General features: G+C 70.6%; 53 protein-coding genes and 1 tRNA gene (2 of these 54 running past the window's edge). 18 read left to right on the top strand and 36 right to left on the bottom strand.

Going from position 1 to position 56153, the window contains the following annotated elements; translation table 11 throughout:
- Positions 1-192, top strand: the 3' end of a protein-coding gene (locus ACFSZT_RS23225) for a hypothetical protein (RefSeq protein WP_377384080.1). It extends 624 nt beyond the left edge of the window; the window shows 192 of its 816 coding nt (coding positions 625-816); its start codon lies off the left edge, out of view; the stop codon is at positions 190-192.
- Positions 193-202: 10 nt separating this feature from the next.
- Here ACFSZT_RS23225 and ACFSZT_RS23230 read toward each other — a convergent pair whose 3' ends face one another.
- Together ACFSZT_RS23230 and ACFSZT_RS23235 are read right to left on the bottom strand one after the other, a co-directional pair.
- Positions 203-1012, bottom strand: a complete 810-nt coding sequence (locus tag ACFSZT_RS23230; RefSeq protein ID WP_377384078.1) for an Fpg/Nei family DNA glycosylase — start codon at positions 1010-1012, stop codon at positions 203-205.
- The gene (locus tag ACFSZT_RS23235; RefSeq protein WP_377384075.1) at positions 1012-1485 is read right to left on the bottom strand and encodes a ribose-5-phosphate isomerase; all 474 of its coding nucleotides are present in this window, start codon (positions 1483-1485) and stop codon (positions 1012-1014) included. The genes ACFSZT_RS23230 and ACFSZT_RS23235 overlap by 1 nt, the downstream gene beginning before the upstream one ends.
- A 61-nt stretch (positions 1486-1546) precedes the next feature.
- Between ACFSZT_RS23235 and ACFSZT_RS23240 the strand changes: the two genes are divergently transcribed.
- Genes ACFSZT_RS23240 through eutC form a run of 4 tightly spaced genes read left to right on the top strand, consistent with a single transcriptional unit; the run spans position 1547 to position 4878 of the window.
- Complete coding sequence (locus tag ACFSZT_RS23240) at positions 1547-1879, top strand: hypothetical protein (protein ID WP_377384073.1); 333 nt, start codon at positions 1547-1549, stop codon at positions 1877-1879.
- Positions 1872-2681, top strand: a complete 810-nt coding sequence (locus tag ACFSZT_RS23245; RefSeq protein ID WP_377384071.1) for an MBL fold metallo-hydrolase — start codon at positions 1872-1874, stop codon at positions 2679-2681. Before ACFSZT_RS23240 ends, ACFSZT_RS23245 begins: the two co-directional genes overlap by 8 nt.
- A 59-nt stretch (positions 2682-2740) precedes the next feature.
- The gene (locus tag ACFSZT_RS23250) at positions 2741-4156 is read left to right on the top strand and encodes an ethanolamine ammonia-lyase subunit EutB (RefSeq protein ID WP_377384069.1); all 1416 of its coding nucleotides are present in this window, start codon (positions 2741-2743) and stop codon (positions 4154-4156) included.
- Positions 4153-4878 carry an ethanolamine ammonia-lyase subunit EutC gene (gene eutC / locus ACFSZT_RS23255; protein WP_377384067.1) on the top strand — a complete coding sequence of 242 codons (726 nt, stop codon included), beginning with the start codon at positions 4153-4155 and terminating at the stop codon, positions 4876-4878. The genes ACFSZT_RS23250 and eutC overlap by 4 nt, the downstream gene beginning before the upstream one ends.
- A gap of 29 nt (positions 4879-4907) precedes the next feature.
- Here eutC and ACFSZT_RS23260 read toward each other — a convergent pair whose 3' ends face one another.
- Positions 4908-5768, bottom strand: a complete 861-nt coding sequence (locus ACFSZT_RS23260; RefSeq protein WP_377384066.1) for an alpha/beta fold hydrolase — start codon at positions 5766-5768, stop codon at positions 4908-4910.
- Between the two features lie 147 nt (positions 5769-5915).
- Positions 5916-6539: a mycothiol-dependent nitroreductase Rv2466c family protein gene (locus tag ACFSZT_RS23265; protein WP_377384063.1), complete on the bottom strand. Its 624-nt coding sequence runs from the start codon at positions 6537-6539 to the stop codon at positions 5916-5918.
- A gap of 157 nt (positions 6540-6696) precedes the next feature.
- Here ACFSZT_RS23265 and pepN point away from each other — a divergent pair, with 157 nt between their 5' ends.
- Complete coding sequence (gene pepN, locus ACFSZT_RS23270; protein ID WP_377384060.1) at positions 6697-9258, top strand: aminopeptidase N; 2562 nt, start codon at positions 6697-6699, stop codon at positions 9256-9258.
- A gap of 68 nt (positions 9259-9326) precedes the next feature.
- Here pepN and ACFSZT_RS23275 read toward each other — a convergent pair whose 3' ends face one another.
- Both ACFSZT_RS23275 and ctaJ read right to left on the bottom strand, forming a co-directional pair.
- Positions 9327-9824 (bottom strand): DUF5130 family protein, encoded by a 498-nt coding sequence (locus ACFSZT_RS23275; RefSeq protein WP_377384057.1) that lies wholly within the window; start codon positions 9822-9824, stop codon positions 9327-9329.
- On the bottom strand, positions 9811-10050 hold the full coding sequence (gene ctaJ / locus ACFSZT_RS23280; protein ID WP_377384055.1) for an aa3-type cytochrome oxidase subunit CtaJ: 240 nt from the start codon (positions 10048-10050) through the stop codon (positions 9811-9813). Before ctaJ ends, ACFSZT_RS23275 begins: the two co-directional genes overlap by 14 nt.
- 277 nt (positions 10051-10327) lie before the next feature.
- On the opposite strand from ctaJ, the gene ACFSZT_RS23285 reads away from it, so the two are divergent.
- The gene (locus tag ACFSZT_RS23285) at positions 10328-10666 is read left to right on the top strand and encodes a hypothetical protein (protein WP_377384052.1); all 339 of its coding nucleotides are present in this window, start codon (positions 10328-10330) and stop codon (positions 10664-10666) included.
- Between the two features lie 105 nt (positions 10667-10771).
- Here the strand turns inward: ACFSZT_RS23285 and ACFSZT_RS23290 are convergent, their stop codons facing one another.
- Entirely contained in the window at positions 10772-11509 is a 738-nt protein-coding gene (locus ACFSZT_RS23290; protein WP_377384049.1) for an HNH endonuclease, read from the bottom strand.
- Between the two features lie 167 nt (positions 11510-11676).
- Between ACFSZT_RS23290 and ACFSZT_RS23295 the strand changes: the two genes are divergently transcribed.
- The 3 genes from ACFSZT_RS23295 to ACFSZT_RS23305 are packed head-to-tail and all read left to right on the top strand — an operon-like array spanning position 11677 to position 14666.
- The gene (locus tag ACFSZT_RS23295) at positions 11677-12696 is read left to right on the top strand and encodes a mechanosensitive ion channel family protein (protein WP_377384046.1); all 1020 of its coding nucleotides are present in this window, start codon (positions 11677-11679) and stop codon (positions 12694-12696) included.
- 44 nt (positions 12697-12740) lie between these two features.
- On the top strand, positions 12741-13142 hold the full coding sequence (locus ACFSZT_RS23300) for a globin (RefSeq protein WP_377384043.1): 402 nt from the start codon (positions 12741-12743) through the stop codon (positions 13140-13142).
- Between the two features lie 6 nt (positions 13143-13148).
- A complete protein-coding gene (locus ACFSZT_RS23305; protein ID WP_377384040.1) occupies positions 13149-14666 on the top strand; it encodes an alpha-amylase family glycosyl hydrolase in 1518 nt (505 codons plus the stop codon).
- A gap of 9 nt (positions 14667-14675) precedes the next feature.
- Here ACFSZT_RS23305 and ACFSZT_RS23310 read toward each other — a convergent pair whose 3' ends face one another.
- Positions 14676-16094, bottom strand: coding sequence for an LVIVD repeat-containing protein (locus ACFSZT_RS23310; protein ID WP_377384037.1), 1419 nt, complete (start codon positions 16092-16094; stop codon positions 14676-14678).
- A 146-nt stretch (positions 16095-16240) separates the two neighbouring features.
- On the opposite strand from ACFSZT_RS23310, the gene ACFSZT_RS23315 reads away from it, so the two are divergent.
- Positions 16241-16870 carry a DUF305 domain-containing protein gene (locus ACFSZT_RS23315; RefSeq protein WP_377384034.1) on the top strand — a complete coding sequence of 210 codons (630 nt, stop codon included), beginning with the start codon at positions 16241-16243 and terminating at the stop codon, positions 16868-16870.
- 10 nt (positions 16871-16880) lie between these two features.
- On the opposite strand, the gene ACFSZT_RS23320 is transcribed toward ACFSZT_RS23315, so the two are convergent.
- The 10 genes from ACFSZT_RS23320 to ACFSZT_RS23365 form a co-directional block, all read right to left on the bottom strand.
- Positions 16881-17597, bottom strand: a complete 717-nt coding sequence (locus tag ACFSZT_RS23320; protein ID WP_377384032.1) for a Clp protease N-terminal domain-containing protein — start codon at positions 17595-17597, stop codon at positions 16881-16883.
- A 31-nt stretch (positions 17598-17628) separates the two neighbouring features.
- Complete coding sequence (locus tag ACFSZT_RS23325) at positions 17629-17922, bottom strand: hypothetical protein (protein ID WP_377384029.1); 294 nt, start codon at positions 17920-17922, stop codon at positions 17629-17631.
- 46 nt (positions 17923-17968) lie between these two features.
- Positions 17969-18604 carry a hypothetical protein gene (locus ACFSZT_RS23330; protein WP_377384026.1) on the bottom strand — a complete coding sequence of 212 codons (636 nt, stop codon included), beginning with the start codon at positions 18602-18604 and terminating at the stop codon, positions 17969-17971.
- Positions 18597-19031: an acyl-CoA thioesterase gene (locus ACFSZT_RS23335; RefSeq protein WP_377384024.1), complete on the bottom strand. Its 435-nt coding sequence runs from the start codon at positions 19029-19031 to the stop codon at positions 18597-18599. The genes ACFSZT_RS23330 and ACFSZT_RS23335 overlap by 8 nt, the downstream gene beginning before the upstream one ends.
- Before the next feature lie 2 nt (positions 19032-19033).
- Positions 19034-24010, bottom strand: coding sequence for an NAD-glutamate dehydrogenase (locus tag ACFSZT_RS23340; RefSeq protein ID WP_377384021.1), 4977 nt, complete (start codon positions 24008-24010; stop codon positions 19034-19036).
- Positions 24011-24124: 114 nt separating this feature from the next.
- On the bottom strand, positions 24125-26929 hold the full coding sequence (locus tag ACFSZT_RS23345; protein WP_377384018.1) for a hypothetical protein: 2805 nt from the start codon (positions 26927-26929) through the stop codon (positions 24125-24127).
- 275 nt (positions 26930-27204) lie between these two features.
- The gene (gene ettA / locus ACFSZT_RS23350; RefSeq protein ID WP_377384194.1) at positions 27205-28881 is read right to left on the bottom strand and encodes an energy-dependent translational throttle protein EttA; all 1677 of its coding nucleotides are present in this window, start codon (positions 28879-28881) and stop codon (positions 27205-27207) included.
- 104 nt (positions 28882-28985) lie between these two features.
- Positions 28986-29402, bottom strand: a complete 417-nt coding sequence (locus ACFSZT_RS23355) for a single-stranded DNA-binding protein (RefSeq protein WP_377384015.1) — start codon at positions 29400-29402, stop codon at positions 28986-28988.
- 157 nt (positions 29403-29559) lie between these two features.
- On the bottom strand, positions 29560-31581 hold the full coding sequence (locus ACFSZT_RS23360) for a cytochrome c oxidase assembly protein (RefSeq protein WP_377384012.1): 2022 nt from the start codon (positions 31579-31581) through the stop codon (positions 29560-29562).
- Between the two features lie 35 nt (positions 31582-31616).
- Positions 31617-32786, bottom strand: coding sequence for an MFS transporter (locus ACFSZT_RS23365; protein WP_377384191.1), 1170 nt, complete (start codon positions 32784-32786; stop codon positions 31617-31619).
- Between the two features lie 282 nt (positions 32787-33068).
- On the opposite strand from ACFSZT_RS23365, the gene ACFSZT_RS23370 reads away from it, so the two are divergent.
- The 3 genes from ACFSZT_RS23370 (at position 33069) to ACFSZT_RS23380 (ending at position 35485) form a co-directional block, all read left to right on the top strand.
- Positions 33069-33470 (top strand): peptidase inhibitor family I36 protein, encoded by a 402-nt coding sequence (locus tag ACFSZT_RS23370; protein ID WP_377384009.1) that lies wholly within the window; start codon positions 33069-33071, stop codon positions 33468-33470.
- Positions 33471-33786: 316 nt separating this feature from the next.
- Positions 33787-33863 (top strand) — tRNA-Arg (locus tag ACFSZT_RS23375).
- 956 nt (positions 33864-34819) lie between these two features.
- On the top strand, positions 34820-35485 hold the full coding sequence (locus ACFSZT_RS23380) for a GntR family transcriptional regulator (RefSeq protein ID WP_377384007.1): 666 nt from the start codon (positions 34820-34822) through the stop codon (positions 35483-35485).
- Positions 35486-35562: 77 nt separating this feature from the next.
- On the opposite strand, the gene ACFSZT_RS23385 is transcribed toward ACFSZT_RS23380, so the two are convergent.
- The 5 genes from ACFSZT_RS23385 to ACFSZT_RS23405 form a co-directional block, all read right to left on the bottom strand.
- Complete coding sequence (locus tag ACFSZT_RS23385) at positions 35563-35772, bottom strand: hypothetical protein (RefSeq protein ID WP_377384004.1); 210 nt, start codon at positions 35770-35772, stop codon at positions 35563-35565.
- 65 nt (positions 35773-35837) lie between these two features.
- Positions 35838-36311: a Rieske (2Fe-2S) protein gene (locus ACFSZT_RS23390; RefSeq protein WP_377384001.1), complete on the bottom strand. Its 474-nt coding sequence runs from the start codon at positions 36309-36311 to the stop codon at positions 35838-35840.
- Between the two features lie 15 nt (positions 36312-36326).
- The gene (locus ACFSZT_RS23395) at positions 36327-37463 is read right to left on the bottom strand and encodes an amidohydrolase family protein (protein WP_377383999.1); all 1137 of its coding nucleotides are present in this window, start codon (positions 37461-37463) and stop codon (positions 36327-36329) included.
- Positions 37464-37493: 30 nt separating this feature from the next.
- Positions 37494-37688 (bottom strand): ferredoxin, encoded by a 195-nt coding sequence (locus ACFSZT_RS23400; RefSeq protein WP_377383996.1) that lies wholly within the window; start codon positions 37686-37688, stop codon positions 37494-37496.
- The gene (locus tag ACFSZT_RS23405; protein ID WP_377383993.1) at positions 37685-38926 is read right to left on the bottom strand and encodes an NAD(P)/FAD-dependent oxidoreductase; all 1242 of its coding nucleotides are present in this window, start codon (positions 38924-38926) and stop codon (positions 37685-37687) included. Before ACFSZT_RS23405 ends, ACFSZT_RS23400 begins: the two co-directional genes overlap by 4 nt.
- 206 nt (positions 38927-39132) lie before the next feature.
- Between ACFSZT_RS23405 and ACFSZT_RS23410 the strand changes: the two genes are divergently transcribed.
- Positions 39133-40236 (top strand): zinc-binding dehydrogenase, encoded by a 1104-nt coding sequence (locus ACFSZT_RS23410; RefSeq protein WP_377383990.1) that lies wholly within the window; start codon positions 39133-39135, stop codon positions 40234-40236.
- Positions 40237-40247: 11 nt separating this feature from the next.
- Positions 40248-41012, top strand: a complete 765-nt coding sequence (pcaD, locus tag ACFSZT_RS23415; RefSeq protein WP_377383988.1) for a 3-oxoadipate enol-lactonase — start codon at positions 40248-40250, stop codon at positions 41010-41012.
- Between the two features lie 56 nt (positions 41013-41068).
- Here the strand turns inward: pcaD and ACFSZT_RS23420 are convergent, their stop codons facing one another.
- The 12 genes from ACFSZT_RS23420 to ACFSZT_RS23475 form a co-directional block, all read right to left on the bottom strand.
- Positions 41069-42370: an MFS transporter gene (locus tag ACFSZT_RS23420; RefSeq protein ID WP_377383985.1), complete on the bottom strand. Its 1302-nt coding sequence runs from the start codon at positions 42368-42370 to the stop codon at positions 41069-41071.
- A 978-nt stretch (positions 42371-43348) separates the two neighbouring features.
- On the bottom strand, positions 43349-44167 hold the full coding sequence (locus tag ACFSZT_RS23425; protein WP_377383982.1) for an SMP-30/gluconolactonase/LRE family protein: 819 nt from the start codon (positions 44165-44167) through the stop codon (positions 43349-43351).
- Positions 44164-45078 carry a sugar kinase gene (locus ACFSZT_RS23430; protein ID WP_377383980.1) on the bottom strand — a complete coding sequence of 305 codons (915 nt, stop codon included), beginning with the start codon at positions 45076-45078 and terminating at the stop codon, positions 44164-44166. The genes ACFSZT_RS23425 and ACFSZT_RS23430 overlap by 4 nt, the downstream gene beginning before the upstream one ends.
- On the bottom strand, positions 45071-45691 hold the full coding sequence (locus ACFSZT_RS23435) for a bifunctional 4-hydroxy-2-oxoglutarate aldolase/2-dehydro-3-deoxy-phosphogluconate aldolase (protein ID WP_377383977.1): 621 nt from the start codon (positions 45689-45691) through the stop codon (positions 45071-45073). Before ACFSZT_RS23435 ends, ACFSZT_RS23430 begins: the two co-directional genes overlap by 8 nt.
- 17 nt (positions 45692-45708) lie before the next feature.
- Positions 45709-46854 (bottom strand): galactonate dehydratase, encoded by a 1146-nt coding sequence (dgoD, locus tag ACFSZT_RS23440; protein ID WP_377478340.1) that lies wholly within the window; start codon positions 46852-46854, stop codon positions 45709-45711.
- Positions 46851-47579 carry a FadR/GntR family transcriptional regulator gene (locus ACFSZT_RS23445; RefSeq protein ID WP_377383972.1) on the bottom strand — a complete coding sequence of 243 codons (729 nt, stop codon included), beginning with the start codon at positions 47577-47579 and terminating at the stop codon, positions 46851-46853. Before ACFSZT_RS23445 ends, dgoD begins: the two co-directional genes overlap by 4 nt.
- Positions 47580-47610: 31 nt before the next feature.
- Positions 47611-48351, bottom strand: coding sequence for an SDR family NAD(P)-dependent oxidoreductase (locus tag ACFSZT_RS23450; RefSeq protein WP_377384189.1), 741 nt, complete (start codon positions 48349-48351; stop codon positions 47611-47613).
- Positions 48348-49274, bottom strand: coding sequence for a DUF4380 domain-containing protein (locus ACFSZT_RS23455; RefSeq protein ID WP_377383969.1), 927 nt, complete (start codon positions 49272-49274; stop codon positions 48348-48350). Before ACFSZT_RS23455 ends, ACFSZT_RS23450 begins: the two co-directional genes overlap by 4 nt.
- Positions 49271-50359: a zinc-dependent alcohol dehydrogenase family protein gene (locus ACFSZT_RS23460; protein ID WP_377383966.1), complete on the bottom strand. Its 1089-nt coding sequence runs from the start codon at positions 50357-50359 to the stop codon at positions 49271-49273. Before ACFSZT_RS23460 ends, ACFSZT_RS23455 begins: the two co-directional genes overlap by 4 nt.
- A complete protein-coding gene (locus ACFSZT_RS23465; protein WP_377383964.1) occupies positions 50359-51363 on the bottom strand; it encodes an ABC transporter permease in 1005 nt (334 codons plus the stop codon). The genes ACFSZT_RS23460 and ACFSZT_RS23465 overlap by 1 nt, the downstream gene beginning before the upstream one ends.
- 22 nt (positions 51364-51385) lie before the next feature.
- A complete protein-coding gene (locus ACFSZT_RS23470) occupies positions 51386-52897 on the bottom strand; it encodes a sugar ABC transporter ATP-binding protein (protein WP_377383961.1) in 1512 nt (503 codons plus the stop codon).
- Between the two features lie 50 nt (positions 52898-52947).
- Positions 52948-53940, bottom strand: a complete 993-nt coding sequence (locus tag ACFSZT_RS23475) for a substrate-binding domain-containing protein (protein WP_377383959.1) — start codon at positions 53938-53940, stop codon at positions 52948-52950.
- A 681-nt stretch (positions 53941-54621) separates the two neighbouring features.
- Here ACFSZT_RS23475 and ACFSZT_RS23480 point away from each other — a divergent pair.
- Positions 54622-55428 carry a class I SAM-dependent methyltransferase gene (locus ACFSZT_RS23480; protein ID WP_377383956.1) on the top strand — a complete coding sequence of 269 codons (807 nt, stop codon included), beginning with the start codon at positions 54622-54624 and terminating at the stop codon, positions 55426-55428.
- A gap of 183 nt (positions 55429-55611) precedes the next feature.
- Here the strand turns inward: ACFSZT_RS23480 and ACFSZT_RS23485 are convergent, their stop codons facing one another.
- Positions 55612-55863, bottom strand: a complete 252-nt coding sequence (locus tag ACFSZT_RS23485; RefSeq protein WP_377383953.1) for an HtaA domain-containing protein — start codon at positions 55861-55863, stop codon at positions 55612-55614.
- 16 nt (positions 55864-55879) lie between these two features.
- On the opposite strand from ACFSZT_RS23485, the gene ACFSZT_RS23490 reads away from it, so the two are divergent.
- Positions 55880-56153, top strand: partial view of a hypothetical protein gene (locus tag ACFSZT_RS23490; protein ID WP_377478342.1) — the 5' portion only. Its footprint extends 131 nt past the window's final position; 274 of the gene's 405 nt are visible here — the first part of the coding sequence; its start codon is at positions 55880-55882; its stop codon lies off the right edge, out of view.

A 56153-nucleotide genomic window follows, 5' to 3' on the forward strand; every position in this document is an offset into this window, starting at 1 on the left:
TGGGAGCAGGGGTATGACGCCGGGCAGGAGGACGCCATGGGTGAAGGCGGCGAAGGCGGAGATGCCGGTGACGGCGGCGACGCCGGTGGCGACTTCGGCGACGGCGGCGGCGATGTCGGTGGCGGTGACTTCGGCGGGGGCGACTTCGGCGGCGGCTTCGGCGACTTCGGTGGTGACTTCGGAGGCTTCTGACGCCGACGACTCACGCGGGCTGGCAGGTCGGGCACCAGTACAGGTTCCGGCCTGCCAGTTCCGTATGCGCGACCGGCGTCCCGCACACCAGGCACGGCTGGCCGGCGCGACGGTAGACGTACACCTCACCGCCGTGGCGATCCTGGCGAGGCGCACGGCCGGTGACCCCGGGCAGGTGCTCGTCGGCGACGGTGTCGATTCGCCCTGTGCGCACACCCGCCCGCATGAGCGTCACCAGGTCGGCCCAGATGTCCTTCCACAGCGCCTCGTCGAGTGAGCGTCCGGGCAGCATCGGCGCCACGCCGTGCCGGAAGAGCACCTCGGCGCGGTACACGTTGCCGACGCCCGCGAGCACCGACTGGTCCATCAGCAACGCCGCGAGGGAGGTCCGCGAGCGCGAGATGCGTTCCCACGCCTGGTCGGGGCGGGCGTCGCGGCGCAGCGGGTCGGGACCGAGCCGGGCCTTGATCGCCTCGGCCTCCGGCTCGGTCAGCAGCTCGCACCGGGTGGGACCGCGCAGGTCGGTCCAGTGGGTCCGGCCGACCAGCCGCATCCGGACCTGACCGACCGGCGGCGTCTCGGGCAGGACGGCCTCGGTGAACGTGCCGTAGAGGCCCAGGTGGACATGCACGGTGCCCACGGGCCCATAGTGGTGGAAGAGATGTTTGCCGTAGGCCTCGGCACGCACCATTGGCACCCCGTCCAGGCGCGCCGCCTCGGCCGCGAACCGGCCTTGCGGGCTGGACACCCGCACCGGCGCACCCGCGTAGCGCCGCTGGTGCAGCCGGGCGAGCCGGTGCAGGGTGTGCCCCTCGGGCATCAGGCCTCCGGAAGCTCCGGGGCCTTCCCGGTGCGCTCGAAGTCCATGACCTGCTCCACGCGGCGCACGTGGCGGGCGTCCGGGTCGACGGGCGTGGCCAGGAACGCCTCGACGATCTCGGTGGCCTCCTCGAGGCTGTGCATCCGCGCGCCGACGCCGATCAGCTGGGCGTGGTTGTGCTGCCGGGTGAGCTTCGCCGTCTCGACGCTCCACGCCAGGCCGGCCCGCGCACCCGGGACCTTGTTCGCGGCGATCTGCTCGCCGTTGCCGGAGCCTCCGATCACGATGCCGAGGCTGCCCTCGTCGGCGACGACCCGGCGGGCCGTCTCGATGCAGAAGGGCGGGTAGTCGTCGGCCGCGTCGTAGACGTGCGGGCCGACGTCGGTGACGTCGTGGCCCTGCTTCTCGAGGTGGGCGACGAGGTGATTCTTCAGCTCGAAGCCCGCATGATCGGATCCCAAATACACACGCACAGGCAGGCAGTGTGCCATCCCGGCGGCGGCGCACCACGCCCACCCGGCATGCTGATGCGCCGTGAGCGTGTTCGCACAGACCGGGTACGGCATCCGGCTGGAGTGGCCGGGATCGACCGGACCGCTGCGACCGTGCGTCGAGGACCACCTCGGGGCAGGCGCCGTCGTCGCGGCGCTGTTCGATGGCCGGGCGGGCACACCGGCACCGGAGGCGGTGCTCGCGGCGCGCGCCGTCGAGGCCGCGGGCACGGACGTGCCGGCACTGGTCACCGACTCGGTGTCGGGACGCGAACTCCGGGCCCACGGCGAGGCGTGCGTCCTGCAGCGGGCGGGCGCCGTGAACGTGTCCGCCCTTGCCCCACGGCTGGTCGAGGGGACGTACCGGAATGTCTGACGGCCGCTGGATCCAGCTCGCCGACGGGATACACGTGCGGCGTTACGAGGAACTCGACCTCTCGGTCGGGCTCGTGGTCGGCACGCGCCGGTGCCTGGTGGTCGACACGCGCGGATCGGCCGCCCAGGGGGCCGAGCTCGCCGCCGCCGTCCGCGAGCTCACCGGTCTGCCGTGGACGGTCGCGCTGACCCACGCGCACTTCGACCACAGCTTCGGCACCGCGGCATTCCGGCCCGCTCCGGTGTGGGCCCACCCGGGGTGCCGGGACGCGCTCGCGACCGACGGCGAGGCCCAGCGTGCCGAGTGGGCGGCGCGTTACCGCGCGGACGGCCACGCGCGGCTCGCGGCCGACCTCGCCGCGTCGCCGATCGTCCTCCCCGACCGCCTGGTCGCCGGGTCCACGCGCCTGGACCTCGGCGGCCGCAGCGTGCTGCTCACCCACCTCGGACCTGCCCACACCGGCCACGACCTCGCCGTCCACGTACCCGACGCGGGTGTGGTGTTCGCCGGCGATCTCGTGGAACACGAGCCGGGCGGCTCGTTCACCGCCGAATCGTTCGGCCCGGACACCCACCTCGAGGCCTGGCCTGCCGCCCTCGACCGGCTCCTCGCGCTGGCACCGGACGTCGTGGTGCCCGGACACGGCGAGCCCGTGGGCCGGGGGTTCGTCGTGTGGGCCCGCATGACGCTGGCGACGCTCGCGGGCCTGCGCGCGGCCGTGCGGTCCGGGCGGCTCGACGCCGACGCGGCGGTGCGCGACGCCCCGCTTGCGCCGGACGTCACACGTGCCGCACTCACCTGAACGACTGCCGCCCGTAACACGCCGGCTCTATCCTCAGGGCACACGACGAGGAGGCACCGTTGCGGTACGCCCGGACACTTCGCGGCCACACCTACGTCTTCGACGGCCTGGTGGAGCTGCTCGCCAAAGCAACCCCGGCCCGCTCCGGCGACGTGCTCGCCGGCTGTGCCGCCGAATCCGAAGCCGAGCGGGTCGCCGCGAAGTGGGCGCTCGCGGACGTCCCGCTGACGACGTTCCTCACCGAACCCGTGGTGCCGCCGGAAACCGACGACGTGACCCGGTTGATCTGGGACCGGCACGACGAGGCGGCGTTCGCGCCCATCCGTCACCACACGGTCGGTTCACTGCGGGAGTGGCTGCTGGAGACGGCCACCCAGTCCGATGCCGCGTCGACGCTGTCGGCCGTCGCGCCGGGCCTGACGCCGGAGATGGTCGCCGCGGTCTCGAAGCTGATGCGCAACCAGGACCTCGTCTCGGTGGCGTCGGCGACCAGTGTCGTCACGGCGTTCCGCACCACGCTGGGCCTGCCCGGCAGGCTGGCCACCCGGTTGCAACCCAACCACCCCACCGACGACCCCACCGGGATCGCGGGCGCCGTACTCGACGGGCTGTTGCTCGGCGCGGGCGACGCCGTGATCGGCGTCAATCCCGCCTCCGACAACCCGCGCACCGTGGCCGACCTGCTGCGCCTGCTCGACGACATCCGGCTGCGCTACGAGATACCGATGCAGTCCAGCGTCCTCACGCACGTGACCACGACGCTCGAGCTGATGGACCGGGGCGCCCCGGTGGACCTGCCGTTCCAGTCGATCGCCGGCACCCAGCGCGCCAACGAGGGCTTCGGGGTCACGCTGACGATGCTCGCCGAGGCGAACGACGCCGCCCGGGCACTCGGCCGTGGCACGGTGGGCGGCAACGTCATGTACTTCGAGACCGGTCAGGGCGCGGCGCTGTCGTCCGACGGTCATCTCGGCACCGGCGGACGGCCCGTCGACCAGCAGACGCTGGAGGCCAGGGCCTACGGCGTCGCCCGCGCCTTCGACCCGCTCATCGTCAACACCGTCGTGGGCTTCATCGGGCCGGAGTACCTCTACGACGGCAAGCAGATCATCCGCGCCGGGCTCGAGGACCACTTCTGCGGCAAGCTGCTGGGCGTGCCGATGGGCGTGGACGTCTGCTACACCACCCACGCCGAGGCGGACCAGGACGACATGGACGACCTGCTGTTCCTGCTCGCGGCGGCGGGGTGCACGTTCGTGATCACGGTGCCGGGCGCGGATGACGTGATGCTCGGTTACCAGTCCGCGTCGTTCCACGACGTGCTGACCACGCGGCGCGTGACGGGCAAGCGGCCGGCACCGGAATTCGAGGAGTGGCTCGCCGGACTGGGGCTGCTCGACGGGTCCGGCAGGCTCCGCGAGCTCGATCCGGCCGCGTCCCCGCTGCGTGCCCTGACGGGGAGTTCGAGCGCATGAGCACGTTCTGGGAACCCCTGCGTGCGCTCACTCCGGCGCGCATCGGGCTCGCCCGCTCCGGCGACGGGGTCGGCACCCGGCACGTTCTCGAGGCCGCCGAGGCGCTGGCGCTGGCCCGCGACGCCGTCCACGGCCGGCTGGACGTCGAGCGCCTCACCGACGAGCTCCGCGGACTCGGGCTGGGCGAACCGGTGCACGTGCCCTCGGCGGCCCCCGACCGCGCCACGTACCTGAGCAGACCCGACCTCGGCCGCAGGCCCGCGGCACCGCCCCCGGCGCGCGAGGAACCGGTCGACCTCGCGGTGGTGCTCGCCGACGGGCTGAGCGCGGAAGCCGTGCATCGGCACGCCGTCCCGCTCCTGGAGGCCCTGCTGCCGGAGCTCGATGCGGGCACGTCGGTGGCGCCGCCCGTGATCGCCACTCAGGCGCGCGTCGCGCTCGGCGACCACATCGGCGCCGCGCTGCGAGCGCGGCTGGTGCTGGTGCTCATCGGCGAACGGCCTGGACTGTCCTCTCACGACAGTCTCGGCGCCTACCTGACATGGGCGCCCGCGCCCGGCGTCCAGGACTCCGCGCGCAACTGCGTCTCGAACATCCACCCACCGCACGGTCTCGACCACGCCGCCGCGGCGCGCACGCTCGCGGGATTGATGGCGGGAGCCCGGCGCCTGGAGGCCACGGGCGTGCGACTGAAGGACACCGGCGGCCTGCTGCCGGGCTGAACCGGCTCGCGGACGCCACACACAGCCCGTCAGCCGAGGACCTCGCGCAGCCTGCGCGCGAACGCCTCGGGCACCCCGGGGGTGCCGAACTCTCCGCCGAGGAAGGCTCCGTGGCCGCCGGGGAACACCGTCGCCTGCTGGCCGAGCAGCGCCGCGGTCGCCTCCGCGGCCCGTCCGGTGAACGTGCCCGAGGAGTCCTCACCGACGCCGATCACGATCCGCGTCGGTGCCGCGCGCAGCGCGTCGACATCGGGCCGGTGGTCACTGACGGCCCACGACCGGTCGGAGAGCAGCGGGTCGTCCCGGGAGCCGTCGTCCTCGGCCGGCAACCCGAACGCCGCGGGATCCGGTGCGGGCTGCGCGAAGTAGTCCTCGGTGAACTCGCCCCGCCACGACGTCATGGCGATGAAGGCCGCCATGCCGGCACCCCAGCCGCCCTTCTCGTACGCGTCCCGGAACGCGGCGCGGGCGCGCTCGGCCGCGGCGGCGTCGGGAAGCACCGGAATGAGCGGCGGTTCATGCGCCACCACCGTGAGCACGTCGGCCGGGTACCGGGCCACGAGCGCGAGCGCGGTCACCGCACCCCCGCTGCTGGCGAACATCTCGACCGGGCCGGCCCCAAGCGCCTCGATGAGGGCGTGCAGGTCCGCGGCCTGGGTCACGGGGTCGTGGTCGGTCCGGCCGTCCTTGCGGCTGCTGCGGCCCAGCCCGCGCGGGTCGTAGGTGACCACGGTGCGCTCGGACAGCAGCGCGGCCAGCGTGCCGAAGCCGCTCGCGGCCATGGGCTGACCGATCATCAGCAGCGGCGGCCGCCCGCCGGCGGCAGGCAACGGCCCGTGGACGTCGTAGGCGAGATCCACCTCGGGAGTCTCGAGAATCAGTGCGGTCATAGCTGTGCCGAGCCCCCTCCTGTGGTGACTCGGCACAGCGTAGGCCTTCGGGCGTGCGCACAGGGGCGATCGGTGCGGGATTGCCTCGTGCGGCGGCGATCCGGTCGCGGCCGCGCACCCGACCGTCACCGGCGCAGTGCCGTGCGATCAGTCGAAGTTCAGCTCGCCCGTGCGGGTGCGCTTCAGTTCGAAGAAGTCGGGGTAGCTCGCCATCGCCACCGCGCCGTCGAAGATCTTGACCGCGTCCTCGCCACGCGGAATCGACGACAGCACGGGGCCGAAGAACGCGACGCCGTTCACGTGCAGCGTCGGCGTGCCGACATCCATGCCGACCGGGTCCATGCCCTCGTGGTGGCTGGCGCGCAGCGCCTCGTCGTAGTCGGTGGACGTCGCCGCGCCGATCAGCTCGGCGGGCGCGGAGACCTCGGCCAGCGCTTCCTTGAGGACCAGGTCGATGTCCTTGTTGCCCTGGTTGTGGTAGCGCGTGCCGAACGCGGTGTAGTAGTCGCGCAGCACCTGCTCACCCTGCTGCTGGGCCAGAGCGACGGCGACCCGCACGGGGCCCCACGCCTTGCGCATGAGCTCCACGTACTCATCGGGCAGGTCACGTCCCTCGTTCAGGACCGCGAGACTCATCACCCGGAACCTCAGGTCCAGCTCGCGCTGCTTCTCCACCTCGAGAATCCAGCGGGAGGTGATCCAGGCGAACGGACACACCGGGTCGAAGTAGAAGTCGACATGCGTCTTGCCGTCGGGTTGCCCTGTGGTCATGGACTCTCCTGATTCGTCGGTGCTGCAGGCGGGTATAGCCCTCACGCCTGGCAACAGCGGCGACACCCCCGTTGTTCCCCGTCGCCGTCCGTGGCGTACGCATGATTGGATGCGCTGAGCAGAACGACAGACAACCGCAACCAGCACAGAGGTGCCCGTGCCCGCCCCAAATCTGACCCGTGAGCAAGCCAAGCAGCGTGCCGAGCTGCTGACCGTGCAGTCCTACGACATCGTTCTCGACCTCACCGACGGCCGAGGCGGCCCCGGCGAGAAGACGTTCGATTCCAGGACCACGATCACGTTCTCGGCGGCGCGACCCGGCGAGAGCTCGTGGGTGGACATCGTCGCGGAAGGTGTCCGTTCGGCGACCCTGAACGGCTCCCCGCTGGACGTGTCGGGGTACGTCGAGGACAACGGCGTGACGCTGCCGGACCTCGCCGCCACCAACGAGCTCGTGGTGGAGGCCGACTGCCGCTACATGAACACCGGTGAGGGCCTGCACCGCTTCGTCGACCCTGTCGACGGTGGTGTGTACCTCTACACACAGTTCGAGACGGCCGACGCCAAGCGCATGTTCGCCTGCTTCGACCAGCCCGACCTCAAGGCCACCTACCGGCTCACCGTGATCGCGCCGAAGGGCTGGAAGGTGGTGTCCAACGCGCTCGTCGAGTCGCAGCAGGACACTCCGGAAGGCGCGGTGCGCACGGTCTTCGCCGAGTCGGAGCGCATCTCGACCTACCTGGTGGCCCTCATCGCCGGTCCGTACGCGGAGTGGCGCGACGAGTACCGCGACGAGTACAAGACGATCCCGCTGGGCATCTACTGTCGGGCGTCGCTGGCCGAGTACATGGACGCCGACCGGCTGTTCACCGAGACCAAGCAGGGCTTCGCCTTCTACCACGAGAACTTCGGGGTCACCTACCCGTTCTCGAAGTACGACCAGCTGTTCGTGCCCGAGTTCAACGCGGGTGCGATGGAGAACGCGGGGGCGGTGACCTTCCTCGAGGACTACGTCTTCCGCAGCCGCGTCACGCGCTACGCCTACGAGCGCCGCGCCGAGACGCTGCTGCACGAGATGGCGCACATGTGGTTCGGCGACCTGGTCACCATGCGCTGGTGGGACGACCTGTGGCTGAACGAGTCGTTCGCGACGTTCGCCAGCGTTCTCGCCCAGGCGGAGGCCACCGAGTACACCGGCGCGTGGACGAGCTTCGCCAACATCGAGAAGTCGTGGGCGTACCGGCAGGACCAGCTGCCCTCGACGCACCCGATCGCGGCCGACATCGTCGACCTGCACGCGGTCGAGGTGAACTTCGACGGCATCACCTACGCCAAGGGCGCGAGCGTGCTCAAGCAGCTGGTCGCCTACGTCGGTCTGGACAACTTCCTCGCCGGGCTGAAGGTGTACTTCCGCAAGCACGCGTGGGACAACGCCACGCTCGGCGACCTGCTCGGTGCGCTCGAAGAGGCCTCGGGCCGGGATCTGTCGTGGTGGAGCGCCCAGTGGCTGGAGACCACGGGCCTCAACTCGCTGCGCCCGCGCTTCGAGGTCGACGAGAACGGGCGGTTCACGTCGTTCGCCGTTCTGCAGGGAGGCGCCAAGCCGGGCGCCGGGGAGCTGCGGACCCACCGGGTCGCGGTCGGCATCTACGACGACGTGGACGGCAAGCTGGTGCGCACCCGGCGCGTCGAGCTGGACGTCGACGGCGAGCAGACCGACGTGCCGGAGCTGGTCGGCGCCGACCGCGGCAAGCTGGTGCTGGTCAACGACGACGACCTCACCTACTGCACCATGCGCCTGGACAGCGACTCCCTGGTCACGCTCGTCGACCGGATCGCCGACATCACCGAACCGCTGCCGCGAACGCTGTGCTGGTCGGCCGCCTGGGAGATGACGCGCGAGGCCGAGCTGAAGGCGCGTGACTTCGTGACACTCGTGCTGCGCGGCGTCCACGCCGAGACCGAGGTCGGTGTGGTGCAGCGGCTGCTGCTGCAGGCGCAGACGGCACTCAACTCCTACGCCGAGGAGAAGTGGGCGAGCGAGCAGGGCTGGCCGGCGTTCACCTCGCGTCTGCTGGAGCTGGCGCGTTCCGCCGAACCCGGCTCCGACCACCAGCTCGCGTTCGTCAACGCGCTGACGGGTTCCGTGCTCGACGACGCGACGCTCGATGTGCTGGCCGGCTGGCTCGACGGGTCGGCCGCGCTGGAAGGCCTCCTGGTCGACACGGACCTGCGCTGGCGGCTGCTGCACGCCCTGGTGGCGCACGGCAAGGCCGCCGAGGCGGAGATCGACGCCGAGCACGAGCGGGACAACACGGCCACCGGCCGCAGGCACGCCGAGCGCGCGCGGGCGCTGCGGCCCACCGCCGAGGCGAAGGCCGAGGCGTGGCAGCGCGCGGTGTACGACGACGAGCTGCCCAACGCCGTCAACGAGGCCATCATCGCCGGCTTCTCGCACCCGGCGCAGAAGCACCTGCTGGGCGAGTACGTCGCCACGTACTTCGCCGCCGTCGACGAGGTGTGGGCGCGCCGGTCCAGTGAGCGGGCGCAGCCGACCGTCGTCGGCCTGTACCCGTCGTGGGCGGTGTCGAAGGACGCCGTGGCCGCCGCCGATGCCTGGCTCGAGGGCGACCACGCCCCCGCGCTGCGCCGCCTGGTCTCGGAGGGCCGGGCCGGGACCGTGCGAGCCCTCGCGGCGCGCGAGTTCGACGAGAGCTGACCGGCCCCCGGCACGACGACGCCCCGGCACCGCGTTCGGTGCCGGGGCGTCGTCCGTTCCGGGGGGTCTCAGCGCCTGGGGTCAGGACCCGCCTGGTCGGCCATCATGCGCAGGCCGCCGATGAGGCCGCCGGTGAGGTCGCCCTCCTTGAACGAGGCGACCATGCTCATCACGGCCAGCTTGACGGCGCGGTCGGGCAGCCGGTGCATGGCGTCGTGGCCGGTGACGACCTCGACGACCCGTTCGCCCGGCGACACCGCGATGAGCACCGCGTTGTCGCCCTGCGCTCCGAGGGTGTCGTGCAGCGCCTCGGCGCCCTGGCGGCTGTCGTCACCGAGCGATCCGAGGTAGATGCTGAAGTCGAGCCCGGTCTCCCGGCTGGCCAGCGTCAGCGCCTCGTCGATCCGCGTGAGCTGCGGGGTGGTGAATGGTCCTTTTGGCGGAGCCGGTTCGTACATCTTGGCCACGGACACGCGACCGCTCGCCGTAACGGCCATGCCGGGCTGCAGGTCCGTGCCCTCCAGGCCGGTCGACCTGCCGTGCTCGGTCAGCTCACCAGTTCCCACGGGCACCTCCTCGAACCGTCGACGGCCGCACGGTCTCGCCCGCGTCCTGCGGACTGCCGGTGCTGATCGTGCTGGCGCTCCACCACATCGGCGGGTGGTCCCACTCCTGCCCCGGGCGATACCGTGGCCGGCCTGCGAACTTCGAGCGCAGGGTCACCACGGCGAACACGCCGTAGATGGCGAGCGGGATTCCCGCGAAGACCAAGGTCGTCTCGAGGATGCTCACGTGCGCAGGGTAGCTGACGTGCGCAGGTTCCACCGCACGCGGCACAACACGTCGCCGTTCGTCGCGGGAAAGGTGCCGTCCGCCGCTTGCCGCACGCGCAATCCCACGTTGGGCTGAAGCGCTGTTCGCAGACGGTTGCAACTCAACGTACGGGCGGCGGCACCCGTCGCCACAGTCTTGTTAGGGCAGTGAAATGCTCGTACGTTTTTCACACGTACGGGCCTTGCGCCGCACAATCCCTTCCCCACCAGGCCAGATGCCGGTCACAGGAGGACTCATGTTCACCGTCCTGATCCCCGCCGAGACGAGCCACAACACCGTTTCGTCCGACTCCGCGACGCTCGTGGACCGCGGCACGCGGGTCACGCGCGGTACACGAGTCACCTGTGGCACCCGGGTGACGGCTGGTACGCGGGTTACCCGCGGTACACGGGTCACGCGGGGCACGCGTGTCACCGCCGGGACACGGGTCACCGCCGGCACGCGCGTCACGCGGGGCACCAGGGTCACCCGCGGTACGCGGGTCACGCGCGGCACCAGGGTCACGGCGGGTACGCGCGGCACCCGCGTCACGCGGGGCACGCGCGTCACCGCCGGCACCCGCGTCACGGACTGACACAGCCCCTCACCGGATCTACGGCAGTCGTTCCGGCTACATCGCACCACCACGGCAGCCGCCCGGCCGCGACTCAGGCGGCCGGGGCGCCGAGGTGCCGACATCTCACGCGGCCGGAGCGCCGAGGTAGCGCTGCCAGAGCGGGTCGGCCTCGGTCGAGTGCGCGAGCAGTCGCCAGTGCGGACCGTGCGGCGCGCGCGGGACCACCCGCAGCCGCCACCCGATCTCCGACAGCAGCTTGTCCGCCTTGCGGTGATTGCACTTGGCGCAGCAGGCCACACAGTTCTGCCACGAATGCGCGCCGCCGCGGCTGCGCGGGACCACGTGATCGATCGTCTCGGCGCGGCCGCCGCAGTAGGCGCAGCGGAAGCGATCCCGATGCATCAACCCGGCTCGCGTCAGCGGGACCTGCGCCCGGTACGGTACGCGGACGTAGGTGCTGAGCCTGATCACCGACGGGACGTCCACCGTCATGGTCGCGGCGTGCAACCTCAGCCCCGACGGGTCCTCGTGTACCACTTCGGCCTTGCCGCAGACGAGCAACACGATGGCCCGGCGCAGCGGCAAGGCCGTCAGTGGCTCGAAGGTGGCGTTGAGCAGGAGCACCCGGCGCTTGCCCCAGGCGGGCGCCGACGAACCGGGGCCGGCATCTCGCGCGCGGCGTGCACCGTGCGTGCGGGTGATGCGGCCTGCGCGCGACGGTGGTCCGGTCGGCTGCGGCCCGGTCTGGGCAGCTCCACCGAGACTCACGCCGGAACCCGGCGCGCACAGCAGCGCCTCAGACGCCTGCCCGGCCGGATGCCGGGTATGGGCGCCGCGAGGACTCGGTTGTCGGTCTGGCACGCGACCACCTCCACCGGTGCAGCCCTAGTCGACCACACATCGCCCCTGGAACGCACGTGTGTTAGGCAACGTGTCCGTTCCAAGTACGGTTGCGGGTGAACTCGACGTGGTCAACATGCCTCACCGGGGGTCAGAACGGGGCTAGTCAAGTGGGCGGCGTCACAACGATGGAAGGAGCATTTCCCCAAGTGGACCAGCTGCTCAGCGATCCCCCTTCCTGCATTCAGGAAGCGGGCACCTGGTGCCAACAGATCTGGCGGCTCACCGGGAACGAATGGCTGGCGGGATCGGCGAACTGGCTCGTGGCGAAACCGCTGCGGATTCTGTTCATCGTCGTCATCGCCGTCGTGGTGCGCTACGCCATCCGCAAGCTGATCGACCGGCTCACGCGAACGCCGGAGGGCGACTCCGACGGCAAGAAGTTGCCGACGCTGCTCCGGCCGCTGCGGGAGCGTGCTCCCGAGGTGCTCGGCCCCGTCGTCCTCGAACGACGCCGTCAGCGCGCGAAGACGATCGGCTCGGTGCTCAAGTCGGTGACGACGGTGGTCGTCTACGGCATGGCCTTCGTGCTCGTGCTCGGCGAGCTCGGCATCAATCTCGCCCCGATTCTCGCCTCGGCGGGCATCGTCGGTGTCGCCATCGGTTTCGGTGCCCAGAACCTCGTGCGTGACTTCCTGTCCGGCATCTTCATGATGCTCGAGGATCAGTACGGCGTCGGTGACGTCGTCGACGTCGGCGAGGCGGTCGGCACCATCGAGGCCGTCGGCCTGCGCATCACGACGCTGCGGGACCTCAACGGCACTGTCTGGTACGTCCGCAACGGCGAGGTGCTCCGGGTCGGCAACTTCAGCCAGGGCTACGCCGTCGGCGTGGTCGACATCCCGCTCAGCTACGACGCCGACGTCACCAAGGCCACGGCCCTGCTCGAGGAGGTCGCCGCCGAGGCCGCGCAACGTCCGGCCGTGGCACCCGACGTGCTCGAGCCGCCGGAGGTGCTGGGTGTGGAGAACGTCACGCCCGAGGCCGTGCACCTGCGGGTGACCGTCAAGGTCCGGCCGGGCAGGCAGTGGTCCGTGCAGCGCGCGCTGCGGGCGGAGATCATGTCGGCCTTCGAGCGGGCGGGCTTCGAGCCGCCGCTGCGCCGGCTGTTCCCGAGCAACTCCGGCTCCTCGTCCAACGGCTCCTGAAGCCGCCGACGCAGGCAGGCAGGCAGAATGAAGGGGTGGCAGATGTGAGCAGCGAACCCGGAGCCGTCGACCCCCGCACGTTCTACGAGGCGGTGGGCGGCGAACCGACGTTCCGCAAGCTCGTCGCGCGCTTCTACGCGGAGGTCGCCGACGACGAGGTGCTGCGCCCGCTGTACCCCGAGGAGGACCTCGGTCCGGCTGAGGACCGCCTGCGGTTGTTCCTCATGCAGTACTGGGGTGGCCCGCACACCTACTCCGACCAGCGCGGGCACCCCAGGCTGCGGATGCGGCACGCGCCGTTCAAGATCGGCCCGATCGAACGGGACGCGTGGCTGCGGGCCATGCGGATCGCCGTCGACGAGAGCGGCATCGAGGAGCCCTACCGCGGCCAGCTGTGGCAGTACCTGGAGATGGCCGCGCACTCGATGATGAACAGCTGGGCGTGAGCCCCCATGCGCAGAGCCCCCGCCCGGCGCACTGAGCCCGCGGGCGCCCACTGGTGGCAGAACGCCGTCCTGTACGAGGTGTTCGTGCGTTCCTTCGCCGACTTCGACGGGGACGGCGTCGGCGACCTCGAGGGCATCCGCGACCGGTTGGGCTACCTGGAGCTGCTCGGCGTGGACGCGGTGCGGCTGACGCCGTTCTACCTCTCCCCGCTTGCCGACGACGGCTACGACATCGCGGGCCCGCGCGCCGTCGACCCCGTGCTCGGCAACCTCGACACCGTGCGGGCCCTCGTCGCGGAGGCCCACGCCGCGGGTGTGCGCGTGCTCGTCGACGTGGTGGCCAATCACACCAGCGACAAGCACATGTGGTTCGCCGCGGCGCTCGCGGCGGCTCCGGACAGCCCGGAGCGCCATCGGTACCACTTCCGCGACGGCCGCGGGCCGACCGGCGAGCTGCCGCCCAACAACTGGCTCACCGACGAGGGCGAGCCCGCCTGGAGCCGCGTGCCCGACGGGCAGTGGTACCTGCACCTGTTCGGACCTCACCAGCCCGACCTGAACTGGTCCGACCCGGACGTTCAGGCCGACTTCGAGCAGACCCTGCGGTTCTGGCTCGACCTCGGCGTCGACGGCGTGCAGATCGCCGCCGCCCACGGCATGGCCAAGCCGCGCGGGCTGCCGGACGCCGACGCCTCGGGCGACCCGCGGTTCGACGACGACGGCGTCCACGACGTGCACCAGCGCATCCGCAAGGTGCTCGACGCCTATCCGCACGCCGTGTCGCTCGGCGAGATCCGGGTGCCCGACGAACGGCGGTTCGCGCGCTACGTGCGCCCGGGCGAGCTGCATCTGGGGATCAACTTCCGGCTGGCGTCGACGCCGTTCGACGCCGACGCCCTGCAGAGCTCGATCGAACGCTGCCTGGCCACGGTGGCTGCCGTGGGCGCGCCTCCGGCGTGGGCGCTGGCGAGCCACGACCTGCCACGGCTGGTCTCCCGTTACGGCGGCGGCAGCCGGGGCGTGAACCGCGCCCGCGCGATGGCGCTCGTGACGCTCGGACTGCCCGGTGTCGTGAGCATCTATCACGGCGAGGAACTCGGACTGCCGGACGCCGACACCGTGCCGCCCGGCCGCGGGTCACGGGTGCCGATCCCGTGGGAGGGCGCCGCGGCACCGTACGGCTTCTCCAGCCGCTCGCGCACGTGGCTGCCGATGCCACCGGACTGGGCCGACCACACGGTGGAGGCCCAGCTCGAGGACCAGACCTCGATGCTCTCGCTGTACCGGCACGCGCTGGAACTGCGCCGCGAGAGTCCGCTGTTCGCCGGTACCGAACTCGAGTGGTACGGCGCACCGCCCGGCTGTTTCGCCTACCGGCGCAGGCCGGGTGGGCTTGTGTGCGCGCTCAACACCTCGGCCGCGCCGGTGCCCGTGCCACGCGGCGAGGTCCTGCTCGCCAGCGCACCGCTGGTGGACGGCAGGCTGCCTGCGGACGCCGCCGCGTGGCTCGACCCCCGGTCGTGAACGGGCCCCTCAGCCCCGGCCGTAGCTCGGCTGTGTCTGCGCGTTGAACTCGTCGTAGCGCACCGACTTCGCGGGGGCTGTCCGCGGGTCGTTGACGGCGAGCACGTCGAGGCCCTTCTGGATGTCGGACGAGTAGACGTGGCCGTTGTAGTAGTACGCCGACCAGGTGCCACCGGTGATCGGCTGGGTGTCGGACAGCGGACCACGCTCCCAGTAGCCGATCTCCTTCGGGTTCGCGGAGTCGGTGAAGTCCCACACGGACACGCCACCCTGGTACCACGACTGGACCATGATGTCGCGGCCGGCGACCGGGATCAGTGATCCGTTGTGTGCCACGCAGTTCTCCGTCTCCGTCTGGTGGCGCGGGATCTTGTAGTAGCTGCGGAACTCGAGGGCCTTGTCCACGCCCTCACCCGTGATGTCGTAGATGCCGTCCGCGCCGCGGTTCGGGCCGAACCGGGCGTTGCACGTCGGGAGGCCACCGCCGCCGAGCTCGTCGGTGAAGACGACCTTGGTGCCGCTGTTGTTGAACGTAGCCGAGTGCCAGAACGCGAAATTCTCGTTGTCCTGCACCCGGTCCAGCACACGCGGGTTGAGCTTGTCGGAGAGGTCGAACAGCACACCGTCACCCATGCACGCGCCCGCCATCAGATTCTTCTCCGGGTAGGCGGTGAGGTCGTGACAACCCGTGGTCGCCGAGCGCCGCGTGCCGTCCGGGTTGTCGCCGCCGGGGTTGCCGCCGTCGGGGAACAACACGGGTGTGGCGACGACCTCCGCGTCCTCCGGCGAGTCCACCGGCACCTCGACGATCGAGATCTTGTCGTGCGGTGGCTGGCAATTCGGCAGCTCGGGCGCGGGTGAGTACGAGGAGACGTAGACGAACACCGAGCCACGGCTGGGGTCGGGCACCATCGTGTGCGTGTGCGAGCCGCAGTCGGTCCGTACCGCGGCGACGTACTCCGGCGCCGACAGGTCGCTGATGTCGAAGACCTTGATGCCTTCCCAGGAGTCCGGATCGGACGCCTGGGCGGGTTCGCTGGTGCAGGAATCGTTGGTCCGGGCGTAGTCGGTCGACAGGAACAACAGGTCGCCGGACACCGACACGTCGTTCTGGCCACCGGGGCAGACGACCTGGCTCACGATGCGCGGCTTCTTCGGCTTGCTGATGTCGTAGACGGTGAACCCGTCGTAGTTGCCGACGATGGCGTGGTCGTCGGTGAACGCGATGTCCGTGCCGAACGCCTGCTCGGTGTCGAAGGGCGCCTGCTTCGGGATATTCGCCAGCTGGCGCATGTTGGGGCTGTGCACGATCTCGTCCACGCCGGGGGTCTCCTGCGCGACCGCGGCCGGGGCGATCGTGCCCCCGAGCAGCGCGGCGGCGGCCACGATCACAACCCGGTTCCACCGACGACGTCCGCGTGGATTCATGGTGAAGACTCCTCTTCCCTCGCCGGCGAAAGTGCACACCATTGTCGTCCGGGGACCGGGCACCGGATAGCGACGAATGGATGGTTTCGACGGCGCCCGTCCGGCCGCTGTTGACTTCCCCCGCGCCGCCGGGTTCGCTGGCGCGCATGGGAAGGCGGCTGGCGGCGGCAGTGGCCGCGCTCTTCTGTCTGGCGGCGGGCTGCACCGGCGAGGCCCCCGAGCCGCGGCGGGACACGACCGGCGTGATCGTGCCCGGCCGGCCCGGCGAGCAGGCCACGGTGGTCCCGGGCGGGGAGGCAGGCGACTACCGGCGTGCCGGCGCGCCGAGCGAGGCCGATGTCGCCTACGTCCGGATGATGATCCCGCACCACCAGCAGGCGATCACGATGACCGACCTGGTCGCCGACCGGGCGAGCAACGCACAGGTCAAGGCCATCGCCGAACGGATCGCGGCCACGCAGCAGGCGGAGATCACGCTGATGCGCTCGTGGCTGGCCGACCATGGCCACAGCCACGCCGACGGCGGGCACGGCGGGCACGCCCGGATGCCGGGCATGGCCACCCCGGAGCAGCTCGAGGCTCTGCGTGCCGCCGAGGGCGCCGAGTTCGACCGGCAGTTCCTCCGGCTCATGATCACCCACCACGAGGGCGCGCTGACGATGGCCGAGGACCAGCTGGCCCACGGCGTAGACCCGCGGGCCGTGGCGATGGCTCAGGACGTCGTCACCGGGCAGACCGACGAGATCGGCCACCTGCGGCGGCTGCTCGGCTCCTGACCGCGGCGGCTCAGTCCTCCTTCAGCCGCGCGACCACCTCGGCGATCGCGGTCGTGATGTCGGCCTCGGCCCTGGCCTTGTCCACGCCGAGCCCGGCGAGGACGCCCTCACCGTTCTCCAGTTCCAGCAGGGCGAGCAGCATGTGCTCGGTGCCGATGTAGTTGTGGCCGAGCCGCAGAGCCTCGCGGAAGGTGAGTTCGAGGGCCTTGCGCGCCGAGTGGGAGTAGGGAACCAGCTCGGGAGGCTGCTCGACCGGTGCGGGCAGCGCCGCGGTGGCCGCCGCGCGCACCGCCTCCGCCGCGGCGCCCTGTGCGGCGAGCACCTTCGCGGCGATCGCCTCCGGCTCGCTGAGCAGGCCGAGGAGGAGGTGTTCCGGCTGCACCTCGGCATGGCGAGCGCTCTTCGCCTCTTCATGTGCCGCCATCACGACGTTGCGGGCTCGTGGCGTGAAGCGGCTGAAGCCCTGGTTCGCGTCGAGCTCACCGGGGTCGGCCTTCGGTACGAACCGCTTCTGCGCTGCCTGTTTGCTGACGCCCATGCTCTTGCCGATGTCGGTCCACGACGCGCCGGAGCGGCGCGCCTGGTCGACGAAGTGCCCGATGAGGTGGTCGGCGAGTTCCCCGAGATGGTCGGCGGCGACGACGGCGTCGGAGAGCTGGTCCAGGACGTCGGGCCGCGCCTTCTTGATGGCGTTGATGAGGTCGTCGAGTTTGATCGAGTGCGTCATGCGTCAACTGTAGGTTGACGATTCTGTACCGTCAACCTACAGTTGCCTCGCATCCGCCCCCGTCGTCGAGTGCGTCCAAGGCCTCGGCGGCGGCCCACGCGACAAGGATGGATCCGGGAACGCCGGGCAGCGCCGCGCCCACCGCCCGCGCGACCGTCTGCGCGGTGGGAACGGGGACCGCGGCCGGGGCGGAGGCGCCGGCCTCCGGCTCGACGGCCGGTCGCTCCCGCGGGGGCCGGTCGACGCGCCAGGGCGTTTCCTCCGCCCGCACGCTCTGCAACCACTCCGCGGTCGGGTCTTCGGGAGCCCGTTCGTGTTCGGTCATGGTCTCAGCCTGGCACCCCTCGGGCCGGACCACCAGCACTCCCGCGTCAGAGCAGCAGCGGAAGCAGGGCGTGCCGGCGCCGCACCACGGCGCCATAGCGGGCGTCGAGCCGCAGCCACGCGTCGGTCGCCGTCACGCGCACCACGTCATCCGTGAGCGACGAGTCGACGAAACCCATGCCGGACAGTGCGAACAGGCACCGCATCGGCACCTTGATCTCCAGCTCTCCCCCGGTGACGGTCAGCACGGTCTGGTCCATCAGCGACGCGGGCGGTGTGCCGTGCGGGCCGACGTTCTCGCGGGCGAGCGCGACCCCCTGGTCGGCGAGATCCGAGACCACCGTCGCCGGGAGCGTGTCGACCTGCCGCCAGCCGGTGGCGGCAGGCAGCTCGGAACGCCAGAGCAGGTCCCGCGGCGGCCCGGGGTCCATCCGCTCCCCCGGGGTGACGGTGAGCGCGGCCAGCAGCTCGGATCCGGAGACCGTCACGTCGGCCGGCGTCACCTCACCCTCCACGGCTCGCGTGACCAGCACGTCGAAGGGCGTCATCGACCAGGCTTCCAGGATGCCCGGCGAGCGCATGCGCAGCCGCACGACCGCGTTGCCGTCGAGCCGGACCGCCCTGGCGATGAACGCGCCGAGGGTCTCGCGGTCCGCCGCGTCGGGGATCCGCAGCTCAGGCACGGCCGCCTCCCTGCGGGATGCGGGCACCGAGGAACTCGCGTTCGGCGTCGGTGAGCCGGCGCGGCCTCGCCGCGCCCAGGTCGTACGGCGCGAGTGTGGTCCGCGCCGTCACGGCAACCGGGTCCTGTTCGGACTGTCCGTTGTGGACACGATAGGCGAGGGTGAACGACGCGGCCCGCAGCTCGCTCAACGTGATCCCGACCCGGATGTCGGTGCCGTTGACCACGACCGGCGCCTTGTAGTCCACGGCGAGCCGCACCACGACGATGCCCTTGGCGAACTCGCCGAGCCCCTCGGCGGTGGCCTCGTCGAACAGCAGCGGAATGCGCGCCTCTTCCAGCAACGTCACCATGTTCGCGTGGTTGACGTGGCCGAAGACGTCCATGTCCGACCAACGGGGCCGGACCATCGTCACGTACTCGCTCATGGTCACCGGACCGTGCTGCGGATCTGTCGCGCGGCGACGGAGAGCGTGGCGAGGTCGATCCGCCCGGAGCGTTCGATCTCCTCCAGCGTCACCCGCGCCCTGGCCAGCCGCGAGGAGTTCGCCTGTTCCCACTGCGCGATCTTGTCCTCGACGGTGTCGTCGGGCTCGCTGTGCCGCAGGGCGTCCAGCGTGATGGCCCGCAGCGACGAGTACAGGTCGTCGCGCAGCGCCAGCCGGGCGAGCGCGTGCCACCGGTTGTCGCGGCCCAGTTCGTTGACCGAGTTGAGCATCCGGTCGATCCCGAGGTGGTCGGACAGCGCGAAGTACAGCTCCGCCGTCTCGGCGGGGCTGCGTTCGGTGTCCAGACCGACCTCCCGCTCCGCCAGCTCGGCCACCTCGATGACGTCCAGCAGGGAGTAGCCGAACAGCAGCTCGGAGATCCGGGTGGCGAGCTCGGCCGGCGCGCCCTCGCCCTTGAGCCGGTCCGCCTCCTGACGTGCCGCCTCGGCCTCGCGGCCCCGCAACAACTGACCGATCATCCCGGTGAGCCTGCGCACCGGCTCGCCGAACCGGCTGATCTCGGCACCGACGGCCAGCGGCTGCGGCCGGTTGGTGAGGAACCAGCGGGACGCGCGGTCCAGCAACCGGCGGGTCTCCAGCACCATCCGGTCGGCCACGTCGGAGGGCACGACGTTGTCGAGCGCGGCGATGTCGTGCCACAGCTCCCGCAACCCGTACACTCTGGTGACCACGGCGAACGCCCGCACCGCGTCGGTCGCCGTCGCGTTGAGCTCCTCGGCCAGCCGGAACGCGTACGAGATGCCCGCCCCGTCGACGACCTCGTTGACCAGCAGCGTCGTCGTGATCTGCCTGCGCAGCGGATGGACGGCGATCGCGTCGCGGAACCGGTCGCGCAGCGGCGTCGGGAAGTACTCCCCCGCCCGGCGGCTGAACACCTCGACGTCGGGCAGCTCGCTGGCGAGCAGCTCGTCCTTGAGGTCGAGCTTCACGTGCGCCAGCAAGGTGGCCAGCTCCGGTGAGGTGAGCCCGAGCCCGGCCTTCTCGAGTCGGCCGAACTCGCCGTCGGACGGCAGCGCCTCCAGGTCGCGGTCGAGCGCGCCCTTGGCCTCCAGCGCGGCGACGAGCCTGCGATGCACCGACAGCATCTGCGCCGTGTGTGCCCGGGCGACACCGAGCACGGTGTTCTGCCGGTAGTTGTCACGCAGCACGAGCTCGCCGACCTCGTCGGTCATCTCGCCGAGCAGGTCGTTGCGCTGTTGCCGGCTCAGGTGGCCCGCCGCGACGAGCTGGTCGAGCAGGATCTTGATGTTGACCTCGTGGTCGGAACAGTCCACGCCCGCCGAGTTGTCGAGCGCGTCCGTGTTGACCTTGCCCCCGTTGCGCGCGAACTCGATCCGCCCGCGCTGGGTGAGCCCGAGGTTGCCGCCCTCACCGACGACCTTGACCCGCAGCTGACTGCCGTTGACGCGCACCGCGTCGTTCGCCTTGTCACCCGCGTCCGCGTGACTCTCGGTCTCGGCCTTGACGTAGGTGCCGATGCCGCCGTTCCACAGCAGGTCGACCGGTGCCTGCAGGATCGCGTGGACGAGCTCGGCGGGTGACATCGCGCGCACGCCGGCGGGCAACCCCAGCGCCTCCCGGACCTGCGGCGTGATCGGGATGGTCTTGGCGCTGCGCGGATACACCCCGCCGCCCTCGCTGATCAGCGAGCGGTCGTAGTCGTCCCACGTCGAGCGAGGCAGCTCGAACAACCGCTTGCGCTCCCGATAGGACGACGCGGCGTCCGGGTTCGGGTCGAGGAAGATGTGCAGGTGGTTGAACGCCGCCACCAGGCGGATGTGTTCGGAGAGCAACATACCGTTGCCGAACACGTCACCGGCCATGTCGCCGATGCCGACGACGGTGAAGTCCTCGCTCTGCGTGTCCACCCCGAGCTCGCGGAAGTGCCGTTTGACGCTCTCCCACGCCCCCTTGGCGGTGATGCCCATCGCCTTGTGGTCGTAGCCCATCGAGCCGCCGGAGGCGAACGCGTCGCCGAGCCAGAAGCCGTAGCTCATGGCGACCTCGTTGGCGATGTCGGAGAACTTCGCGGTGCCCTTGTCGGCGGCCACCACCAGGTAGTTGTCGTCGCCGTCGTACCGGACGACGTCCCGGGCGGGCACGGTCCGGCCCTCGACGAGGTTGTCGGTGAGATCGAGCAGGCCGGAGATGAACATGCGGTAGCACGCGATGCCCTCCGCCTGGTAGGCCTCCCGGTCCAGACCGGGGTCGCCCGTCGGTGCGGGCGGGCGCTTCACGACGAACCCGCCCTTCGCGCCCACGGGGACGATGACGGCGTTCTTCACGGCCTGCGCCTTGACGAGGCCGAGGATCTCGGTGCGGAAGTCCTCCCGGCGGTCCGACCAGCGCAGGCCGCCCCGCGCCACCGAGCCGAACCGCAGATGGACACCCTCCACCCGCGGCGAGTAGACGAAGATCTCGTACGCGGGCCGGGGTTCGGGCAGGTCCGGCACCTGCTGCGGGTCCAATTTGAACGCCAGATACGGCCGCGGGGCGCCGTGGCCATCGGTGACCCAGTAGTTGGTCCGCAGCGTCGCGACGATCACGGACAGCAGCCTGCGCAGGATGCGGTCCTCGTCGAGACTCGTCACCGCGTCGATCATCGTGTTGATCTCGGCGATCTGGGCCTGACACTGGTCGTCGCGCTGCCCGTCCTCCGGCTGCCCGGGCCGGAACCGTGTCTCGAACAGCCGCACCAGCGCGGTGGCGACGTCCGTGTGCGCGAGCACCGCGTTCTCGACGTAGTTCTGTGAGTACGGCGTGCCGGCCTGGCGCAGGTACCGCGCGTAGGCCCGCAGCACCGCCGCCTGCCGCCACGTGAGACCGGCACGCAGCACGAGCGCGTTGAAGCCGTCGACCTCGCAGTCACCGCGCCAGGCGGCGGCGAACGCGTCCTGGAAACGCACCCGCAGGTCGTGCTCCGGCTTCTCGCCCATCGCCTCGAGCACCCTCGACTCGATGCGGAGGCCGAAGTCGTAGATCCACAGCCGGCCGCCGTCCTCGCGGGTGAGCTCGTAGGGTCGCTCGTCGACCACCTCGACGCCCATGCGCTGCAGCAGCGGCAACACGGTCGACAGCGTGACGCCCTCGCCGCTGAGGTAGAGCTTGAACCGGCGTTCACCGGGCACGGCGCCGTCCGGGAGGTAGAACGACATCCGCACGTCGTCCGGCCCGGTGAGCGCCTCGAGCGTGCGGAGGTCGGCGAGCGCGGTCTCGGCGGAGAAGTCCTCCTTGTACGCCTCGGGAAACACGGTGGCGTACCGCTGCCCCTGCTCGGTGGCCGATTCCTCGCCGGCGAAGGTCACCGCCTTGCCGTCGCCGGCCCGCTCCCGGCGTTCGGCGAGGATCGCCTCCACCATCAGGTCGTCCCAGCTGCGCACGGCCTCGTTGAGCCGTTCCTGGATGCGCAGGGTGTCCGGCTCGATGGGGGTGCCCGGGTCGGTGTGGACGGTGAAGTGGACCTGCGCGAGCAAGGTCTCGCCCAGCCGGGTGGCGTACTCGAGGTGGGTGCCCTCCAGTTCCTCGAGCAGCACCTCCTGCATCGCCAGGCGGGAGCGCGTGGTGTAGCGGTCGCGGGGCAGGAACACCAGGCAGGAGAAGAACCGCCCGTACGGGTCGCGGCGCAGGAACAGCCGCAGCCGGCGCCGGTCGGCCAGCGTGATGGCGCCGGTGGCGGTCGCGTACAGCGAGTCGGCGTCGGCGGAGAACAGGTCCGCCCGCGGCCAGTTCTGCAGCACCTCCAGCATCCGCTGGCCGGAGTAGGACTCCATGGGGAAGCCGGCGCGGTGGATGACCTCGCGAACCCGGCGCTCGACGACCGGGATGTCGAGGACGTCCTCGTGCAGCGCGGAAGTGGTGAACATCCCGAGGAACCGGTGCTCGCCGTTGACGTTGCCGTGCTCGTCGAACGTCTTGACGCCGATGTAGTACGGATACACCGGACGGTGCACAGTGGACGGCGCGCTGGCCTGGGTGAGGACGAGGAGATTCGGCGCGAGCGCCTGGGCCGCCGTGTCAGGTCCGGCGGTGAGACTGCGCGCGGCGAGGCTGTCCTGCCGCAGGACACCGAGGCCGGAGGCGAGCACGGCGCGCAGGGCGGGTTCTCCGCTGTCGGGGTCGCGGACCACCTCGTAGTGCCGGTAGCCGAGGAAGGTCAGGTGGCCCTCGGCGAGCCAGCGCAGCAGCTGGGCTCCATCGTGGACCTCCTCGCGCGGCAACGGTGGCGGCGCGGCGTCGAGCTCGTCGGCGATCGCGCGCGCCGTCTCGACCATCTTCTGCGCGTCCTCGACGACCTCCCGGACGTCCCCGAGCACCGACCTGAGCCGGTTGTCGATCTCGCGGGCACGGTCAGGGTCGCTGATGGAGTCGATCTCCAGGTACATCCAGGATTCGACGGTGGCGCCCTGCGGCGGCTCGGCGACGTCGGCCAGCGGGTGGACGTCGAGGAGCCGGCCGGTGACGTCGCGGCTGACCACGACGATCGGGTGGACGATGCGCTGTACCTGCACGCCACCGCGGGAGAGCTCGGCGGCCACGGAGTCCACGAGGTACGGCATGTCGTCCGTGACGAGCTGGATGACGGTGGCCTCGCTGGTCCAGCCGTCCTCGGCCGCGGTCGGGTTGAGCAGGCGCACGGCGGGACGCCCGGGAACACGGCGCTCGGCGAGCTGGAGATGGGAGCGTACGGCCGCGACGAGGTCCGCCGGGGGCTCGCCGATGATCTCCTCGGCGGGGATGAGCCGGTAGTAGAGCCGGACGAGATCGGCGATGTCCGGCGCCTCGGCGGCGGCCGCGTCGACGAGCTCGTCGCGGATCTGCTCCGGGCTGCGCGGCCTGCGCGCGGCGCGCGTATCCCCGGACCCCTCCGAGGGGCGAGTCGAGACACCGGTCGAGCTCATGTCGGGCAACGCAACTCTCCACTCCTGGCCTGGCCACCGCGATGTGCCGATTCAGTGGTTACCTTACTGTGACGGCCCGAAACGCAGTGCAGTGCCAGGATGCCGGGTCCACGGTCAGTGGTCGCCGCGGTGCCTGCGGCCGTTGACCGCGCGTGGCTGATCGCGGTCCCCGTCGTCGGCGCCGAACCGTGTCGCGAGTGCCGCGGCTCCCGACGTGCTCGCGTGGTGCTCGGCCAGCGCCCGCGCGAGCAGCTCCGCCAGCCCGGCATCCGGCGGCGGATCGTCGAGCGGGAGGGCCGGTGCCGGGTCGGTGCTGTCCTGGACGGGCTCGGCGACGTCGCTCTCGGGGCGCAGCTCGTCCAGCGGCGCGAGCGACGGCGGCAGCCGGAGCCGGGGCAACCACCCGTAGCCGTCGGACGGCAGGCCCGTGCTGTCGTCGTCGAACGGCGATTCGCGGTGGTCACCGGATGCCGACCCGGAGGTCTCCGCGGCCGCGGACCGGTTGCCGGTGTCGGTGCTGGGTTCGCGGGTGTCGCCGGTGGTGCCGATGCCGGTCGCGCCGGTGTCGGTCGTGGCGATGCCGGTCGTGGGCGCGCCGGTCTGTTCCGCGTCGCCGCTGCTGTCCGTACCGCGGGCGTCCGTCTCCCCGGTGCCGTATGTCCCGTCAACGCCCCCGTCGCCGGCGCCGTGCGTCCCGCCGCCGACCGGGTCCCCGGTGCCGTGTGCGTCAGCCCGGTTCAGGGCGTCGTCGGAGCGGGGGTCACCCGGATCGCTTGCCGCCCCGGCGAAGTCGGCGGAGTCGGCGATGGCGAGCCGCTCCGGCTCACCGGACTCGGCTGCTGCCCTCCGACCACGCTCGCCGGAATCGCCCTCGGCAGCGCGCCGCCGCCCGCCTCCGGTGAGCGAGATGCCGAGGCGGTCGAACACCGACCGCGCGGCCACGGAACCGTGTTCGGCATCGTGCCGCCGCGCACGTCGTCCCGGCCCCGACTCGCCGTATCCGAGATGATCGGTGCCACGCGCGGAGGTGGTCGAGCCGTCCTCGTGCGACTCGGTGTGCCTGGCGGAGTGGCTCGCCGCCTCGGCCGCGCCCTGCCCGGCGGTACCGCCGGGCTCTCCGCCCCGCGCCGACTCGCTAGGCGGACTGGCGATGTCCGAATCGGTGCCCGCCTGGGTTTCGGTGGAATGCCGGGAGACAGTGAAGGCAGGTTCGGTGGCCCAGTCGGACGGGACGCCACCGCCGTCACCGCCGACCGCGCTCCGCACCTCGTCACGGGCGGATTCGGCAGGGCCCGGCTGGTCGGCGCGAGCCCCGCCCAGGCCCCGGCTCGGTTCACTGTGTTCCGCTGCGCTGCCCGGCTCGTCCGCACGGGCGGTCTCGGGCTTCCCGGTCGGCGCGGTTGCGCGAGCCGACCCGGCTGTCGCCGTCCTGGCGGAGTCGTGGCTCCACCGGTTGACCACGCTCGCACCCAGCGGAGCCGAGTGCCGCACAGCACGGGACCCGTTCCCCCCGTTCGTCGGCGCCTCGGAACTGTGTGCGCCGCTCGCGGTCACGGGTGTGAGGATTGCGGTGGCCTCCACATCGGCCGAGCGTGCCGCCGCTTCGTGTTCCGGTGGCAGCCGCAGCATCGGCAGTACGACGCGTGGCCGCGGCGGGGAGTCCGATGTGGACTCGCTGTCGGAACCGCGGGTCGACGCCGCGGCAGGTGCCGGTGCCGGCGCATCGGTCTCGGCGGGCACGGCGTGTGCGGGCACGGCCTCGGCGGCGCGATCCGAATGCGCCTGCGCGGGCGCCGACGTGCCGGCCTGCGCGTCGGATTGCTGCTGAGCCGTTCGCGCCATGCTCGCTCGGGCGGCCGAGGCGATGACGTCGGCCAGGTCAACGGGAGCCTGTTCCCCCGAACCGAACTCGCTGGTGAGCACGGCACGGGCCTGACTGCGCGCGCGGGCGTATCGCTGTTCGGCCGCGCGGGCGTTGTGCAGGCACGTGACGGCTTCGGACGCCTGGCCGACGCGTTCCTCGACGTTCGCGAGCTCCAGCCACAACCGGGAGGCGAGGGCGTGGAGGTCGTGCCGCGACACGTTGTACAACGCGTCGCGCAGCATCCGGCCTGCCGATTCGGCGGCGCCGTTGCACTGCAGGACCCGCGTCGCGAGAGCCAGGCGCAGCCAGCCGGCGGGAGCGACGGCAGCGGCACGCTCGGGCGCGTCCAGCAGTGGCTGCGCGACCTCCAGGGCGAGCTCACCCTCCCCGCGATCGAGCAACGCGCACACGAGTTCCAGGACGAGCCGGACCCGGGCGAGACCGCCGTCGGTGTCCGGATCCTCCAGGTGGTCGAGGAACCCGATGCCGGTGCGGGCCGCGTCCGCCGCACCCATCACGTCGCCGTGCCTGCGCCGGTGAGCGGATACGCTGATCCGGATGAGCGCCCTGGCGACGAGCTTGTCGTCGACGCTGAGGGTGTCGTCGCCGGAGACGATGCGATCGCCCTCCAGGAGCACTCGGTCGAGTTCCGGTTTGCGCCCGAGCGTGCCGAGACAGCCGACCAGGTGGCACAGCGCCGTCGCCCGCTGGACCGACGAGAGGCCCGCGACCGTCAGCACCGGGCGGAGGATGGCCAGCCCGGTCAGGGGCGCGCCGACACTGCGCGCGCACACGGCGAGGTCCGTCCGTAGCTGGGCCGCCAGCACCGGCTGCCCCGCGTCCTCGGCGGCACGCAACGCCGCCACCGCACGCCCGACTGTCGATGCCCGGTGGCCGAGCCGCACGCGAGCATGCACGACGAGCGCCTCGGCCCTCACCCACAGCTCGTTCGCGCCGGCCGTCTCCGCCAGCGCGGCCGCCCGTTCGCCCAGCACCAACGCGAGCTCCGGTGCACGCAGCTCCAGGGCGTCGGCACGTTCGAGCAGGCGCTCCACAGAATCCAGTCCACCGACGGCACCGTTGTGAACAGCGGCTTCGCGGTCATGCACCGCGTTCGTGCTCGAGTGCTGAGTGGCTACCACGGGGACTCCGCTCTGTGAGGGCTATTCACATTCCAGCAGACGGGCGCGCCCTCACGTCGACGGAGGTCCGCCCGCGGCCGCTGTCCCCGGACGGCAGCCGACTCTCAGCCGGCCGCCGGCCCGGGACTGCCCGAACATATCCGACACGTTGGCTCCGGGGCGCTCGTTCAGCCCAGCCGTCTCCTCGGTCAATCGCGCGTGAGTTTGCGGTGGGTGACCCGGTGCGGCCTCGCGGCCTCCGGACCCATGCGCTCGACCTTGTTCTTCTCGTAGCCCTCGAAGTTGCCTTCGAACCAGAACCACTTGGCCGGGTTGGTGTCGTCGCCTTCCCACGCGAGGATGTGCGTGGCCACGCGGTCGAGGAACCACCGGTCGTGGGAGATGACCACGGCGCAACCGGGGAACTGCTCCAGCGCGTTCTCGAGCGAACTCAGGGTCTCGACGTCCAGGTCGTTGGTCGGCTCGTCGAGCAGCAGCAAGTTGCCGCCCTGCTTCAACGTCAGCGCGAGGTTGAGCCGGTTGCGCTCACCACCCGACAGCACGCCGGCGGGCTTCTGCTGATCAGGTCCCTTGAACCCGAACGCACTCACATAGGCCCGCGACGGCATCTCCGTCTGGCCGACGTTGATGTAGTCGAGCCCGTCGGAGACGACCTGCCACACGGTCTTGTCGGGGTCGATCCCCTCGCGAGTCTGGTCCACATAGGACAGCTTGACCGTCTCGCCGATCTTGACGCTGCCCTCGTCCGGCTTCTCCAGGCCGACGATCGTCTTGAACAGCGTCGTCTTGCCCACACCGTTGGGACCGATGACGCCGACGATGCCGTTACGCGGCAGGGTGAACGACAGGTCGTCGATCAGCAGCCGGTCGTCGAAGCCCTTCTTGAGGTGTTCGACCTCGACCACGACACTGCCCAGGCGCGGGCCCGGCGGAATCTGGATCTCCTCGAAGTCCAGCTTCCGGGTCTTCTCGGCCTCCGCGGCCATCTGCTCGTACCGCTCGAGACGCGACCGCGACTTGGTCTGCCGCGCCTTGGCGTTGGACCGCACCCACTCCAGTTCGCTCTGCAGGCGCTTGGCGAGTTTGGCGTCCTTCTTGCCCTGCACCTCGAGGCGTTCCCGCTTCTTCTCGAGGTAGGTCGAGTAGTTGCCCTCGTAGCCGACGACGCGGCCGCGGTCCAGCTCCATGATCCACTGCGCGACGTTGTCCAGGAAGTACCTGTCGTGCGTCACCGCGAGGACGGCACCCGGGTAGCTCGCCAGGAACTGCTCCAGCCACAGGACACTCTCGGCGTCCAGATGGTTGGTGGGCTCGTCGAGCAGCAGCAGGTCGGGCTTCGACAGCAGCAACTTGCACAGCGCGACCCGGCGCCGTTCACCACCGGAGAGGTGCGTCACCGGCTCGTCGCCCGGCGGGCACCGCAGCGCGTCCATCGCCTGTTCCAGCTGGGAGTCCAGCTCCCAGGCGTCGGCGTGGTCGAGTTCCTCCTGCAGCCGGCCCATCTCTTCCATGAGCTCGTCGCTGTAGTCGGTGGCCATCTGCTCGGCGATCTGATTGAACCGGTCGAGCTTGACCTTGATCTCGCCGAGGCCCTCCTCGACGTTGCCGCGAACGGTCTTCTCCTCGTTGAGCGGCGGCTCCTGCAACAGGATCCCGACGCTGGCGCCGGGCTGCAGGAACGCCTCACCGTTGCTCGGCTGGTCGAGTCCCGCCATGATCCGGAGGACGGTCGACTTACCAGCACCGTTCGGCCCCACGACACCGATCTTCGCACCGGGGTAGAACGCGGTGCTGACGTCGTCGAGGATGACTTTGTCCCCGACCGTCTTGCGCACCTTCTTCATGGTGTAGATGAACTCGGCCATGTAGCGATCGTAGAGCCGTGCCGCCCGCTCCTTGACGCCGGTCACCGTCCCCGCGTGTTTTCGCGCCGTGTGATCAGCCCTGCACGCAACGCGATCGACGACACTCACGCCGCCGACCCGCGCGCCGCGGTCTCGTCCGGCTGCGGTTCGGAGCCACGCGTTCCGCGGCGGACCGTGGCCGTGCACCATGCCAGGTTCGGCCCGATGGCCAGCGCCTCCAGCTCCGGGACGGAACGCGGCTGGCCGTCCGCGACGTACTCGCTGCTGTAGAGCCTCCCGGTGACGATGACCGGGTCGCCCTTGGTCAGCGACGCGCCCACCGTGCCCGCCAGCCGGCGCCAGCACGTCACCCGCACCGCCAGGCTCCGGCCGTCCCGCCACTGGCCGGTCTCCCTGTCGTAGCGCCTCTCGTTGCTGCGCAGCCAGAAGCCGACGACTTCGTCGCCGCTCGCGGTCGTCCGCCTGGACAGGTCGCTGCTCACGTTGCCGACCACCGTCAACACGGTCTCGCCGATCGCCATGGTGTCCCCTTTCGCCGGTCGTGGTTCCACCGTGCCCGGCGTTGGCGGCATCGGACGGCGTCGCGGCGAATCTGTGGACAGCACGGCTCGATGTGGACAACTCGGCAGGCCCGGCGGCGGACAGCCGAAAACTGTCGGTGGGCCGTGCTAACGCGCGTCAGTCGCGCGGCCTGCCCTGGTCGGCGAGCTGTTTGAGCATGGCGTTGTACGCTGCGAGGTCCTGCTCGCCGGTGGCTTCCTCGCGCCGGTCGCGGCGCTTGGCCTCCCGATCGTCCGCGCGTGCCCACTGCAGGAGCAGCGCGATCATCACCAGCAGCACCGGCAACTCGCCGGACGCCCACGCGATGCCGCCGCCCGTGCGCTGATCGAGCAGCAGGTTGTCCACCCACGGCAGGTCCAGGGACCGGTAGAACGACTCCCCGATCACCGTCTGCATGTTCATCAGCGTCACGCCGAAGAACGCGTGGAACGGCATCGAGGCGAAGACCAGCCCGAGCTTGCCCAGCGGGGGCAGCTTGCGCGGAGCCGGGTCGATGCCGATGACCGGCCAATAGAAGACGTAGCCCGCGAGCAGGAAGTGGGCGTTCATCGCCAGGTGCGCCCAGTGGTGGTCGAGCGCTGCGTCGAACAGGCCCGAGTAGTACAACCCGTAGAACGAGCCCACGAACAGGGCCAGCGCGACGATCGGGTTCGTGAGCACCCTCGCCACGGGCGAGTGCACGAACGCCAGCAGCCACTCCCGCGGTCCGGGCGGGGCGTTGCGGCCCGCGGTGGGCAGGGCACGCAGCGCCAGCGTGACTGGGCCGCCGAGCACGAACAGCACCGGCGCGCCCATCGACAGCAGCATGTGGTTGACCATGTGAATGCTGAACATCGCGGGCGCGTACCGGCCGATCCCCGACGACGTCGCGATCAGCAGCAAAAGGCATCCGGCCAGCCAGGCGATGGTGCGCCCGACGGGCCAGGCGTCGCCTCGACGGCGCAACCGGCGCACGCCGGCCAGGTACAGCGCCGCCAGCACGATGGCCGCCGTGCCGTAGATGAGATCGAAGCGCCAGTCGGCGATGAGCCGCCACACGGTCGGCTCACCCTGCAGGTTCCACCCGAGGAGGAGCTCCGTCGTGGACGGCTGAGCGGCGATCTCCGCCGGAGGGGGTGTCCGCGACAGTGCCGTGGCGAGGCCGATGGTGACCAGCATGATCAGGACCTCGACGGCGGCGAGCCGCACCAGCTGGCCGCCACCCGCGCCGTCCTGCAGGCCTCGGACGCTGCGTTGCCGCTGCTGGTGACCGAACACGCCCAGCACCACCAGAGCGACCACCTTGGCCAGCACCAGCAGGCCGTAGTCGGTGCTCAGCAGCTGCCCCGGTGTCACCCGCACGAGCGCGTTGACGACTCCGGACAGCGCCATCACGATCCAGCTGACCAGCGCGACCTTGGAGAACCGGGTCGCGGCCAGCGTCAGATGGCTGCCGCGACGGCGGGCGTGGGCGAGCAGCGCGATCAGCCCGCCGACCCACACCGCCGCGCCGACCAGGTGGTACAGCAGGCTGTTGGTGGCCATGTCGTGCGAACCGCCGCTGGCCGAGTGCCCGGTGACGGCCACCGGGATCAGCGCGCCGACGGACACGAAGAACAGCGTGGCCGTCCAGCCCCAGGACAGCACGAGCCTGCACCCGAGCGCGAGCAGCAGCGCGATGAACGCGGTGATCAGCCACGCTTTGGGCTGCTCGATGGCCCCGACGAAGTTGACGAAGACCTCGGGCCTCAGCACCTCGGTGACCGGCCGTCCGGCCCCGTCCGCCGCCGTGAAGAACACCGACGCCAGCGCGAACACGAACCACGCCCACGCGGCGAATCCTGCTGTGCGCAGGCCGGCATAGCCGTCGACGTCGAGCGTGCCGGACTTCTGTGGTGGCACGAGGAAAGCCGCCAACAGCAGCGATCCGATGCACACAGCCGCCGAGACATCCGCGGCCACGCGCACGACGGTGATGCCGTAGGTGGTGACCGCGCCCGGGTCGGTCAGGCCCGCCACGGCGTAGCTGATGCCCCCGGTGAGCGCGACCAGACCGACTGCGACAACGACGGCGAGCAGCACGCCGACCGCCAACAGCGGAGCCGTGCCTGCCCTGCGCCGGACCCGGACGTCCGGAGCTGGATCGGCTTCGGTGGACACGTCTACGAGGGTATGCGGGCGCGTCGCGAGGCGAGTCAGCGGACCAGGTGTGACGTGCGGCGCTCACGGTCCCGCGCGACGTGCCTGCCGGCGGCGAGTGCGGCGGGCGCGATCGCGGCGGCGACCAGGCCGACGACGACAAAGGAGACCGACAACGACGTCAACTCGGCGATGCCGCCGATGGCGGGCGGCCCGGCGAGGAAGCCGGTGTAGGAGATGGCCGTCACGAAGGAGACTTCCCTCTCGCCACCACTGTCGTCCGACCGTTTGCCTGCCTCCCCGGCGAGGCCGAGAGCGACCGGGAAGCAGGCCGCCAGGCCTGCGCCCGCGAGCATGAATCCGGCGTAGCTGACAGCGGGCACGCCGACGAGCGCGGCCGCGAGGAGTCCGGCGCTCGCGCACACCGAGCCGACCACGAGGACCCGGCCGGGGCCGAACCGCTTCTGCAGCCAGGATCCGCTGAGCCGGGCGACGGCCATGGCCACGGAAAATCCGGCGTAGGCCAGAGCGGCAGCACCTTCGCTCGCTCCTTGCTCGGTGACCAGCAGCAGCGCCGACCAGTCCGAGCTGGCACCCTCGGCGATGGCGGAGCACAGCGCCACCGCGGCGAGCAACCAGAGCACGGGACGGCGGAACAGGGCGGTGCCGGCCGCGTGGTGCGAGGCGTGCTCGGCGCGCGGTGTGACGCCCGGCAGCGCGCGGGCGACCGCGGTCAGCACGATCACTCCGGCCACCGCGGCGAGGAGGAAGTGCGGTACCGGCGACATCCCGAGGTGCGCGGCCAGCGCCGCACCTGCGGCCCCGGCGAGCGCGCCGAAGCTGAACCAGGCGTGGAAGAGCGGCATCACCGGCGTGCGCTCCGCGCGTTCGACGGCGACACCCGCGACGTTCATGGCGACGTCGAGCACACCGGAGGCCACACCGAGGCCGAACAGCGCCGCGGCCAGCCACCCGAGTGACGGGGCGGCGCCGACCAGGGGCAGGCAGCCGAAGAGGGCCAGGCCGGAGACGACCACCACGGGCCGCGCACCGAACCGTTCGACGATCCGGCCCGCCGCGAGTGCCGACAGCAGCATGCCGACGGTCGCGCCGAGCAGCGCGAGCCCGAACGAGCCCGGGCCGATGCCCACCTGGTCGCTGAGGGCGGGCGCCCGCGGCGACCACGTGCCGAGGGTCGCGCCGTTGAGTGCGAACACGACTATCACCGCGTAGCGCCGCACACCTCACCCCCTCCTGGAGTCGTCTCCGGTCCACGATCGCGCAGGTGTGGTCGGGTTCGCATCTCCATTTCGGCTGCCGGACGCGCGGTTAGCACGCTGCCATGAGGGCCACAAGCGGTTTCGGCCAACTGTGGACAACAATGACCCGAAGGAGTTGATCATGCCGAGTTATCCACAGACTCCGAATTCCCTGCTGACATTCTTGCCCTGGCTCGCCATCGTGGAATCCACACACAACACAGCAATTCATCACTGGGGGTCGAGATCATGGCACGACGTTTGTCCGCACTGCGTTCGTCCGTTCCGCGCGTTCTGGCCATCGCCACGCTCGGCGCGCTGTGCACGACCGGCATCGCCCAGGCCGAGCCGTCATCGAAGCCGCAGCCACCCGAGTTCGCCTGCGAGAAGGGCGAGTTCTGCACCTGGACCGGTGAGTTCTACAGCGGCCAGATCACCCGGTTCGACCTGCGGGGTACGAACCCCGAGGAATGCGTTCCGCTCCCGGAAGGGGTCGACGCTCGTTCGTTCGGCAGTCGAATCGAACGGCACGTCACCGTGTACCAAGACCGCGAATGTTCCACGGAAGGCGATTTCAGCACCTATCCGGGCCCCGGCACGTTCGTTCCGCAGGCGCCCTATGTGGTGAGGGCCATTCAAATCTGGAACTGACGCCCGTCCGCCAGACCCTGAGGGGCCAGGGCACGTCCACCACCGCGCTTGGGGAACGCGTGGTGCGCCGGACGTGCTCCGGGAAGGGCCGTGTCCCCGAGCGCGGCCCCGCCGCGGGTGCGCTGTCGCCGCACCTCCAGCGCACCCGCGGCACTTTCCGGTTTCAGCGCCCTGACCAGCGCAAACGTTGGCGAATGTGATCTAGGCGGCATCCAGACAGGGGTGGGTGAAACGATTCGCCGATGTCGGACGATCAGAAGAACAGTGGTGACTAAGCTGGAGGTGACGTGCCGTGACCCCCAGCGGTCAGCACCGGGCCTCCGTAGCTCAGCTGGATAGAGCAAGAGCCTTCTAATCTCTAGGTCGCAGGTTCGAGTCCTGCCGGGGGCACCACTTCTGACCTGCGGTAGCGCCGCAGGGCATGACCTGGATTGGAGCTATCGCCCTGGCGTGGGAGCACATAAGGTGCGAGCTACAACCAGATGTGGCTTCGTGAGCCGCAGAAACCCACAACGACCGCCGCAAGAGGGCTCCTTCGAGCAGCTGCCCAGCGTGGCTTTGCGGGTCAAGGCCTATGCGGAACTCGACCCGCTGAGCAAGCGGCGGCTCCATCTGGCGCGACGTCGATCTTGTTCAGTGCGCTGTTCAGGTCTCCCGCAGCGGCGTCAACCAACACGGCACGCGTACTGAGTTACTGAGTTACCCGAGGACGTCTTCGTCTTCTCCCTCTCTCGCCGACCGCCTGAAGATCCCCACGAGCTTCCCCACAAGCCTGCGCTCCTTGTTCCGTCACCGAACTGATCGCCGGCCGGCGTTGACCCGCGCACCGTCAGCGGCCGCCTCGGGGTCGACGCGCTACGAGCGGAACGCCGACCCCGACAGGCGATCGCGTGGGTAGCGCGTTGTCAATCGCGATTTCCACAACGCCATCCATGCCATGGCGCATACCCAGATCGCGGCGGAGACCGGCCGCCACCTCCGGGACCTGTCCGGCCTCCTGGTCGACACCACCGGCGTCCCCCAACCTCAGCATCGTGCTCAAGGCCCGCCACGCCGACCACGAGCGGATCCGGGAAGCCATTCACGCGAAGGACCCGCAACGCGGCCGCCGCGAGATGGAACGGCACATCGTCACGACGGTCGGCGCGGTCCACATGAGGCTCGTGCGGCCGAGAACGCGGGGTAGCGGCAGATCGCACGTTTCATCGCCGGTGACCGATTTTCCTCTCGCCCGGTCCGGTACGTCCAGACCCCGCGCGTCAGCGGAAACGACGCGCGAGGAGAGAAACCCCTGGTCACACCGGCCGCCCTGGCACGATCGCACCTGCGCCCGCCTGTACCCTGGGTACGTGAGCACGACCGACTCGGGGGGCGGCACGACGGGGAACCGCCCATCGCTGGCCTCGCAGGCATACGTTGCAATCCGCGACATGCTGACCTCCGTGCAGATCAGTCCTGGCGACCCCATCAACGAGGACCAGCTGGCCAAGATGCTGGGGATGGGGCGCACGCCCGTCCGCGAGGCGATCAAGCGGCTCGAGTCGGAACGTCTGGTGATCGTCTATCCCCGGCGGGGAGTGTTCGCGACCCAGGTGCACATGAGCGACCTGAGCCTGCTCGGTGAGGTGCGCGTCCACCTGGAAGGGGAGGCCGCCTACCAGGCCGCACGCCGGGCCAACCGGGAGCAGCGCGCCGAGTTCGAGCAACTTCTGGTCGAGGCGGGCGACCACGGCAGCGACCTCGAGTCGGAAATCGAGTTCGACAGTCGCGTTCACCGGGCGATCTATCGGGCGGCACACAACCCCTACCTCGAGAGCACCCTCGAGCAGTACTACAACCTCACGATCCGCATCTGGCACGTCTGGGCGAACCGGCTGCCGGAGATGGCAGGTCACGTGTCGCAGCTGGTACCGGTGCTCGAATCGATCCTCGCCAGGGACGCGGACCGCGCTCGCGAGCTGGCGATCGGACACGTCACGAGCTTCCAACGAGATATGGACCAGGCGTCCAGGTAGGACCCGGCGGGATGACGGGGCCAGGAGGCACGTACCCGCTACCGCGATTCCTGCCACGCCGTAGGACGCGTCCGAGGTCAGGGCGGCGGTGGCGGAGCGTTCCGCTTGACCGCATCCATTCTCGGATCGTCGTATCGCTCGTTGTACGACTCGGCCATGTTCGTTGCCCACTCCTTGGCCGCGAAGTCCGGCGATTTCCCGAACTTGACGACCCAGTCCGACTCGTCGTGCTCCAGCACCACGAAGTAGGCCTCATCCTCCTCCCGCACCTGAAGACGATCGTTCACCTGCCGAGACTGTCGTCCGGACACCGGTTTCTCCTTCCAGCCTCGCGCGCGGGCACAGACCCGCCCTAGATCTCGACGACGACGTCGTCGCCCTCGACCGTGACCTTGTAGCGGCGGATCCGGATGTGCTCGTACGCCAGGCATTGGCCCGTGGGCACGTGGTACTCCAGGCCGTGCCACGGACACACGATGACCTCGCCGTCGTGCACCCACTGCGGTTTCCACTCCGTGCTCTCGTCGGTCCGTAGCGAGCCGGTGAGGATCTTCGCCTCGCACACCGGTCCGGTCATGTGCGGGCAGATGTTCGGCAGGGCGTACAGCTTTCCCTTGATGTGGAAGACGCCCAGCTGCCTGCCGTCGACATCGACCACCTGGTGGCCGCCTTCGGGAAAGTCGGCAACCGAACCGACCCGGTAACGCTTGCGGCCGTTCTCCCCAGTCGCCAGCGCAGTGGCCACCAGGAAGGCATCGGTGCCACGGCGAACGAGGGTGTCCTCGCTCTGCACCGCATCCTTGGCCTTCTTGATCGTCTCAGTCACTGTCGTCGTCCTCTCTCAAAGCTTCCGGCCGGTGGCGTCGATGTTGAGGAAGCGACAGGCGTTCTCCCCCATCACCTTTCGCAACACCTCCTCGGTGAAGGGAACCTGAGCGAACTTCATCGGGTGGTCGAAGTCGTGGTGCGGCCAGTCGGAGGCGAACATGGTGGTGTTCTCGCCCTGGTAGAGCTCCATCACCTTCACCAGATCGGCGAGGTCGTCCGGCTCCTCGATCGGCTGGGTGCAGACGTGGACCTGCTTGAGGTAGTGGCTCGGCTTCTCCTTCAGAAACGGGACGTCCCGGCGCCGCTCGAGGTATTCCTTGTCCATCCGCAGCATCAGCCACGGCATCCACGAGATGCCCGCCTCGGACACACCCACCTTCAGGCGCGGGTACCGGACGAAGATGCCGCGGGTGATCATGTCCACCAGGTTGACCATGATGGAGAACGTGTGACTGGTGGTGTGGCGTGCCAGCTCGGTGTCGAAACCGTGGTTGTTGAACGGAAAGACCGGGTGCGTGACCGTGACGCTGTGCAACAGCACCGGCAGCTCGTAATGCTGCGCGGCCTCGAAGATCGGGTGGTACTTCCGGTTGCCCCATAAGGGATCCAGGCCGGCGCAGGGCAGATAGACGCCGACGATGTCCGGGTGGTCGGCGTACTTGGCGATCTCGCGCGCCGCGTCCTCCGGGTCGTGCGTGCACGCCACGATGAGGCCGAGCAGTCCGTCCTTCTGCGACGTCCACTTCTCGACCAGCCAGCGGTTGTAGGCCCTGGCGATGGCCGCCGCGTACTCGGTCTGGGTCAGCACGGGCAGTTTGAGAAGGTGGTCCGGGAACAACAGACCCAGGTCGACGTCGAGCTGGTTCAGCTCGGTCCTCATCTGCTCTTTGGTCCAGACCATTCGAGCGCCCTCGTGGGCGGTCGGGAACTTGGCCTGATAGCTGCCATCGGAGACACCGGGCGAGAAGCTGGGGATGTCGAGATAGGTCTCGGGGCGGTCGGCGATGTTCTCCAGCGCCACCCGCCACGGCATGTCGCAGTACGGGGCGAGCTCGCCCGGTGACTCGTGCACGTGGACATCGGTGTCCACGATGAGCACATTCTCCAACGTATTGCTCGTCTGCAGGTGTTTCGGCGCGACCTGGGTCATGGTGGGAGTGCCTCCTCGAGAGAACGGCGGTCAGGATTCGTCGAGCCCGATGGCGGCGGTCGGACAGGATCGCTGCGCCATCCGCAGTTGTTCGATGGTGGCCGCACCGACGTCACGGACCTCGGCGACGTCGTAGTCGTCCAGCTCGATGGCGCCGTGTGACAGGTGCACACAGTTGCCCGATCCGATGCACAGATCGCGGTCGATCGACACGTGGACCGTCATGACGTGACAACCTCCTTGTCGTCGTTTGCCGGCACGTGGGCGCCCTCGAGCAGCTGCTTGCGCAACCGCCCGAACTCCTTCGGCCTGCCGGCCCCGAAGACGCCCACCGTCCTGCCCTCGTTGGCGTACCTGGCGACGAAGTCGGTGGGACCCGTTCCGCCGATCTCGACCGTGTCCCAGACGGGCGCGTATCCGGCCCACTGGTACTTCACGTCGTAGTGGTCCGACCAGAAGAAGGGCACCGGGTCGAACGTCACGTCCTGCCCGAGGACGCTGCGCGCGGCGGCCGCTCCGTGCTTGCCTGCCGTGTCCCAATGCTCGATGTGGCAGTGGGTTTGATATCGCGGGCTCCACCATTGGGCGCAGTCGCCGGCGGCGAACACGCCGGGAAGCGAGGTCCGGCATGCCGAATCCGTGACGATCGCACGGTCGAGTTCGATCCCACTGGACCGCAGCCAGTCGACGGCCGGCCGCATGCCGACGCCGACCACTACGCTGTCGCAGGTGAGGGTCGAGCCATCACTCAGTTCGACCTCGTAGCCACCGGCCGCTTCCACCACGCCCTCGGCCTGCACCCCGCACCGCAGCGCGACGCCGCGTGACGCGTGCAGATTGGCGACCAGACTTCCGACTTCCGGGCCGAGCACGGGCCCGAGCGGCACCTCGCTCGCTTCGACCAGCGTGACACCGCACCCGAAAGCTGTCGCCGCCGCGGCGATCTCCCCTCCGACGAACCCGCCGCCGATCACGACGACGTGCCTGCTCCGTTCCAGCGCGTCCCGGACCGGTGCGACGTCGGCTGCGGTGCGCATGGTGAGCACCCCCGGAGCGGCCAGCGCCCGAGGAAGGACGGGTCCGCCGCCGACCGCCAGCACCACACGGTCGTAGCCGATGCTCGATCCACCGGCGAGCGTCACGGTACGAGCACGCGGATCCAGCGCGAGCGCCTCGGCCCCCAATCGCAGCTCGACGCCCACTTCCTCGTACACACCCGGCGAAGCCAGAGCGGCGACGTCCGCGTGCTCGCCGACGAGGTTTCCCTTGGACAGCAACGTGCGGTCGTACGGAGGGATCGGCTCGGCGCTCACCATCGTGACCGCACCGTCGAAGCCGATCCTGCGGAGCTCGGTGGCGCAGCGGTGCGCGGCCGGGCCACCCCCTACCACCACGACACGCCGGACCTCGTCCACGGCACCGGAATCCCACGAGGCAGAAGGATTTGGCTCTGGGTGCGACATGGCTCGAGCACCTTCTTTCGCGTCGACCGGCCGGCTCCGAAGAGGGACACGACCATCCCCCGACCCGCGCCACGTTATGCCGACTGACATTCGACAACTCATATATCAATCTGTACGCTAGATCACACTGAAGTCGCTGTCAACGACAGCCTCCCGGAAGGCGCGTGGGCCAGGCAGTGCCTCCCGATCGGTCTGAGGAGAGCAACGTGGCGTTCCGAGCAGCGGTGCTGGCCGCACCCGGAGAGAAGCTGACCATCGAATCCGTCGAGATTGACCGGGTGCCGCCGGACAGCGTGCTGGTCCGGATGGGCGCGGCAGGCATCTGCCACACCGACCTCGAGGTGATCGAGGGCCAACTCGCGTACCCGATGCCGATCACGCTGGGCCACGAGGGCGCGGGAACGATCGCGGAGGTCGGGGACGGCGTCGATCCGGCGCGTATCGGTGAGAAGGTCGTGCTGTCGTGGAATCCGCACTGCGGCACCTGCCCCGCATGCGAGCGCGGTGAGGCGATCCTGTGCGCGCGTTATCTGGCGCTGGGCCCGCAGGCCGTCGACTTCACCGGGCAGACGCGGCTGCGCTGCGCCACCGGCGCCGTCCACACCATGTTCTTCATGGCGGCCTTCGCCGAATACGCGGTGGTGACCGCGGGCTGCGCGGTCACGATCCCCGCGGAGATGCCGCTCGATCGGGCCTGCCTGCTCGGCTGTGGAGTGATGACCGGCCATGGGGCGGTCACCAACGTCTCCGGAATCCGGCCGGGTGACTCGGCGATGGTGATCGGTTGCGGCGCTGTCGGCCTCGCGGCCGTGCAGGCGGCGCGGCTCGCCGGTGCGAGCACCGTGATCGCTGTGGACCGGCACGACCCGAAACTGGATCTGGCGCTGGAGTACGGCGCCACCCACGTGATCAACTCTCGCCGGCACGACGCGCTCGCCCTCGCCCGCCGGCTGACCGGCGGCACGGGCGTCGACTGCGTGGTCGAGTCCGCGGGCAGCCTTTCGGCTTTCCGGCTCTCGACCGAGGCGTGCCGGCCGGGTGGCGAGATCATCTGGTTGGGCAAGCTGGGTGTCGACGAGGACGTGACCTTCCGCTGGGGCGCCCTGATGCAGGAGAAACGCATCCGGCGCAACAGCTATGGCAACGCTCGGCCGAGCCGCGACTTTCCCGCGCTGTGCCGTCAGTACCTGGACGGACGGCTCAAACTCGATACCCTTGTCACTGGGCGTATTCCGCTCGAGCGGATCAACGAAGGTTTCGACCTGCTCAGGCAACGGCAGGCCATCCGCACCGTGGTGGTCTTCGAGTAAGGGGTCCTGCGGTGCCGGTTCTGTTGCAACATGACGTCCACGGCCCGGACGACGCTCCCCCGCTCGTGCTTTCCGGCTCCGTCGGCAGCACCATCGACATGTGGGCACCGAACGTGCCCGCCTTGGCCGCCAGGTTCCGGGTCGTGCGGCTCAACCACCGTGGTCACGGCCGGTCGCCTGCTCCCCCGGGCCCTTACCACATCGAGGATCTGGCGGAGGATGCACTCGCGACGCTGGACGCGCTGGGCATCGAACGCTTCGCCTGGTGCGGCCTTTCCATGGGCGCGATGATCGGCATGGCCATCGCAACCCAGCAGCCCGAGCGCCTCGACGCGCTCGTCCTCTGCTGCACATCCGCTCGCCTGGCCGACACCTCGGTCTGGCGGGAAAGGGCCGAACGCGTCGCGCGGGAGGGCACGCGGCCGCTGGCGCCGGAGATCGTCCGGCGGTGGTTCACCGAGCGCTGGGCCCGCCACCATCCGGCCGAGGTCGCGCGCGCCCGAAGCTGGGTCGCCACCACCTCCGACGACGCGTACCGCAACTGCTGCGACGCCATCGCGGAGTGGGATCACCTCGAGCGGTTACCGGCGATCACGGCACCCACGCTCGTGCTCGCCGGTGAGCATGACATCGCCACACCGCCGGAGCCGGACGCGACAACGCTGGCCGACCGTATTCCCGACGCGCGGCTGGAAATCCTCGACGCAGCGCACCTGGCGACCATGGAGGCTCCCGCGGCGGCCGACCACGCCCTCCTCCGGCACCTGCTCCGCTGACGTCTGGCCGAGGGCCGGGACCATTCAGGCCCCGGCCCTCGGCCAGTCCAGCGCCGCTAGCCGGAGACGTCTTCGAGGACCTTGTTCTTGGTCTCGGGCCCGAGCACGAGCACGATCAGGCCGCCCAACACGAAGAAGGCCGCCGGCACGATGAAGGCCGTTCCCTCGCCGAAGGCCTCCAGCACCACCGGCACGATGAGCGGACCGACCAGCGCACCGGCCCTACCCAGCGCCGACGAGGTTCCGCATCCCGTCGCGCGCGCCCGATTGGAGAAGACCTCCGGGGTGTAGGCGTAGAGAGCCGACCACATACCGAAGAAGAAGAACTGCATGATCGAACCGATGATCAGCAGCTCCGCGGACGACGAAGCACCGCCGTAGAAGTAGGCCGAGACCGCGCTCAGCAGGATGAATCCGGAGATGACGGGCTTACGGCCCAGTCGTTCCAGCAGAACGGAAGCCAGCAAGAACCCCGGAATTCCCCACAATGCCATGAGCACCACGTACCCGATGGACTTCGCGGTCGTCATCCCGGAATCGGCCAGCAGCTTGCCCATCCACGTGGTGATGCCGTAATAGCCGAGCAGAGTGCAGAACCACACCGCCCACATCATGATGGTGCGCCGGCGGTACTTGGCACTGAACAGCTCGGCGATCGCGAACTTGCCCGAGCCGCCGGACCGCGACTGAGTAACCGGCGCCGGATCGGGAAGGCGACGGCCACTGGATTGCTCCACCCGCCGCTCGAACTCGGCCAGCGTCTCCTCCGCCTGGTCGAACCGCCTCGTCGCCGCGAACCACCGCGGCGACTCGGGCACGCCACGACGGACGATCAGCGCGAACAACGAGCACCCGGCCATGACGAAGAAGATCGACCGCCAGCCGAATGCGGGCACGATCACCAGTGCCAGCACCCCGCACGTGATGAACCCGATCGGCCAGAACCCCTCGAGCCAGCCCACCAGCTTCCCTCGGCTGTGCGCCGGCACGAACTCGCTGAGCATCGCCTGTGCCACGGGGAACTCCGCACCCATGCCGAGGCCGATGACGAACCGGCACACCATCAGGAAGGCCACGTCCTGGGACAGGGCCGCACCGAGGCTGCCCAGCCCCCACACGATCATGCTCGTCGTGAAGACCGGCCGCCGTCCGAAGCGGTCGCCGAGGACCCCCGACAGACTCGCCCCGATGATCATTCCGGCGAAGCTGACACTCGCCAGCGCCCCGGCGCTTGTGCCGCTCAGCTGGAACTCCGCGGAGATGGGACCGAGGATGAAGGTCAACGCCGCCAGGTCCATCGAGTCGAACATCCAGGCCGTGGCGATGATCGCGAAAAGGCGCCATTGATGCCTCGTCATCGGAAGCCGTTCGAGGCGCGCGGAAACCTGCGCGGCGTCGAGCGGTACGGGTAAGCCCTTCGTGTGTCCTGGGACGGCGGGCGACTCTGCCATACCGATACCTCCGACATGTTGCGGAAAGTCGGGCACGTTCAGGTACGTTCCGATGGCCGTTCGAGCGCAGCACCATTGCTGGCGGCGACCTGCATTGCGATCGGGCAGCGGGACTAACTGGCGGTAGTTCTGCCGACCTGTTGTCGACCAGTGATGTATCAGGGACCGTAGCCTAAGTCACAGTGACAACCAGGTCAAGGTTGCACCGCTCGCGCTCGGGTGCCCGGCGCGAGCGGCCCATGTGCACATCGCGGCGCGGGACGCCGGCCGCCGCGAGCGAGAGGGCGCCGCTGGTACCGATGGTCACTACGAGCCGTGATCGCCGCCGGGAATCGCGCGTAACGCAGCGAGCAGGGCGGCTCGGCACCGCCAGAGCACTGTGGACACTCCGCGGCGAGCGTGTAGCCAACCCCCCAGTCGCCTCCTCGGCTCGATGTCAGTCGTCCGGAGCCACTCGTCGACGGCCACCGCGAACGTCGCGGCCGTGCTCGGCGAGCGCTCTCCCGCCCGGCACCGGCCGACCCCTGGCAACACCCGAAGCTGCCACGAGCCAACGCGACAGCGGATGTCACCTCCTTCGGCGGTCGCTCCTGCCTCGCCGCAGCCACCGCAGACAGCGTCCGACGACGGCAAGGACCACGGACCACCAACGATCCGCTCATGGACACAACCAGGTAGAAATGTTCTTGAAACGGGATCAGAGGCTTGTCGGCCAACGCTTCATTATGCCGAGCGGTTCCTCGTCGCCGACCGCATTGGCCTCAGTATCGGGAACACAAACGACGTCGCGCGATCAGCGTCGCCCGGCGGATCGTCGCAACACGTTGACCGCCGGCATGGTGCCGTCATTTGGGCTGGACGATCACAGGCCCTCCGACGGCACCCTCACCGCTGTGGTGAGAGCGGAACCGACAGCACCGCTCCATCGAATTCACCTGGCTCGGCAAGGCCCACGGTCGCCGAGGTGACCACGAGTCGATCGCGATCGACGTAGACGCTGGTCGGCTGCTCGGCTGGGACCTCGACGATGCGCTCCAACGAGCCTGTGGGCGTGTACCGGCGAACGTGCCCCGCCCCCCATATCGCCGACCACAGGAACCCCTCCGCATCGACCATCATGCCGTCCGGACTGCCGTGTTCGACGGTGACGAACTCGGTACGCGCCCCGAGTCGCCCGCTGGCAGGGTCAACGGCGAAGCGATAGATCACGCCCTGTGCGCTGTCGGCGAGGTACATCGTGGTGCCCTCCGCGTCGAACGCGGGACCGTTGGGGATGGTGAGGTCGCTGAGCACGCGGGTGACCGTCCCGTCCGGATCGACGCGATACAGGGATCCGGCGCCCGGTGTGTTGTCGTAGGCCATCGACCCGGCCCAGAACCGCCCGGAAGGATCGGCCACGCCGTCATTCATCCGCATCGGTGTCGCGGCTGCATCCTCGGGGCGGGCAAGCCAGTGCCCGACGCCGGTGTCGCCGAGCACCGCGATTCCCGTTCCCGCGGCTGCGATCCAGCCTCCGCCCGGCCGTGGGGCGACGGCGCCGAGCGGCACGTCCAGCTGGAGCAGTACCCGCGGTTCGCCGTCGGAAGGCAGCTCGAGCAGCCGTCCGGTCAGGATGTCGACCATGATCATCCGGTCGCCGACTCTCCGTAAACCCTCGCCGAGTCCGAAGCGCTCCCCCGGCCATGCCGTGTGGTTCCCGCTCATCGCAACGCCGCTCCTTCTCCGAGCGCCAGCAACTCCAGTTCCGCCCGTGTGGGCAGTCCTTCCCAGTCTCCCGCCGTGGCCACGGCGAACGCACCCGCCCGGTTGCCCCTCGCCAGCCGCTCGGCAAGGCCGAGCCCGTCGAGCAGCGCGGAGAGGTAGCCCGCGGTGAACGCGTCGCCCGCGCCGACCGAGTCGACCACCGGCACCTGGTGGCCCGGCCCGCGCTGTTCACCGTCGGCGGTGGTCACCGCGGCGCCGTCGGCACCGAGCTTGGTCACGACCTCGCGCACACCCGCGGCCAGCAAGGCGCTCACGCCGCCCACGAGGTCCAGTTCGTTCGCGGAGCCGATCACCACGTCGGCCCTCCGCGCGAGCGGGGTGAGCACGGGTGCCGCGTCGGCGGCGGACCACAGACGGCCGCGGTGGTTGACGTCGAACGACACGGTGGCGCCCTGTTCGCGGGCGAGTGCCACGGCCCGTTCGACGGCCGCACGGGGTCCGTCGCCGAGTGCGGGCGTGATACCGGTGAGGTGCAGCAGGCGGATGTCCGCACCGAGCACGACATCCGCCGCGCTCAACCGTGAACCCGCCGCGCCGGAACGGTAATACTGCACGCGCGTGACGTCGGGTAACCGCTGTTCGAACAGGATCAGCCCGGTCGGCGCCGTACCGTCTCGTTCCACTGTAGACACGTCGACACCCTCGGCCCGCAGGGTACGCAGCACCAGCTCCCCCGCTTCGTCGGCACCGACGCGGCCGAGCCAGCGCACCGGATGCCCGAGCCTGGAGAGTCCGATCGCGACGTTCGACTCGGCGCCTGCGATCGACGAGCGGAACGACGTGCCCAGGCGTAGGAGTCCGTCGGCGCGCAGCGAGACCATCGTCTCGCCGAGGGTGACGATCTCAGCCATCGGCGGCCGCCACGAACCGGGCGGCGCGCTCGCGCAGCGCGTCAAGGTCACCGCCGTGGGGGGCGTCGCCGCCGAGCGGGCTGCCGACGCCGACCGCGAGCGCGCCCGCCTCGAGGTACTGGGGGACGTCGGCGAGGCCGACCCCGCCGACGGGCACCAGGCCGAGCCCGGGGAACGGGTCGCCGAGTGCCTTGACGTAGCCGGGTCCGAGGCTGCCCGCGGGGAACAGTTTCACCGCCGTGGCCCCGGCGCGGTGTGCGGCGAGCACCTCGGTGGGTGTCATCGCACCCGCCAGCACGGGCATCCCCAGTTCCAGTGCCGCGCCGACGCCTTCGCCGAGCGCGGGAGTCACCGCGAAGGTCGCGCCCGCGTCCCGGGCGGCCTTCGCGTCCTTCTCGGTGAGCACCGTGCCGGCGCCGATGTGAGCCGCCGAGCCCAGCTTCGCGCAGATCCGGGTCAGCACCCCGGCGGCGTCGGCCGAGGTGAGCGAGACCTCCAGCAGCCGCACCCCGGATTCCACCAGCACTTCCGCCGTGCGCTCGCACGCCGCGGGGTCGCTGCCCCGGATGATCGCCATCAGCCGGTGGCGCGCCAGGAGTTCGTTCAGATCCATGCTGTGTCCTCTCCGTGTCACCACTCGGCGAACGATCCGTCGTCATGCCGCCACACCGGCGGGCGCCACCGGTGCCCGCGCGCGTCGGCGGCCCGGACGGCGTCCTCGTCGATGTCCACGCCGAGCCCGGGTGCCTCCCAGCGTCGGATGGCGCCGTTGGGGAAACCGAACGGCGCGCGGTCGAGCACGTAGTCGAGCAGCTCCGCCTCGGTGTTGTAGTGGATGCCGATACTCTGTTCCTGGATCAGGAAGTTCGGCGTCGCAAAGGCGACCTGCAGGCTCGCGGCGAGCGCGATCGGCCCGAGTGGACAGTGCGGCGCGAGGAGCGCGTCGAAGGTCTCGGCGAGCGAGGCGATCCGGCGCACCTCCGATATTCCGCCGGCGTGGGAGAGGTCCGGCTGGGCCACGGCGATCCCGGCCTGCAGGGCGGGCAGGAAGTCGGTGCGCGAGTACAGGCGCTCGCCGCACGCGAGGGGCACGGTGGAGGCGGCCACGATGTCGCCGAGCCGGTGCGTGTACTCGGGCAGCACCGGTTCCTCCACGAACAACGGGTGCAGCGGCGCAAGCTCGGGAATCACCCTGCGCGCGGCGGCGACGCCGAACCGGCCGTGGAAGTCCACGGCCACGTCGCGCGAGTCGCCGAGCACCTCGCGCACGGCCGCCAGCCTGGCGATCACGCCGTCGACCTCGCTGCGGCCGGGCATGCGAGAGACACGGCCCGAGGCGTTCATCTTCACAGCGGTGAGGCCGCTCTCGGCCTGCTCGGCGGCGGCCTCGGCGACGGCCGATGGCTCGTCGCCGCCGATCCAGCCGTAGACGCGTACCTCGTCGCGCACGGCACCGCCGAGCAGCTGGTGCACGGGCACGCCGAGCGTCTTGCCGAGGATGTCCCACAGTGCCTGGTCGAGTCCGGCGACCGCGCTGGAGAGCACCGGCCCGCCGCGGTAGAAGGCGGCCTTGGTCATCAGCTGCCACAGGTCCTCGACGCGCAGGGGGTCCTTGCCGACGAGGAGGTCGGCCAGTTCGTCGACGGCGGCGCGGACGGTCTCGGCCCTGCCCTCCACCACGGGCTCGCCCCAGCCGACGATGCCCTCGTCGGTGGCCACCCGGCAGAACAGCCACCTCGGCGGCACCAGAAACGTCTCTACGGAGGTGATCTTCACTCGCGGACTGTCTCTTTCTCTTCGGCGTCTCCGCTGTCACCGAGCACGCCCGCGGCGTCCTGGGCCGCCTTCTCCAGCAACGAGCTCATCGCCGCCGCGGCCGCCGCCGGGTCCTGCCCGCGTACCGCCTCCACCACGACGGCGTGGCTGGGCACGGGGTCGTCGGAACTGCTCTCGTGCACGAGCGCGTCACGGAGGCGCAGCGCGGGTTCGATGAACACGTCCATCCTGGCGAGCATCTCGTTGTGGGTCGCGCGCAGCATGGCGCGGTGCCAGCGCAGGTCGGCCGCCACCTGCGCCGCCGCGCCCACGGCGCCCCGCATGTCCTCGAGCGCGGCGTCCAGCTCCGCGAGATCGTGCTCGTCGCGCCGCCGTGCCGCCATCGACGCGACTGCGGGCTCCACCACGGAGCGCACCTCGGCCAGGTCGCGCAGCACGGCGGCGGTGTCGCCGGCCTCGCTGCGCCAGCGGATCACGTCGCTATCGAGCAGGTTCCAGTGCTCCCGATCGCGCACGTACGTTCCGCGCTTCTGCCGTGCCTCCACGAGTCCCTTGGCCGCGAGGACCTTCATCGCCTCCCGCAGCGCGGTCATGCTCACGTCCAGGTCCCGGCCGAGCGCGGCGAGGTCGATCACGTCTCCCCTGCCCAGCTCGCCCGACACGATGCGCGCACCGAGCGCGGCGACCAGCTGCCCGTGCACCCCGCGACCGCTGTAGCCGCTCATGTGGCGCTCCTCCCCTTTGCTCGACACCCCGTTACGACGAGGTCTTGTACACGCTCCAGCCGCCGTCCACGGTCAGCGCGGCGCCGGTGATGAACGAGGCGTCGTCACTGACCAGAAAGGCGATGGCGGCCGCGACCTCGGCCGGTTCTCCCAACCTTTTCACGGCGGTCTGCTCCGCGGAGAGGCGCCGATCGGCCTCACCGATGCCGTCCCACGCCGCCGTGAGCACCGGCCCTGGCAGCACCGAGTTGACCCGCAGCACGGTGCCGTACTCCACGGCGAGCTGGCGGGCGAGCCCGGTGAGCCCGGCCTTGCTGGCGGCGTAGGCCGGCCGCCCGGGCAGCCCCACGAGCGCGTGCACCGACGAGGTGAGCACCACGGACCCGGTGCGGTTGCGGGACAGATCGGGCAGGCATGTGGTGAACCCGAGAAACGTACCGGTGAGGTTCACCGACAGCTGCCGTTCCCACGACTGCACACTGGTCTCGTGCGCGGGCCGCACATCGACGGTGTAGGCATTGCTCACGAGCACGTCCACCCGGCCGAGTTCCGCGTGGCACCGCTCGAGGGCATGTGCCCACGCGGTCTCGGAGGTGACGTCGCCGGGCACGCCGATCGCGGTGCCGCCCGCGGCGGTGATCCGGCCGACCACCGGCCGGGTGTCGGCGACGTCGAGCACCGCGACGGCGGCGCCGTCGGCGGCGAGCCGTTCGGCGGTCGCCGCGCCGATCCCCTGCGCACCACCGGTGACGACGGCGACCTTGCCGCTCAGGCCGGACACGTGCGCACCTCCACGTCGATCGTCAGCGTCGTCTCCTCGCCCGGCCGCAAGGTGGTGAGCGGACCCAGCACCTCGCATTCGACGATGCGGGCGGGAGGGTCCAGCTCACCCAGCTCCGCGAGCGGTTCGGGCAGCGGGTGTTCCAGCCACACCTCGACGCGCGAACCCTGGTCCGGGTACTCGGCGTCCGGGTCTACGGCGAACCGCTGCGTGAGGGTGGTGCCGTCGGCGGTGTGGGAGAGCCAGCCGGTCGCGGCGGGGAAGCCGAGCTTGCCCACTACGTCCTGGTGCGGCACGAACGTCGCGTCGCCGCGCTGCTCCCACTCGGGGTAGCCGGTGCCGGCGAGCAGGCGCGTCACGCGTTCCTCGCCCCCGACGTACGTGCCACCGTCGCCGTCGGCGGCGAGTTGCGTGACGTTCCAGAGCGCCCAGCGCACGTCGCGGGCAGAGGTGTTGCGTGCCGAGAGGGTGAGCCGGTAGGTGTCCTCGTCGCGGCGCAGTGCGTACCGCCGGGTCAGCCGCAGACCGGTGCGCGGGTCGTCGCCGCTGGTGAGCGTCACCGCCGCGGCACCGTCGTGTTCCTCGGTGGTGGCGGTGTAGGCGCCGGAGTCGAGGACCGGGTCGGGCGGACCTGCCCACTGGTCGTCGCGCTCCCAGCCCTGTGGGGCGGGCCAAGTCTTGTCGCCGCCGTAGTTGACCCAGTCGCCGAGGCTGCCCGACACCGGCCGGTGCACATGCCCGTCCCGGAAACGCAGGTCGGCGGTGAACAGCTCGGTGTTGCGCCACAACAGTTCCCGTCCGTCCTCAACGGACAGCGACAGGAGCCTGCCGCCGAGCGAGGGCACGATGCCGAGGCGCAGCCTTCCGTTGGAGAGCCACACCACGCGGGGGTCGCCGTCCTGCCAGGTGATCACCGGTCCTGCTCCTCCCAGGGCAGGAGTACCACCTTGCCCTTGCTGGCCCCGGCGGCGAGCCGGTACGCCTCGTCCGCCTTGGCGAGCGGGAACCGGTCGCTGACGATGCGCTCGGGACGCAGGCCCCAGCGGGCGAGGTTCACGGCGAGTTCCGCCATCGCGGGCAGCGACGTGACCCACGAGGCGTAGAGCGTGAGCTGCTTGTGCAAGAGGGCGTCCGAGACCTCGGTCTCCAAGGTGCCGCCCTCGCCGACGAGCGAGACGCGACCCCATTCGGCGGCGCCTGCGATGGCCGTGGACCGGCCCGCGCGAGAGCCGGAGCAATCGATGGCGGTCAGCGCGCCCGGTGCGCCGAGCGCGTCGGCGACGAGCCCCGCGGTGGCCTCCGCGTCCGGTTCGGGGGCGAGGGTCGCGTCGAACACGCCGAGCCCGTCGGCCCACTCCCGGCGCTGCGGCGACACCTCGACGCCGACGACGCGCCGGGCTCCCATGCCCTTGCCGATCATGCCCGCGGCCAGCCCCACCGGCCCGAGGCCGACCACCAGCAGGTCACCGTCGCCGTTGACTCCGATGCGGCGCAGGCCCTCGTAGGCGGTGCCGAATCCGCACGCGATCAACGCGCCATCCACATAGGACAGATCGTCGGGAAGCGGTACGCAGGTGGACTCCTCGGCGAGGAGGTAGTGGGCATGACCGCCGTCGCGCTGCCAGCCGTAGGACTCGCGCTCGGGCGAGGTGCAGCTGATGAAGTAGCCGCGGCGGCAGTTGTCACACAGCCCGCACCCGGCGATGTGGTAGACGATCACGCGGTCGCCGGCGCCGAAGCGACGGCAGGCCGGCCCGGTCGCGACGATCCGGCCCGAGGGCTCATGCCCGGCGACCACGCCGCGGTAGGCGGGGCCGTCGACGCCGCGGTGTCCCTTGTGCTCGTGGTAGATGTAGCCGATGTCGGAGCCGCAGATGCCCGATGCGCCGACCTCGATCAGCACCTGTCCCGGCCCCGGCTCCGGCACGGCCAGCTCGCGCAGGACCGCGGTGGAGTCGCCCGGCAGGTACACACCGGTCATGTCGTGCTTCAGGCTCATCAGGTCTCCCTCGTCGCGCGCGCCCGCTTGGTGATGACCACGTTGACCAGTACGGCGGCCACGATGATCACACCGCGCACCACGTTCTGGAGGAACGAGTTCACCCCGAGCAGCACGAGCCCGTTGCTGATCACGGTGATGAAACCGACACCGAGCAGGGTGCCCAGCATCGTGCCGCGCCCGCCGGCGAGCGCGGTGCCGCCGATCACCACGGCGGCGATCACGTCGAACTCCAGGCCGGACGCGGCGCCACCGTTGCCGGAACCGAGGCGCGCGGCGAGCAGCACACCGGTGATGGCCGACAGCAGGCCGGTGGTGGCGAACAGCAACACCCGCACCCTGGAGAGGTTGATGCCGGCCATCCGGGCGGCCGGCGCGTTGCCGCCGACGGCGTACACGGACCGGCCGTAACCGGTGTAGCGGGCGACGTAGGCGAAGACGAAGAACAGCACCACCATCACGATCGCGGGCGTCGGGATGCCGAGGATCGAGCCACCGAGGGTATCCATCAGGCCGCTCGCGGGCAGCACCACCGGAAGCGCGTCGGTGAGGTAGAGACCGAGACCGCCGAGCGCGCTCCAGATGCCGAGCGTGGCGATGAACGACGGCACATCGAACCGGGCCCGCAGCCACCCTGCGAGCGCGCCCCACGCGGCGCCCGCGACGAGCGTGAGCAGGACGGCCAGCGGGATGCCGAGCCCCCATTCGGCGGCGCCCTTGGCGACGAGCACCGAGGAGAACGCGACGGCGGGGCCGATGCTGATGTCGATCTCGCCCGCGATGATCACGAGGGTGACGCCCCACGCGGCGATGCCGACGGTGGCGGCGTCGCGCAGCATGCCGAGCTGGTTGTCCAGGCTCAGGAAGCCGGCCGCCGTGCTGCCGAGGACGACGTAGAGCACGACGATCGCGGCGATCAGGCCGATCTCGTTGAGCGAACGGCCCGCGAAGGGCCTGCCCACGCGGCCGCGACGCTGCTGCGGCGTGGTCTGAGTAGTTGTCATGGTGCTTCCTTGGGTCGAGGGGTCAGGCCGCCATCGCGGCGGAAAGCACGGAATCGGTGGTCAGCTCGCGCCCGGTCAGCTCCGCGGCGACGCGCCCGTCCCGCAGGGTCAGTACCCGGTCGCACACGAGAGGCAGTTCCTCCAGCTCGCCGGAGACGAAGACGATCGCGGCGCCGGCTTCGGCGAGCTCCCGCACGAGGCGGTAGATCTCGGCCTTGGCGTGGACGTCGACGCCGCGGGTCGGCTCGTCGAGCAGCAGGATGCGGCTGCCCGCGTGGAGCCAGCGGCCGATCACGGCCTTCTGCTGGTTGCCGCCGCTGAGGTTCACGATCGGAGTGCGCGCCGAGGCGGCGGCGATCGACAGCCGCCCGATGAGCCGCTCGGCGGCCCTGCGCACCAGGCCGGGCCGCACGGTGGGCCCGGAACTGACGGCGGAGAACTTGGAGAGCACGAGGTTCTCGTCCACGCCGAGCAGCGGCACGACGCCCTCGTCCTTGCGGTCCTCGGGGGTCATCCCGACGCCGAGGCGCTTCATCACCGCCGGGGTGGGGTGGGCGATCTCGGTGCCGTCGACGCTGATCGTGCCGCTGCGGGCGGGGTCGAACCCGGCGAGCGCGCGCAGCACCTCCGTGCGCCCGGAGCCCATGAGCCCGCCGATGCCGAGCACCTCGCCGGCGTGCAGGTCGAACGACACGTCGAGCACTTTCGGCGGCACGGCCAGCCCGCGCACCGACAGCAGTGGCGTGCCGTCGCGGTCCACGTCGCGTGCGGGCGGGCGCTCGGCGGCCTTCGCGGTGTCGCCGAGCATGAGCGAGATGATGGTGGCCGTGTCGGCGTCGCCGACGTCGACGGTGTCGACGATCCGCCCGTCGCGCATCACGGTGGCGCTGTGGGCGATGCGGCGGATCTCCTCGAGCCGGTGGCTGACGTAGAGCACGGCGACCCCGGCCGAGGCGATGCGGGTGACGGTCTCCAGCACCACGTCCACCTCGGCGGCGGCGAGCGCGCTGGTGGGCTCGTCGAGGATGAGCAGCCGAGGCTGTTCTCGCACGGCGCGGCAGATCTCGACGAGCTGCCTGCTCGCCAGCGACAGCGAGCCGACGGGCGCGGCGGGATCGATGTCGAGGCCCAGCCGCGCGAAGACCTCGGCGGCACCGGACCGCATCCCGGCGTAGTCGACGGCGCCGCCCTTGCGCGGCCAGCGGCCGAGGTAGAGGTTCTCGGCGACGCTCAGCTCCGACACCAGGCTCAGCTCCTGGTGCACCGTGTTGATGCCGAGCTCCGCCGCCCGGCGCACACCGCCGTCGCCGAGCTTCTCCCCCGCCACGGCCACGGTTCCGGTGTCGGGACGCTCCACTCCGGACACCACGCGGATGAGCGTGGACTTCCCGGCGCCGTTGCGGCCGAGCAGCGCCCGGACCTCCCCGGCGCGGATGGATAGGTGGGCGTCGGTGAGCGCGCGCACGCCCGGGTAGTGCTTGGTGACGCCGTCGACCACGATCACGGTCGAGCCGCTGGCGACATCGGCAGCCACTGCTTCTCCTTCACTCGTCCGGTTCGGGTTTTGCACCTGCGCGGTGTCGGTCACGGCACACCGTCCGGGTGCGCGCGCAGCCAGGCGGAGCCATCCTCGGGCGTGGCGTAGAGATCGATCGGCGCGGGCACGACGGTGTAGTCGGTCAGCTCGCCGGTGCGGACCTGGTCGGCCGAGCGGGCCGCGAGCTTGCCGACGGCGATGCCGGAGATGTCCACGACGCCCTTGAGCACGTCCTCGGCGGCGAGCGCCTGTGCGGCCTCGGTGGACATGTCACTGCCGAACACGACGGTCTGGCCGACCTTGCCGCGGGCCTGCACGGCGCGGACGGCGCCCATCGTCGCGCCGCCGGCCTCGCCGTAGAAGGCGTCCAGGTCGGGGTTGGCGGTGAGGATGCGCTCGGCCACGTCCACGGCCTCGTCGATCGTCGCGCCCTCCTGGTTGGCGACGATCTTCGCGCCGGGCAGCTTGGCGTGCAGGGCCTGTTCGAAGCCGTGCCGCCGGTCGATGCAGACCTCGACGAACTCGCAGTTCACCACAGCGATCTTCGGCTCCCGGTTGCCGACCGAGAGGAAGTACTCGGCTGCCCGCTCCCCGAGGAGGCTGCCGAAGCGCACGGGGTCGCCGAGCACGTACGCGGACACGTACTGCCGGGCGGCTTCCTCGGCGATGCACGTGTTGTAGCAGATCACCGGGATGCCGCTCTCGTGCGCGAGCTCGATGGCGGGCACCGAGGCCGTGGCCGAGGCGGGCGAGAGGATCAGCGCGTCGACCTTCGCGGCGCTGACCTGGTCGATGAACGTGCTCTCCTTCGAGGCGTCGCCCTGCGCGTTGAGCTGGAGCAGTTGCGGCGAGCGGCCGAGCGCCTCCGCCTCCTGTTGCATGCCGACGCGGACTCCGGCGTAGAAGCCCTGTGCGTCCATGTAGACGACGCCGAAGCGGCCGTTCTCCCCGACCTTGCCGCCGCAGGCGGCCACCAAGGCGAGCAGCACCACCGCCGCCAGCACCAGACCTGCCCGGCCACGACGCCTCGTTGCGCCCATCTGGTTCTCCTCGAGCCTCACGATTCGGCTGCCCCGGAGCGGGCGCCGTGCGCACAGTCTGGATCGCCGTGGATCTTGTGTCAAGATTAATTAATAATTAATGACGTAGGGTCATCGAGGGCGGCAACGAACCGCTTGTCCGGGGACGCCGGCATCGGGCATTTGCGCCCGGCTTCGACCTACCAGGCGTACACGCGGCGTGCGCGACTCGGCCGATACCAGCCCGAGGTCCGCCTGCACCCCGTGCCGGTCGCTACCGAACAGCGGCGCGGGCCACCGCGGGCGCGGGTGAACTGCAGATCATCGCGCAACGCCGCCTGCTCGTCCGCTCGGCCAATGCATTTGCCCGCCGGCTCGACGCGCAGGCCGTGGTGACCGGCGACCGGCGTGCTGTTCTCTCGGGCGATGCCGTGGCGCGACGGCGAACCGCCTTGCTCCGTGCCGGACCGGGATTCGGCGCATCATGGATTCCGCAGGACGGGCCGAGGTTCCACCGGCGCTACCGACAACGAGGAGGCACGACATCATGGCCGTTCCGGAGCAGAGGTTGTCCCCCGCCACCACGCGCAAGCGCCGCTGCCAGTGCCCGGCGACGGCACCGGGTCTCGTGCCCGGCACCGCCGACCGCGGGCGCACACTCGTCGCCCGGCGGCCTGTTGCCTGCTCCCGGCGGTACGGGCAATGAATCCCGACCAGGCCGGCGGCGTGTTCACCGCGGCACGCCAGGAGTTCGCGCGGTGGTCGGCCCGGCTGTGGCGGCCACTCGGGGAAATCGCCACCGGCCTCGCCCGGCCGATGCCCGGCGAGCACGTGCTCGACGCCTGCTGCGGCGCCGGCGCCTCGGCGATCCCCGCCGCACTCGCGGTCGGCCCGTCGGGCGCCGTGGACGCCGTCGATGTCGCCGAGGGCCTGCTCGCCGAAGGACGACGGGAAGCCGCGGCGCTCGCCGTGCCGCAGCTTCGGTTCCTCCAGGCCGACGTGCTCACCTGGGACGGCGGCCCCTACGACCTCGTCCAGTGCTGTTATGGCGTGTTCTTCTTCCCGGACATGGACGCGGGGGCGGCCCGATTGATCGGCCTCCTCCGTCCTGGCGGGCGTTTCGCGGTCACCACCTGGCTCGCCGGAGGCATGGCCGACCTCGTCCCGATCGGCCGCGCCGCCGCGGCGCCGGAACGTCCCGAACTGGCCGAGGCACCGCGCGATCCGGGTCCCTCCGCACGGATCGACACCCCCGACAAGCTGCGTGAGTGGCTCTCCACACTCGGCCTCCACGGCGTCACGGTGCATCTCGCTCGATTCACGCAGCCCCTGCAGCCCGACGACTGGTGGACCTTCCTCCTCGGCTCCAGCATGCGGGGCTTCGTCGCGGGTCTGCCCGACGACGCGTTGCACCGCGTGCGTTCGCGCTTCCTCGACGCCCTCGCGCGCGACGGCCGCGACACGCTCGACGCCAGCACCATCGTGGGTATCGGACACCGACCCGCCTGAACCTCGTGCTGCCCGGCGGCCTCGGCCGCGCGGCGGGTCATGGTCCTGGCGGCGCTCGAGGAGTGTCGCACCGAGCTCCCCGTCGCGTCGACGTGGCCGGAACCGCGGATCACCACGCCCGAACCGGTGTTCGCCGTCGTACCACGTGCTCCCGATCCGGTCCGGCCCTCGTGGTGATCGGCCTCAGAACGTTCCCGCGAGCCCTCGGGAACCGACCGCGGTGCCGGCGCGGGGCACCGTGAACGTCAACGGTGCGAACGGCTCACCCGCCGGGTACACATCACCGAAATGCTCGACGCCTTCGGCGGCCAGGCGAACGTCGGCCGCGTCCCACCGCTCGACGCCGTCAGCGGTCCGCCGACCGGTGACGGAGAAGGTGACGAGCCGGGACCGCCGACCGCCCGCGACAGCGTGGTTCACGACCGTCGCGTTCATCCAGTTGATCGCCGCCATGGACCGGGACGGCGAGATCGATCGGCAGATCCGGGGCAAGCGCACGTACCGCATCTCGGCGAGCCGGGCCACGCAGCTCGCGGCCACGCCGGCACCGGAGCTGCCAGGGGGTGTCACGGTGCCTGCGCAGGAGGCCATTGTTCAGGAGCACGGCATGCTCCGGATCGACTACGACAAGCTGGCGCGTGCGCTGATCCGGCAATTGTGCGGTGCCGGCGCCGGCGGGGTGGACTCGCAGCAGGAGAATGCCGCGGACATCGAATCGCTGCGCG

This window comes from Prauserella oleivorans, from assembly GCF_042685745.1.
Taxonomy (GTDB): Bacteria; Actinomycetota; Actinomycetes; order Mycobacteriales; family Pseudonocardiaceae; genus Prauserella_A; species Prauserella_A oleivorans.

Bases quoted from the DNA above. Each gene is read 5' to 3' on its own strand.
- ACFSZT_RS23230 (WP_377384078.1), bottom strand. From the start codon at position 1,012: ATGCCCGAGGGGCACACCCTGCACCGGCTCGCCCGGCTGCACCAGCGG.
- ACFSZT_RS23245 (WP_377384071.1), top strand. From the start codon at position 1,872: ATGTCTGACGGCCGCTGGATCCAGCTCGCCGACGGGATACACGTGCGG.
- eutC (WP_377384067.1), top strand. From the start codon at position 4,153: ATGAGCACGTTCTGGGAACCCCTGCGTGCGCTCACTCCGGCGCGCATC.
- ACFSZT_RS23260 (WP_377384066.1), bottom strand. From the start codon at position 5,768: ATGACCGCACTGATTCTCGAGACTCCCGAGGTGGATCTCGCCTACGAC.
- ACFSZT_RS23265 (WP_377384063.1), bottom strand. From the start codon at position 6,539: ATGACCACAGGGCAACCCGACGGCAAGACGCATGTCGACTTCTACTTC.
- ACFSZT_RS23285 (WP_377384052.1), top strand. From the start codon at position 10,328: ATGTTCACCGTCCTGATCCCCGCCGAGACGAGCCACAACACCGTTTCG.
- ACFSZT_RS23295 (WP_377384046.1), top strand. From the start codon at position 11,677: ATGGAAGGAGCATTTCCCCAAGTGGACCAGCTGCTCAGCGATCCCCCT.
- ACFSZT_RS23305 (WP_377384040.1), top strand. From the start codon at position 13,149: ATGCGCAGAGCCCCCGCCCGGCGCACTGAGCCCGCGGGCGCCCACTGG.
- ACFSZT_RS23310 (WP_377384037.1), bottom strand. From the start codon at position 16,094: ATGAATCCACGCGGACGTCGTCGGTGGAACCGGGTTGTGATCGTGGCC.
- ACFSZT_RS23315 (WP_377384034.1), top strand. From the start codon at position 16,241: ATGGGAAGGCGGCTGGCGGCGGCAGTGGCCGCGCTCTTCTGTCTGGCG.
- ACFSZT_RS23320 (WP_377384032.1), bottom strand. From the start codon at position 17,597: ATGACGCACTCGATCAAACTCGACGACCTCATCAACGCCATCAAGAAG.
- ACFSZT_RS23325 (WP_377384029.1), bottom strand. From the start codon at position 17,922: ATGACCGAACACGAACGGGCTCCCGAAGACCCGACCGCGGAGTGGTTG.
- ACFSZT_RS23335 (WP_377384024.1), bottom strand. From the start codon at position 19,031: ATGAGCGAGTACGTGACGATGGTCCGGCCCCGTTGGTCGGACATGGAC.
- ACFSZT_RS23340 (WP_377384021.1), bottom strand. From the start codon at position 24,010: ATGAGCTCGACCGGTGTCTCGACTCGCCCCTCGGAGGGGTCCGGGGAT.
- ettA (WP_377384194.1), bottom strand. From the start codon at position 28,881: ATGGCCGAGTTCATCTACACCATGAAGAAGGTGCGCAAGACGGTCGGG.
- ACFSZT_RS23355 (WP_377384015.1), bottom strand. From the start codon at position 29,402: ATGGCGATCGGCGAGACCGTGTTGACGGTGGTCGGCAACGTGAGCAGC.
- ACFSZT_RS23370 (WP_377384009.1), top strand. From the start codon at position 33,069: ATGGCACGACGTTTGTCCGCACTGCGTTCGTCCGTTCCGCGCGTTCTG.
- ACFSZT_RS23395 (WP_377383999.1), bottom strand. From the start codon at position 37,463: ATGACCCAGGTCGCGCCGAAACACCTGCAGACGAGCAATACGTTGGAG.
- ACFSZT_RS23400 (WP_377383996.1), bottom strand. From the start codon at position 37,688: ATGACGGTCCACGTGTCGATCGACCGCGATCTGTGCATCGGATCGGGC.
- ACFSZT_RS23405 (WP_377383993.1), bottom strand. From the start codon at position 38,926: ATGTCGCACCCAGAGCCAAATCCTTCTGCCTCGTGGGATTCCGGTGCC.
- ACFSZT_RS23420 (WP_377383985.1), bottom strand. From the start codon at position 42,370: ATGACGAGGCATCAATGGCGCCTTTTCGCGATCATCGCCACGGCCTGG.
- ACFSZT_RS23425 (WP_377383982.1), bottom strand. From the start codon at position 44,167: ATGAGCGGGAACCACACGGCATGGCCGGGGGAGCGCTTCGGACTCGGC.
- ACFSZT_RS23430 (WP_377383980.1), bottom strand. From the start codon at position 45,078: ATGGCTGAGATCGTCACCCTCGGCGAGACGATGGTCTCGCTGCGCGCC.
- ACFSZT_RS23435 (WP_377383977.1), bottom strand. From the start codon at position 45,691: ATGGATCTGAACGAACTCCTGGCGCGCCACCGGCTGATGGCGATCATC.
- ACFSZT_RS23445 (WP_377383972.1), bottom strand. From the start codon at position 47,579: ATGAGCGGCTACAGCGGTCGCGGGGTGCACGGGCAGCTGGTCGCCGCG.
- ACFSZT_RS23460 (WP_377383966.1), bottom strand. From the start codon at position 50,359: ATGAGCCTGAAGCACGACATGACCGGTGTGTACCTGCCGGGCGACTCC.
- ACFSZT_RS23465 (WP_377383964.1), bottom strand. From the start codon at position 51,363: ATGACAACTACTCAGACCACGCCGCAGCAGCGTCGCGGCCGCGTGGGC.
- ACFSZT_RS23475 (WP_377383959.1), bottom strand. From the start codon at position 53,940: ATGGGCGCAACGAGGCGTCGTGGCCGGGCAGGTCTGGTGCTGGCGGCG.
- ACFSZT_RS23480 (WP_377383956.1), top strand. From the start codon at position 54,622: ATGAATCCCGACCAGGCCGGCGGCGTGTTCACCGCGGCACGCCAGGAG.
- ACFSZT_RS23485 (WP_377383953.1), bottom strand. From the start codon at position 55,863: ATGAACGCGACGGTCGTGAACCACGCTGTCGCGGGCGGTCGGCGGTCC.